Annotated in this window: 54 protein-coding genes (2 of these 54 only partly in view); 15 read left to right on the forward strand and 39 right to left on the reverse strand. The window is 49.2% G+C overall.

Features of this window, described 5'->3' with window-relative positions:
• The 6 genes from PUT07_RS22810 to PUT07_RS22835 all read right to left on the reverse strand — a co-directional run.
• A protein-coding gene (locus tag PUT07_RS22810; protein WP_274470785.1) for an ABC transporter permease crosses the window boundary here: on the reverse strand, nt 1–337 show its 5' end (the start). The gene continues 617 nt to the left of window position 1, outside the view; the window shows 337 of its 954 coding nt (coding positions 1–337); its start codon is at nt 335–337; the stop codon falls past the left edge of the window.
• Nucleotides 338–350: 13 nt separating this feature from the next.
• A complete protein-coding gene (locus tag PUT07_RS22815) occupies nt 351–911 on the reverse strand; it encodes a nitroreductase family protein (protein ID WP_274470786.1) in 561 nt (186 codons plus the stop codon).
• A 128-nt stretch (nt 912–1039) separates the two neighbouring features.
• Entirely contained in the window at nt 1040–2620 is a 1581-nt protein-coding gene (locus tag PUT07_RS22820; protein ID WP_274470787.1) for an AraC family transcriptional regulator, read from the reverse strand.
• Nucleotides 2621–2862: 242 nt separating this feature from the next.
• Nucleotides 2863–3132, reverse strand: coding sequence for a hypothetical protein (locus tag PUT07_RS22825; protein WP_274470788.1), 270 nt, complete (start codon nt 3130–3132; stop codon nt 2863–2865).
• A 334-nt stretch (nt 3133–3466) separates the two neighbouring features.
• Nucleotides 3467–3607, reverse strand: coding sequence for a hypothetical protein (locus PUT07_RS22830; RefSeq protein ID WP_274470789.1), 141 nt, complete (start codon nt 3605–3607; stop codon nt 3467–3469).
• Between the two features lie 38 nt (nt 3608–3645).
• Nucleotides 3646–4449, reverse strand: a complete 804-nt coding sequence (locus PUT07_RS22835) for a peptidoglycan-binding protein (protein WP_274470790.1) — start codon at nt 4447–4449, stop codon at nt 3646–3648.
• A 454-nt stretch (nt 4450–4903) separates the two neighbouring features.
• Here PUT07_RS22835 and PUT07_RS22840 point away from each other — a divergent pair, with 454 nt between their 5' ends.
• From PUT07_RS22840 to PUT07_RS22850, 3 genes are all read left to right on the forward strand, one after another.
• Complete coding sequence (locus PUT07_RS22840; protein ID WP_274470792.1) at nt 4904–6193, forward strand: efflux RND transporter periplasmic adaptor subunit; 1290 nt, start codon at nt 4904–4906, stop codon at nt 6191–6193.
• Nucleotides 6194–6237: 44 nt separating this feature from the next.
• Nucleotides 6238–9345: an efflux RND transporter permease subunit gene (locus PUT07_RS22845; RefSeq protein ID WP_274470794.1), complete on the forward strand. Its 3108-nt coding sequence runs from the start codon at nt 6238–6240 to the stop codon at nt 9343–9345.
• A 187-nt stretch (nt 9346–9532) separates the two neighbouring features.
• The gene (locus PUT07_RS22850; protein WP_274470795.1) at nt 9533–10522 is read left to right on the forward strand and encodes a ketoacyl-ACP synthase III; all 990 of its coding nucleotides are present in this window, start codon (nt 9533–9535) and stop codon (nt 10520–10522) included.
• Between the two features lie 17 nt (nt 10523–10539).
• On the opposite strand, the gene PUT07_RS22855 is transcribed toward PUT07_RS22850, so the two are convergent.
• Genes PUT07_RS22855 through PUT07_RS22865 form a run of 3 tightly spaced genes read right to left on the reverse strand, consistent with a single transcriptional unit; the run spans nt 10540 to nt 13860 of the window.
• On the reverse strand, nt 10540–12339 hold the full coding sequence (locus PUT07_RS22855; RefSeq protein ID WP_274470797.1) for a glycosyltransferase: 1800 nt from the start codon (nt 12337–12339) through the stop codon (nt 10540–10542).
• A 36-nt stretch (nt 12340–12375) separates the two neighbouring features.
• Nucleotides 12376–13098, reverse strand: a complete 723-nt coding sequence (locus PUT07_RS22860) for a glycosyltransferase (RefSeq protein WP_274470799.1) — start codon at nt 13096–13098, stop codon at nt 12376–12378.
• Between the two features lie 12 nt (nt 13099–13110).
• Nucleotides 13111–13860, reverse strand: coding sequence for a sulfotransferase domain-containing protein (locus PUT07_RS22865; protein WP_274470800.1), 750 nt, complete (start codon nt 13858–13860; stop codon nt 13111–13113).
• 285 nt (nt 13861–14145) lie between these two features.
• Here PUT07_RS22865 and PUT07_RS22870 point away from each other — a divergent pair, with 285 nt between their 5' ends.
• The 3 genes from PUT07_RS22870 to cysC all read left to right on the forward strand — a co-directional run bounded on the left by PUT07_RS22870 (nt 14146) and on the right by cysC (nt 16359).
• Nucleotides 14146–14553, forward strand: coding sequence for a hypothetical protein (locus PUT07_RS22870; protein WP_274470801.1), 408 nt, complete (start codon nt 14146–14148; stop codon nt 14551–14553).
• A 183-nt stretch (nt 14554–14736) separates the two neighbouring features.
• Complete coding sequence (locus PUT07_RS22875; RefSeq protein ID WP_274470802.1) at nt 14737–15726, forward strand: glycosyltransferase family 4 protein; 990 nt, start codon at nt 14737–14739, stop codon at nt 15724–15726.
• Between the two features lie 9 nt (nt 15727–15735).
• Nucleotides 15736–16359 carry an adenylyl-sulfate kinase gene (cysC, locus tag PUT07_RS22880; protein WP_379240322.1) on the forward strand — a complete coding sequence of 208 codons (624 nt, stop codon included), beginning with the start codon at nt 15736–15738 and terminating at the stop codon, nt 16357–16359.
• Nucleotides 16360–16427: 68 nt separating this feature from the next.
• Here the strand turns inward: cysC and PUT07_RS22885 are convergent, their stop codons facing one another.
• A complete protein-coding gene (locus PUT07_RS22885; protein WP_274470804.1) occupies nt 16428–17162 on the reverse strand; it encodes a glycosyltransferase family 2 protein in 735 nt (244 codons plus the stop codon).
• Nucleotides 17163–17342: 180 nt separating this feature from the next.
• Between PUT07_RS22885 and PUT07_RS22890 the strand changes: the two genes are divergently transcribed.
• The 6 genes from PUT07_RS22890 to PUT07_RS22915 are packed head-to-tail and all read left to right on the forward strand — an operon-like array spanning nt 17343 to nt 22963.
• Nucleotides 17343–18329: an SDR family NAD(P)-dependent oxidoreductase gene (locus PUT07_RS22890; RefSeq protein WP_274470805.1), complete on the forward strand. Its 987-nt coding sequence runs from the start codon at nt 17343–17345 to the stop codon at nt 18327–18329.
• A 12-nt stretch (nt 18330–18341) separates the two neighbouring features.
• Nucleotides 18342–19052, forward strand: a complete 711-nt coding sequence (locus tag PUT07_RS22895; protein WP_274470806.1) for a sugar phosphate nucleotidyltransferase — start codon at nt 18342–18344, stop codon at nt 19050–19052.
• A complete protein-coding gene (locus PUT07_RS22900; RefSeq protein WP_274470807.1) occupies nt 19052–19999 on the forward strand; it encodes a GDP-mannose 4,6-dehydratase in 948 nt (315 codons plus the stop codon). Before PUT07_RS22895 ends, PUT07_RS22900 begins: the two co-directional genes overlap by 1 nt.
• Before the next feature lie 33 nt (nt 20000–20032).
• Nucleotides 20033–21124 (forward strand): non-hydrolyzing UDP-N-acetylglucosamine 2-epimerase, encoded by a 1092-nt coding sequence (gene wecB / locus PUT07_RS22905; RefSeq protein ID WP_274470808.1) that lies wholly within the window; start codon nt 20033–20035, stop codon nt 21122–21124.
• Nucleotides 21117–22106 carry a polysaccharide biosynthesis protein gene (locus tag PUT07_RS22910; RefSeq protein ID WP_274470809.1) on the forward strand — a complete coding sequence of 330 codons (990 nt, stop codon included), beginning with the start codon at nt 21117–21119 and terminating at the stop codon, nt 22104–22106. The genes wecB and PUT07_RS22910 overlap by 8 nt, the downstream gene beginning before the upstream one ends.
• Entirely contained in the window at nt 22103–22963 is an 861-nt protein-coding gene (locus PUT07_RS22915; protein WP_274470810.1) for a dTDP-4-dehydrorhamnose reductase family protein, read from the forward strand. Before PUT07_RS22910 ends, PUT07_RS22915 begins: the two co-directional genes overlap by 4 nt.
• 69 nt (nt 22964–23032) lie before the next feature.
• Here PUT07_RS22915 and PUT07_RS22920 read toward each other — a convergent pair whose 3' ends face one another.
• The 22 genes from PUT07_RS22920 to PUT07_RS23025 form a co-directional block, all read right to left on the reverse strand.
• A complete protein-coding gene (locus tag PUT07_RS22920; RefSeq protein ID WP_274470811.1) occupies nt 23033–23320 on the reverse strand; it encodes a hypothetical protein in 288 nt (95 codons plus the stop codon).
• Nucleotides 23321–23334: 14 nt separating this feature from the next.
• Nucleotides 23335–24717 (reverse strand): glycosyltransferase family 2 protein, encoded by a 1383-nt coding sequence (locus PUT07_RS22925; RefSeq protein ID WP_274470812.1) that lies wholly within the window; start codon nt 24715–24717, stop codon nt 23335–23337.
• Nucleotides 24714–25766, reverse strand: coding sequence for a GT-D fold domain-containing protein (locus PUT07_RS22930; RefSeq protein WP_274470813.1), 1053 nt, complete (start codon nt 25764–25766; stop codon nt 24714–24716). Before PUT07_RS22930 ends, PUT07_RS22925 begins: the two co-directional genes overlap by 4 nt.
• A gap of 25 nt (nt 25767–25791) precedes the next feature.
• A complete protein-coding gene (locus tag PUT07_RS22935; protein ID WP_274470814.1) occupies nt 25792–26883 on the reverse strand; it encodes a CgeB family protein in 1092 nt (363 codons plus the stop codon).
• 24 nt (nt 26884–26907) lie between these two features.
• A complete protein-coding gene (locus PUT07_RS22940; protein ID WP_274470815.1) occupies nt 26908–28062 on the reverse strand; it encodes a CgeB family protein in 1155 nt (384 codons plus the stop codon).
• 5 nt (nt 28063–28067) lie between these two features.
• A complete protein-coding gene (rfbD, locus tag PUT07_RS22945) occupies nt 28068–28952 on the reverse strand; it encodes a dTDP-4-dehydrorhamnose reductase (protein ID WP_274470816.1) in 885 nt (294 codons plus the stop codon).
• Nucleotides 28952–29992, reverse strand: a complete 1041-nt coding sequence (locus PUT07_RS22950; RefSeq protein ID WP_274470817.1) for an NAD-dependent epimerase/dehydratase family protein — start codon at nt 29990–29992, stop codon at nt 28952–28954. Before PUT07_RS22950 ends, rfbD begins: the two co-directional genes overlap by 1 nt.
• A 42-nt stretch (nt 29993–30034) precedes the next feature.
• A complete protein-coding gene (gene rfbC / locus PUT07_RS22955; protein WP_274470818.1) occupies nt 30035–30583 on the reverse strand; it encodes a dTDP-4-dehydrorhamnose 3,5-epimerase in 549 nt (182 codons plus the stop codon).
• Nucleotides 30580–31791, reverse strand: a complete 1212-nt coding sequence (lhgO, locus tag PUT07_RS22960) for an L-2-hydroxyglutarate oxidase (RefSeq protein WP_274470819.1) — start codon at nt 31789–31791, stop codon at nt 30580–30582. Before lhgO ends, rfbC begins: the two co-directional genes overlap by 4 nt.
• Complete coding sequence (locus PUT07_RS22965) at nt 31788–32528, reverse strand: sugar phosphate nucleotidyltransferase (protein ID WP_274470820.1); 741 nt, start codon at nt 32526–32528, stop codon at nt 31788–31790. The genes lhgO and PUT07_RS22965 overlap by 4 nt, the downstream gene beginning before the upstream one ends.
• 27 nt (nt 32529–32555) lie before the next feature.
• Nucleotides 32556–33284: a glycosyltransferase family 2 protein gene (locus PUT07_RS22970; RefSeq protein ID WP_274470821.1), complete on the reverse strand. Its 729-nt coding sequence runs from the start codon at nt 33282–33284 to the stop codon at nt 32556–32558.
• On the reverse strand, nt 33281–34270 hold the full coding sequence (locus PUT07_RS22975; protein WP_274470822.1) for a glycosyltransferase family 2 protein: 990 nt from the start codon (nt 34268–34270) through the stop codon (nt 33281–33283). The genes PUT07_RS22970 and PUT07_RS22975 overlap by 4 nt, the downstream gene beginning before the upstream one ends.
• A 91-nt stretch (nt 34271–34361) precedes the next feature.
• A complete protein-coding gene (locus PUT07_RS22980; RefSeq protein WP_274470823.1) occupies nt 34362–35171 on the reverse strand; it encodes a glycosyltransferase family 2 protein in 810 nt (269 codons plus the stop codon).
• Between the two features lie 133 nt (nt 35172–35304).
• A complete protein-coding gene (locus tag PUT07_RS22985; protein ID WP_274470824.1) occupies nt 35305–36717 on the reverse strand; it encodes a glycosyltransferase family 4 protein in 1413 nt (470 codons plus the stop codon).
• A gap of 184 nt (nt 36718–36901) precedes the next feature.
• Nucleotides 36902–37201, reverse strand: a complete 300-nt coding sequence (locus PUT07_RS22990) for a hypothetical protein (protein WP_274470825.1) — start codon at nt 37199–37201, stop codon at nt 36902–36904.
• The gene (locus PUT07_RS22995) at nt 37198–37539 is read right to left on the reverse strand and encodes a restriction endonuclease subunit S (protein WP_274470826.1); all 342 of its coding nucleotides are present in this window, start codon (nt 37537–37539) and stop codon (nt 37198–37200) included. The genes PUT07_RS22990 and PUT07_RS22995 overlap by 4 nt, the downstream gene beginning before the upstream one ends.
• Before the next feature lie 17 nt (nt 37540–37556).
• Nucleotides 37557–37847, reverse strand: coding sequence for a hypothetical protein (locus PUT07_RS23000; protein WP_274470827.1), 291 nt, complete (start codon nt 37845–37847; stop codon nt 37557–37559).
• Between the two features lie 110 nt (nt 37848–37957).
• A complete protein-coding gene (locus PUT07_RS23005; protein ID WP_274470828.1) occupies nt 37958–39307 on the reverse strand; it encodes a UDP-glucose dehydrogenase family protein in 1350 nt (449 codons plus the stop codon).
• Nucleotides 39282–40373, reverse strand: a complete 1092-nt coding sequence (locus PUT07_RS23010; RefSeq protein ID WP_274470829.1) for a glycosyltransferase — start codon at nt 40371–40373, stop codon at nt 39282–39284. Before PUT07_RS23010 ends, PUT07_RS23005 begins: the two co-directional genes overlap by 26 nt.
• 21 nt (nt 40374–40394) lie before the next feature.
• Nucleotides 40395–41495, reverse strand: a complete 1101-nt coding sequence (locus PUT07_RS23015) for a glycosyltransferase family 4 protein (protein WP_274470830.1) — start codon at nt 41493–41495, stop codon at nt 40395–40397.
• On the reverse strand, nt 41473–42600 hold the full coding sequence (locus PUT07_RS23020; RefSeq protein WP_274470831.1) for a glycosyltransferase: 1128 nt from the start codon (nt 42598–42600) through the stop codon (nt 41473–41475). Before PUT07_RS23020 ends, PUT07_RS23015 begins: the two co-directional genes overlap by 23 nt.
• 25 nt (nt 42601–42625) lie before the next feature.
• On the reverse strand, nt 42626–43735 hold the full coding sequence (locus tag PUT07_RS23025) for a glycosyltransferase family 4 protein (protein ID WP_274470832.1): 1110 nt from the start codon (nt 43733–43735) through the stop codon (nt 42626–42628).
• Between the two features lie 243 nt (nt 43736–43978).
• Here PUT07_RS23025 and PUT07_RS23030 point away from each other — a divergent pair, with 243 nt between their 5' ends.
• Genes PUT07_RS23030 through PUT07_RS23040 form a run of 3 tightly spaced genes read left to right on the forward strand, consistent with a single transcriptional unit; the run spans nt 43979 to nt 46984 of the window.
• Nucleotides 43979–44671, forward strand: coding sequence for a galactosyltransferase-related protein (locus tag PUT07_RS23030; RefSeq protein WP_274470833.1), 693 nt, complete (start codon nt 43979–43981; stop codon nt 44669–44671).
• Between the two features lie 32 nt (nt 44672–44703).
• The gene (locus PUT07_RS23035) at nt 44704–45840 is read left to right on the forward strand and encodes a glycosyltransferase family 61 protein (protein WP_274470834.1); all 1137 of its coding nucleotides are present in this window, start codon (nt 44704–44706) and stop codon (nt 45838–45840) included.
• Between the two features lie 22 nt (nt 45841–45862).
• Nucleotides 45863–46984, forward strand: a complete 1122-nt coding sequence (locus tag PUT07_RS23040; RefSeq protein WP_274470835.1) for a glycosyltransferase family 61 protein — start codon at nt 45863–45865, stop codon at nt 46982–46984.
• A gap of 52 nt (nt 46985–47036) precedes the next feature.
• Here PUT07_RS23040 and PUT07_RS23045 read toward each other — a convergent pair whose 3' ends face one another.
• The 7 genes from PUT07_RS23045 to PUT07_RS23075 all read right to left on the reverse strand — a co-directional run.
• Complete coding sequence (locus PUT07_RS23045; RefSeq protein WP_274470836.1) at nt 47037–47831, reverse strand: HipA family kinase; 795 nt, start codon at nt 47829–47831, stop codon at nt 47037–47039.
• A 21-nt stretch (nt 47832–47852) separates the two neighbouring features.
• Complete coding sequence (locus tag PUT07_RS23050) at nt 47853–49226, reverse strand: UDP-glucose dehydrogenase family protein (RefSeq protein ID WP_274470837.1); 1374 nt, start codon at nt 49224–49226, stop codon at nt 47853–47855.
• An 18-nt stretch (nt 49227–49244) separates the two neighbouring features.
• Nucleotides 49245–50201, reverse strand: coding sequence for an NAD-dependent epimerase/dehydratase family protein (locus tag PUT07_RS23055; protein ID WP_274470838.1), 957 nt, complete (start codon nt 50199–50201; stop codon nt 49245–49247).
• Nucleotides 50198–51079 (reverse strand): UTP--glucose-1-phosphate uridylyltransferase GalU, encoded by an 882-nt coding sequence (galU, locus tag PUT07_RS23060; RefSeq protein ID WP_274470839.1) that lies wholly within the window; start codon nt 51077–51079, stop codon nt 50198–50200. Before galU ends, PUT07_RS23055 begins: the two co-directional genes overlap by 4 nt.
• Nucleotides 51080–51109: 30 nt before the next feature.
• Complete coding sequence (locus PUT07_RS23065; RefSeq protein ID WP_274470840.1) at nt 51110–53770, reverse strand: glycosyltransferase; 2661 nt, start codon at nt 53768–53770, stop codon at nt 51110–51112.
• A 28-nt stretch (nt 53771–53798) separates the two neighbouring features.
• Nucleotides 53799–54818 carry a mannose-1-phosphate guanylyltransferase gene (locus PUT07_RS23070; RefSeq protein WP_274470841.1) on the reverse strand — a complete coding sequence of 340 codons (1020 nt, stop codon included), beginning with the start codon at nt 54816–54818 and terminating at the stop codon, nt 53799–53801.
• A gap of 180 nt (nt 54819–54998) precedes the next feature.
• On the reverse strand, nt 54999–57671 hold the final stretch of the coding sequence (locus PUT07_RS23075) for a WIAG-tail domain (RefSeq protein WP_274470842.1). It continues 3507 nt past the right edge of the window; only the last 2673 of its 6180 coding nucleotides appear in the window; its start codon lies off the right edge, out of view — the gene reads right to left on this strand; the stop codon is at nt 54999–55001.

Consider the following 57671-nt stretch of genomic DNA (forward strand, 5'->3'; position numbering starts at 1 on the left):
TAAAGACGAAGGCGACGGCGATTTTCTGCAGCGGCGTCGCATCCGCAAACAGGATCATCGACACCAGGATCCCCAGCCTCGCACAGTCCATCGTCCCCGCCGTTGTCGGCGATACGAATTTATTGCGGCTAAGCTGCTGCATAAGCAGTCCGATGACGCTCATGCTGATCCCGGCGATAAGGATGGAGATGAGGCGCGGGATGCGGCTCACCAGCAGGATATGGGCTTGATCCTCCGTTAAATGGAACAAATCCAACGGCGTGATTCCTTTAACCCCGATAAATAGGGAAACAGTAGATAATAGAAGAAGTGCGAGAACTAAGTATCTGATTTTCATGACCTTAGGCAGCCTATTCCATGACAGTCAATCGGTCTCTGGCTGGGATGCGCGCTTGTACCGGAGGTATCTTGCCGGGGTAGCCGGTATGCAAGCTGGCGATGATGCGCTCGTCCGGCTGTACGCCGAAAGCTTCCCGGAACGCCTCCAGCTTCAGCAGCGGGTACGACTCCCACACCATACCGATGCCCTGCTCCCAGGCTAACAAGCTGAAATTATGAATCAGACAGGAAGCCGAGGCATAATCCTCTTCGGCAATCGCCGGGTCCGCGTTCACCTTCAGAACGACGGCGATGAACATGGGCACGGACATGAACTTGTTCCACATCTTCTCCCCGATTTCCCTTGCTTTCTCCGGGTCGGACTCTCTCTCTTGTCTGAACTTCCGAACGGTCTCCGCCAGCTTGCGGCGTCCCTCCCCATGAATAACTACGAAGCGCCACGGCTGCGTCAGCCGGTGGTTCGGCACCCAGACGGCCGCATCCAGAAGCTCGGACACAAGCTCCACGGATACCGGTCTATCTGCAAATTGGTGAACGGATCGCCGTTCTTTGATTAGTTGTGTAAGTTCCATGTATCCCCCTGTCCAGCCTTCACGACTGCACTTAGAATGATAATCGTTATCAACGATACCTATTTTGGCACGATTGACGGGTCGCGTGAATGGAATTTCCTGTTTTCGATATGGATTTTTTCACTCAGTCATGATTTGGACAACAAATGGTATACCGTCTCATCGATCAAGGTGTCATGCATCGTAGCGTTATACATCAGCAGTCCCTGATGGCGTATGAATATAATTTGCTGCTGCCTGTCGCTATAAGCCTTCTTCAGGCGGCGCCACGTCGAATCCAAGCTAAGGCAGTACTCGCTCGGGTACATGTTGGAGACGAAGAAAATGACATTGTCACAGTCCATTGAAGCTACTTCATGGAGGGAGTATGTATCCAGGAACGATACCTGCTCGACAGGCTTGGGCGGAGTAATTCGCAGCTCATCATAAAATAAGTCCTTCATCTTCTTCCTCGTCAATCCATACACCCGGTAGTGCTTCTCTTGCGCGGTGACCAGAAGAAACGGTTTGCCGCCAAGCCGCTCCCGAATATGTTCGCGGGCATTTTCCACCTTCATATGGAAATAAGTCAGCCATCTCTCGGCCACGCTGGACAGACCCAGCAAGCGGCCGATCATGAGCAGCGTCTCCTTCCAGCTGTAATCGCGCCACTGAATGACGGTGACCGGAGCGATGTGGGACAGTGATTCGAGCAGCTCATCGGAAAGCGGACCGCACAGAATCAAGTCCGGCCGGCAATCCCGAATTTGTTCGATATAGGGATGGAGATCCGGCTCCAAATGCCAATCCTTGTGCAAACTGATCTTGGGCGTAATGCCTAGAATGGACAGGTTCCCATGAAAAATCGCACTGAGATTCGCAACACGAATTTGTGCCTTTTTCATAAAATCCGAAGGGGACAGCCCCATATGCTTTTTGAAAAGCCGGCTGAAATACAGCTCGTCGGGATACCCGACAGCGTGCGCAACCTCGGCAATCGAGGACGGCGAGCTGCCCAGCAGCCCTAATGACCGGTTCAGGCGAATCGTCGTCACGAATTTATGCGGGCTAAGGCCGGTGATCCCCCGGAACGCCTGATAGAACTTACGGCTCGCTCCCGACAGACGGGCCATCTCCTCCACATCGATCGCTTGGTTGTAATGCTCCATTAAATATTGCTTCGCCTGCTCGACATACTCGACCAGATCGTCCTCCGCCTGCTTCGGGTGATGCAGACAAGCCGTTAAGGCCGCCGCCATCTTGTAGAGGTGCGACTGCAGTTGGTAATACAGCGACGTATCCGGCTGGCCGCAATCGCTCAGGAAGTCCGGCACCCAATGGAAAAAGTGCGGCATCCGGAAGCTGTGCAGCTGCAGTTCATCCTGATGCAAAAAATCATCGCCGGAGACCTGCTCTCCCGCCGAAGCTCCAAGCTGCGTGCAAGTTAGCTTCTGGAATCGGATCCAGATTACACGGGCGCGGTGGTGGCCGCTGTTCTTGATCATGCAGCGGCAGTCCGGCGGTACGAAGAACAGCTCACCGGTCAATATCTTATTGGTGCGGCGGTGAGTCCCATTTTCCAGGGTAACTCGAATGACTTCATCTATTGCATACCCGAACGCGCAAATCGCTTGGCTGTCCAATTCAAGTGTCGTTTCACTCTCGATGTGAAGCTCATCCGTTCGCAGATAATGGAGGGTATGCGCTCCTGAAGCAAGTGTCTTGACCATAGGGTTCACATCCTGACATGGTTAAAATGAGATGATCATTATCACTATTCTAAATGATAATGATTATCATTGTCAAATGGGTGTGCCTCCCACTTGCGCATACACGGCAAGCTTGGCGGCTTCGCCAACTGCCGGCCGCGTCGGCCTAAAAGGCATCCCGGCTGGTCAAGCCGCTTCCCGAAGCCTCCCTACCCCAGTACCCGCGAGTAACTCCGCGGCTATCCTAACGGACACAGCAGCCGTTATTTGCCCGATAATCGGCGGCTTCCACCGCTAACGGACACCACTGCGCTTATTTGCCCGATTTCGGGGCGCAAATCAGGCTCAGATGCGCAAATAACGGCGCCGGTGTCCGTTGCATGTTCGGAGCCGCCCATTTTGCCCATATAAGGGCTGCCATGTCCGTTAGCCCGCCGCGCGCGGGGGCGAATCCGGCTGGGCAAGCCGCTTCCCGGCCAGCCTCCCCTGCCCCAGGAACCCGCGAGTAACTCCGCGGCTATCCTAACGGACACAGCAGCCGTTATTTGCCCGATAATCGGCAGCTTCCACCGCTAACGGACACCACTGCGCTTATTTGCCCGATTTCGGGGCGAAATCAGGCTCAGATGCGCAAATAACGGCGCTGGTGTCCGTTGCATGTTCGGAGCCGCCCATTTTGCCCATATAAGGGCTGCCATGTCCGTTAGCCTCCGCGCGCGGGGGCGAATCCGACTGGGCTAGCCGCTTCCCGACCAGTCTCCCCTGCTCCAGGTACCCGCGAGTAACTCCGCGGCTATCCTAACGGACACAGCGGCCGCTATTTGAGCGACAATCGGCAGCTTCCCCCGCTAACGGACACCACTGCGCCTATTTGCCTGATTTCAGTGCGAAATCAGGCTCAGATGCGCAAATAACGGCGCTGGTGTCCGTTGCATGTTCGGAGCCGCCCATTTTGCCCATATAAGGGCTGCCATGTCCGTTAGCCTCCCCCGCATCCGAATAACACAAAAAAGCCTCCGCCCTATCAACAGGCAGAGGCTTTGAAGCTATTTCCCGATGAACTGCTGCGTGAACATTTTGCCGCAAGGGCCGCCGTTCACAATACCGATCCCAATGTGCGTGTAATCTTTGCTCAAAATATTCGCTTTGTGGCCGGGCGAATTCATTAACGCCTCATGCGCGGCCTGCACCGATTGGTTGCAAGCGATATTTTCTCCCGCAGCGTTATAGGTGATGCCGAACTTCTCCATCATATCGAAAGGGGAGCCATACGTCGGCGAATCATGCGAGAAATATTTATTATCGACCATGTCCTGGCTCTTAAGCCTTGCTGTCTTGGTCAGCGCGGCATCGGCCGCCAGCGGAGCCAGCCCTACGGCTGCACGTTCTTTATTCACCAGATCCAGCATCTGCTGCTCCTCTACCGTGAGGCCAGATGTCGGCGGAACCTCCGGTGCAGGTTGAGGTGTCTGCTCCGGCTCGGATGGCGGCGGTGCAGGCGGCGGTGTGGACGGCGGTGCCGACGGTGCCGGTGGAGGCGCCGGTTTCTTCGGTATTTTCAAATTACCATATGCCCAAAGAATGGACTGCAGCGTTTGGTCATCAATATTCCCCGTTACCGGAAGTCCATACCGGCTTTGGAACGCTTTGACACCAGCAGCGGTTTGGTTGCCGTAGTAGCCAGTAATAGGACCACTATAGTAGCCCAGCGATTTGAGCATCCCCTGCACCGCATAAACGTCCGGGCCCTTCGCCCCTTTCCCGTAGGCAAAAGCGGTCGTGGAGGTCGAGCAGAACAAGGCGACACAGATTAGTACGATCCAGACATGCTTATTCCTGCCATGAAACATACGTTTACGTTCACTCCCCATCGTCATCAGTATCATTCGCCCGGAACGGACGACAGGTTTAGCGTGACCTAATTTTTGGTTTTTATCCATTTTTTATTGATGGAGACAAATCTGCACATGCGAATCGTGCGGTCTGCAACGATTAAGGGAACAAGCGCTCACCATGTGGTTGGAAAGCCGCCCGCCCCATTATCAAATCCGCCCATCATTGTAGGCCAACCATACCCGCCGATCAACAAATTAATGACCGCCAGTTTAAAATATATATTCCTCTAATAAGCCAATTGAAACCGATTACCTGATGAACCTTATCGACTTGGCTTTATTTCAGAATCAAGACAAATGACTTTTAGTCAAAATATTATTGACCGTCAGTCACAATTTTTGTTATAACTAAATTTGGAAACAGTTCATCGATAGATAGGGAGGCATTACCATGGAGAGCGGGAGAACCATGTCTACACAATCGAATCCTTGGCCGAAGAAGCTCGCACGTACAGCCCGGGGCTTCGCTGCGCATAAAGCCGGCGTTGTGCTGATTCTGACGGCCCTTACACTTGCAGGCTGTTCCCACGGAGCGCCCTCATCCCCGGCCTCAGCACCGGACCAGGCTGCCGGCATAACGGGCAAGCCGGTCAAAACCGCCAAGGTCGCCTCACAAGTCTGGACCGGCGCCAAAACACTGACGGCTGACGCGATTCCCTCGCTGGAGTTGAACGTCATCCTGAAAGTCGACGGCGATGTACAGAGCGTGCTGAAGAAACGCGGAGAACAGGTTCATAAAGGCGATGTCATTATCGAGCTGGATAAGAAGGATGTGCTGCGCCAGCAGCAGAAGCTGCTGTATGCCAGAGCCAGCTTGGAAGAACAAATGGCTAAGGCCAAGAAAGATTTTACCGACAGCACGCTTGAATTAACGAATAATGTTGCCTCAACCAAGCAAGCCTTGGAAGATGCAACGAAGCAATATAACCGGGTTCTGAACGACTATGATATCGGCCAGGCAACCGAAGAACAGAAGGAACAATTGGAAACAGGGGTGAACCAGCTGCAGCGTAATCTTCAAACCTTGGAACAGAAACTGCAGACGCTCCGAAGCACCAATCCCCTAGCGGCCATTGAATACCAAATGCGGGCTAACGAGATCGATCTGCAGGATATGGAAGTTAACCTGTCTTATTATGACGTCAAGGCACCGGCAGACGGCCTCTTGACCGAGATGCCCATCGAGGAAGGGATGACGCTGCCCCGCGGTCAGAAGATCGGCGTTGTCCAGCGGCAGACACCGATGAAAATCCGCGCCGAAATAACGGAAGCGGATTTGCCGCTCGTGCAAGGCCAAACGGACCTTTCGTATCAGATTCCCGGTTCCGCCGATACCTATCAAGGCAAAGTGACTTATTTGGCCTCCGCCGCCAACATTCAGACGAAGACTTATACGCTGGAGCTCGAGGCTGCGAACGAAGAGGGCCGGCTCAAAGCCGGTATGCGCGTACAGCTTCTACTAGCTGACAACGGAGGCCAGCAAGTCATTGCCGTGCCGTCGGACAGCATTCTTCGCGAGGACGGCGAGCCCTATGTATTCATTTTGAATGGGGACCATGCGGAGAAGAGGACGGTTAAGCCGGGCCGCAGCAAGGATGCCATGACGGAAATCTCCCAAGGGCTTCAGGCAGGCGATACGCTGATCGTGTCCGGCCAATACCAGCTTAAGCATATGGAGAAAGTAACCCCCGGCGAATAGGTTTCGGCTCCAACCGGAACGGCAGAACAGAAGGAGGAGTCCGCTTGATTGCCAAACTGATCAAATATCAAAAAATCACGCTGTTATTCTTTGCCGTATTCGTGCTGATGGGCACCATCAGTTTTTTTACGTTAAGCCAGCGTGAGAATCCGGAAATCACCGTTTCCATCGCCACGGTATCGACGGTGTATCCCGGCGCTTCGCCGGAAAAGGTTGAACAGCTCGTCACCAAACCGCTGGAAGAAAAGATCCGGGAGATGGACGCGATCAAGTCGATCGATTCCACATCCTCCACCAACGTATCTTTCATAACGGTCGAGATGGAGCCTGGCGTTGACAACAAACGAGCCTGGGATACGCTTAGACAGAAAGTGCAAGAGGCACAGAGCAAGCTGCCTGCGGAAGCGCACCAGCCCGAAATCTTCGACGACCTGGCCAAGACCGCGGCTCAAATCATTCATCTGACTGTGCCGAGCTCATCGGAGTTGGAGTCGCTGCGCCCTATTTCCCTCATATGGAAAGACCAGATACGCGCGATAGCCGGGGTCAGCGATGTTCAAATCGTCGGGCTCTCCGATCTGGAAGCCAAGGTGATTCTGGACAAGGAGAAGCTCGAAAGCCTCCAGCTTCCATGGACGCTGGTCATGCAGGCGCTGACGAGCGCCCACGACCGTACGCCTATCGGGAATGTGAGTGCCAATAAACAAGACACCTACGTGCAATTGACGGGCGAATGGCAATCCGCTCAGGATATCGGGGAGACGGTCGTCTACCGTTCCGCGGCGCAGGGCAATTCGCTTAAGATTCAAGATGTCGCACAGGTCGGCATCGGTCCGGAGAAAACGAAGGAGCAAGTTCTTTACAACGGCAAACCCGCTATCGATGTTGTCATCTATCCGGCCAAGGGCCAACATATTCCTTCCTTGCAGTCGAGAATTGACGCCAAGGTCGCCGAATTGCAGGCACAGCTCCCCGCGCACGTGACGATGGTATCGTTGTTCACGCAAAAGGAAAGCGTGAGCAAGCTGTTTAACGAGCTGTCGCGGGAGATGCTCATCGGGATGGCTGCCGTACTGCTCGTCTGCATCCTCGGGCTCGCCTTCGGAACGTCCATTATCGTTGCTATGGCGATCCCCGTCTCCATCGCGCTCGGGTTCCTGCCGATCGGCATGACGTCTATCGATCTCAATCAGATTTCTATCGTCGCGCTCGTCATCGTGCTCGGCATCCTTGTCGACGACGCCATCGTCGTGAACGATAACATCGAACGCCGGCTATCCCTCGGCGATTCCCCATTAGATGCGTCGTTGAAAGGAAGCCAGGAAGTCGCGATTTCGATTCTTACCGCAACGATCGCCACAGCGGCCGCTTTCTTTCCGCTATTTTTCCTGAAAGGCAATATCGGCGACTTCATCCGTCCGATTCCCGTCGTCGTGAGCCTGACATTAGCCGCGTCGATGGCCATGTCGCTAACCATCGTTCCGATTTTCCGCAAATGGAACGGCGAACGCAGCCTTCGCAAAGGAATTTCCGCCAAGAACAAGATGCCGGGACTTCTGGGCAAGCCCATATGGCACCTGAGCGAGCAGTATGAGAAATGGATCCGCCGCCTGCTGCGCAAGCCTTTGTTAACCGGCACGATCGGCCTTGTCATCGGGACGGCCAGCTACGGCTTGCTGCCTTTGCTTGGCGTGCAGTACTTCCCAAGCGCGGAGCGCAGCGAATTTCTTGTCGATGTGAAAATGCCGGTCAGCGCCGACTACAAACAAACCGCCGATATGATGGCAAGTTTGTCGGTATGGGCGGCCAAACAAGACGGGGTCTTATCCGTCTCGGCCTACGCAGGAAGAACCACGCCTAAGTTCTACTATGCGGAGAACGATGCCAGCGGGACAAGAATGGGCCAATTGTATGTGAAAGTCGACGAATCACGGACCCACACCGGCAAGCTCGTAGCCAGCTGGCGCGAGCAGCTGCGCAGCCTCTATCCGGATATTGAGCTGCTGCCCAGGGAGCTGGAGCAGGGACCTCCGGTCGGGGCGCCGATCGCCTTGCGAATCAGCGGCTCGGATCTAGGCGAGTTGACATCGCTCTCGAAGCAAGTGCAGTCGATGCTGAAAGGCATCCCCGGCACCGACAACGTCTCCGACAGCATCGGCGAGGATACGTACACGATGAATCTTCGGCTCGACCAGGAGAAAGCCCGCCATTACGGCATTACCGAGAAGGACTTGTCGGCAACGGCGAGGCTTGCTACCGATGGGATCGAAGTCTCCAAGCTGCAGCTGGGCAACGAGAATATTCCCGTCACATTGTTCAGCGAGACGAACGGGACCCCGTCCGCCCAAACGATCGGCGCTCTGCTCGTTCCCGCACAATCAGGGGCGTTATACCCGATCGAGCAGTTTATCGATTTGCAGCCCAGCCGCATGATTACATCCGTGCAGCACCACAATCTGGTGCGGACGATCACAGTTAGATCTTATACGGACGGGAGATTGGCGGCTGACATTGTGAAGGATTTGGAGCAGCAGATTAACCAACTGCACAAGCCCAATGGCTACACCATCGAATTCGCCGGCGAGAACGCCGACCGCAACGATGCCTTCGCCTCCATCGGCAAGCTGTCCATTATTGTGGTATGTCTGATCTATATCATTATCGCGATTCAATTTTATTCGTTATCCGTACCGTTCCTGGTGATGTTGACCGTCTATTTGGCCATGGGGGGCGCTTTGATCGGGCTGTTCGTGACGGGCGCACCGATCGGGTTCATGGCGCTCATGGGATTCGTCAGTCTGGCGGGGATTGTCGTGCGCAACGGCATCGTGCTCGTTGAATTTATCGAAGAGGCCCGGCACAGCGGCATGGCCCTGTACGACGCCATCGCCGAATCCGGCCGCGCGCGGCTTCGTCCCATCCTGATGACGTCCGCTACGGCAATCAGCGGCCTCCTACCCATGGCCATTATCGGAGGCAGCTTGTGGCGGCCAATGGCTGTCGTCATTATCTCAGGATTGATCATCTCAACGCTGCTTACGTTAGTGATCGTCCCTTCCTTCTACTTGCCGCTCGCCCAGTGGCGGGATAAGCGCAAGCTCAAACGGCTGGCGGCGGAGCTTCCCCGCCAAGGTCATTCAGCGTCACAATAGCCGCTGCTTTCAGGCGTCTTCGCGTTCATCGCGGAGACGCCTCCATTTGTTTAGGTATGGCGAATTCGGACAATCTGCGAATGAGCAATTGTTATTCTCTTCTCCAGCTGCCCATTGACACCGGCAGCAATCTCCCTTAGAATTAGTACCAAGTACTAATACCTGATAACAATAAGGAGAGATTTCCATGCCCGCATCGACTCCCTTGCACGCCCGCATCACCGCTATCGGCAGCTACGTGCCCTCCCATATACTTACGAACGCTGATTTGCAGAAAATGGTTGACACCAACGACGAATGGATCGTCCAACGCACCGGCATTCGCGAGCGACGGATCGCCGCGGCCGAGGAATTCACAAGCCATCTATGTATAGCAGCCGTTCAAAACATGCTGGACCGATACCCGCAATCGCTGGACGGCGTGGATCTGGTTATCGTCACAACGCATACGCCGGAGCTGCCGTCGACGCCGGTCGCCTGCCAAGTCCAGGCGCACTTCGAGCTCCCCGCTGCCGGCGCCTACGACCTGAACGCTACGTGTGCGGGATTTGCCTATGCCGTGCACACGGCAAGCGGACTTGTCGCGGCCGGCTTGCACCGCAAAGTTCTCGTTGTCGGCGGCGATTCCATGTCCAAAATCACGGACTACACCGACCGCTCGACCTGTATACTCTTCGGCGACGGCGCCGGGGCTGTCGTCGTGGAACGCGAAGACGAACATCCTGCCTTCCTTGCGCACCACGTCGGCTCGGACGGCTCCGGCGGCAAGCATGTGTACCGTTCGGGATTGGCCGCGAGATGGCAGGACATCCCGCTCACAGGCAACGGCAAGCTTGTCCAGAACGGACGCGAGGTGTACAAATTTGCCGTATCCACAGTTCCGCTAGGGGTAGAAAAACTGCTTGCGAAAAGCAACATGCAGCTTGATGATTTGGATTGGTTCATCCCCCATAGCGCTAACTTGCGGATGATTGATTCCATCTGTGAAAAGAGCGGCATTCCTTTTGACAAGGCGCTGTACAGCCTGGAGTACTACGGGAATACTTCTGCCGCTTCGATGCCGTTGGCGCTGGACCTTGGCATCAGAGAGGGCAAAGTTAAAGCTGGAGATACGCTTCTGTTATACGGCTTTGGCGGCGGCTTAACGCATGCAGGCTTGATTGTTCGTTGGGGATAACTAGGCAAAAGATAAGCTTATAGCCTGCACAGCGTTTCAAAAGCGTCAATGACCATCGGATATTTTCCCATTTGACTGATTCTATATTTCTCCTCTTGAATCTTCGAATAGGACGGGTCATCGGGAAGGAGCAGCTTCGTCACTTCCATTTTATGGGCCAGCCGATAGCTGGCTCTTTCCAGAAGAGTTACGAACGTTTGTTTAAAAAGTCCGAACTCCCGCGCATTTTCATAACAAAGTGCTTTGTACTGCGTGAGAATTTGGTTTAGCTGGTATAATGTTTTCGCATGGGGAACTAAATTAAGCGCAAAGATTTGCACATCAATGACGCTATGCTTCATTTGGAATTTGTAAAAATTAAGATTCGCTTCTTCTCCAATCGAGGCGGAAATCGGATGCTCCTGGTGGTACGTAACCATTTTGCCCAGATTGACAAACTGCGCCCCCATTTTAAACAAGCGATAGCCCATTTCCACGTCATCCCAGCCGTAGCCGTCCCACTCCTCAAAAAAACCTGCCTGCCCAAGAAAGCTTCTCCGCAAGGAAATGTTCCCGGTGTAGAAGAAAATCCAGGGAAACATGAACCCGGACAATTGGTCTCCATAATGCTGGAGAACTTCCTTCTCGTAATATTCCTCATGCGGCTTCAGAAAAGATAACGAATTCAGCAATTGTACATTTTCTAAATCTTCTTTATTCAAAAGCGGAGTGATCTGGGGGCTGGTTGCATATTTGCGCCATCTCTTCGAGTATTCCTGCTTGCACTTACTCATGATAGCCTTGATATGCTCGAATTGCCCGCTGCTAAACCCAGGATGAATCAGTGAGTACACTCCTCGCAAATGTATAGTCCCTATTGCGATGTACCGGTCGCGTGCTTGATGAGCCTGCACATGCTGCTCAATAAAGTCCGGACCGACAAGCACTTCGGCGTCTAAGAAAATAATGACTTTCCCGTTCGCTGCCCGGATGCCCATATTTCTGGACCGGGGTCTGCCCACATTTTTTTCACATTTTATATATTTAAATACAAAAGGGAATTCATTCTTCTGTACGATAGACGGTGTGGAGTCATCGGATGCATTGTCCACCATAATAACTTCTACCTTAGAGAGGTCAAAGGTCTGCTTTTGCAGTGAAAATAAAGTAAGCAAATTGTAGGGATAACGGTTATAGGAAGGCAGCACGAGGCTGACCTCCATGGTTCTTTTCAACCCCTGATGTACGAGCAGATTGGTCTTGTGATTCGAATACCAATACAATCCAATTTCATTCCCGGATAGCGAGGAATGCATACTGCTGCTAATTTGCCCGTGCGTTCTCGCGTGATTCCAAACTCTTAGCTCCTTCATCTCGCCTTGAAAACAACCATATGGGGAAAGACCTCCCAAAACAAGTGACGGGTAGATCATGCCCTTGATGCTTGGCTGACCTTTTTTGGCCAATCGTCCGTTCACATACAGAGAAGGCACCTTATCTTGATAGACTAAGGCCACATGCGCCCATTGGTTGATGGAAACAGGATAAACAAGGACAGCAGGCAAATGGTCAATGGTATGTTCGTAGACCGAAATGCCATTCACCCCGATGGAAATGCCAATACCGGCCTCGTCGCTATGCTCGCCGCAGGCCGGTCCGATAATGTAAGCCTGTCCTGTGTTTCCGTATATGCCATACGATGCCTCTGCGCCCAGGTGAATTCCCGCCCCGGCCGGCTTCACCCAAAACTCGTAAGTAAAGGAATTGGGCAGTGCTCTAATCATATTCTGAATCGTCAGCGATTCATTCCCAGAGAAAGATATCGGTTCATGCAGCATGCAGGATTCACCCTTTCTAGCTAACAGGAGCTTACCTTACCTCACTTCATTAATTAGACGTTCGAGACTTCCTTTATACTTTTCGTTGACCGATTGAATTTCGATCCATTGTTCCTTGCTATGCACGACACTCCCCATTGCATCATGCACACGGTAAAGGGTCAGCGATTCAGGAAGCGAATGAAACGTATAGAAGTGCGCAGCCCTCTTCCAATAATCAAAATCGTGTGTAAACGGAAGGGCTTCATCGAAGAGCCCGACCTTCTGGAACACGTCCATTCTCATCATGATCGTCGAACCGTTCACAGGACAGCTGTTCACCAAATGCTTTAGAAAGTAGAGCCGGTCTTCAAAATGCAGGCCAACATTCATCCTTGTGATGTGGTCGTTTCCGTCGATAAGATGAAAATTCGTGTAGCTGACCGAGGCATTTTTACGCAGCATAAAGTTGACCTGCTTTTCAACTTTTGTAAGATCATATACATCGTCAGAACTCAACCACGCGAACAACTCGCCAGTTGCCCGCCGAATCCCCGCATTCAAGGCTGTCGCCGTTCCGCCGTTTGGTTTCTCCACATAAACGATTCGAGATAAGTACGGCTTTACAAGATCGGTATGCTTGGTGGAGCCATCACTGACGACAATCAGTTCGATATGCGGATAGGATTGCTGCAGGACGCTTTGAATCGCCCGCTCTACATAAGGACAATTATAAAAAGGCATCACGACAGATACTTTCGGCACGTTACGCTTATCCATGAGCTCCCCCCATCACCAATCCTTATTCTTGGCCTGCCCTAATTCAATCAGCAAATCTCCTGCCACTTCTTTAAATGCATCCTTGATTTCGTTATCAAATGCTTTCTCCCACCCCCCGATTCTGCCCTCTCGAAAAGTAGGTGAACCTGATGGATTGATGTTACCCTCCATTCGATCCACCATCTGCTCAATGGATATCGGAGGCGTGCGTCCTTCCCACAAATATTCAGCTATTTTCTTGATCGTCGCTCTACGGGATGCTTGAGACCGCATCAAGTCTTCGTAGGTAACCGTACATACCCCAGGTTCATCCATCCAGCCCAGGAACAAGCGATAATAGTCCGCAAGATGGGGATAGTCGATCTCAGGAATACCGTAAATAATTTGCATGTAACTTTCTTTCAATGGGAGGTTTGGATCTGCAAATGAAAACGGATAGGGGATGGTTCGGACAAAATGAACAAAAGAAACGAGGATATCACGCAAATCTCTGAGCATAAAAATTTGCTTCATCTGCAATTGACGAAACATGGCGGCCCACTCCGGCATATGGTAGATATGTCCTGTAATCATTTCATTGTCCGCGGCGCCGCGTAATACTTGATAATGCGTCTGAACCTGTTTGGCTGTTCCTTCGTACATATGTTTGTTTTCATCGTGTGTAACATCGGGGATTCCTAAGAGGATCTGCAACAATAAATGGGTTCCGCTTTTGGGTATCGTATTTTGAAAGAAACCAGGAAGCTTTGAAGGTACGGTCATAGAAGAACTCCCCTCTCTATTTTCACTACAATTTCTGATATACAAAACTTATCGTCATTATACTCAAAATGGAATAAATTGGATTGTATAAGGACCTATTTTTACTCAAAAAATCAAGACAACTCAGCAAGCTGTTTCTCAGGACTACAAATACCTTCCGTGTTTATACCCTTTTTATGTAAAATATGTAACTTGCACAGTCAATCTATTAATCCCCTACATAAGTTAAGAGTATCATCATAGAGTTATCTTTATGGTGAATGTTAGTGGAGAGGGGGATTCACCATGGCCAAGCAAATTGTTGATGCTTTTCAAAGTATTCCATCTACCTCAACAGGTTCGATTAGCAGACCAATTCCGGCAGCGCCCAGCAGTATTATCTTAGCCGATTTTGGTCTTACGTTCGGAGCTAATACGAGTGTATATTTAAGTGCCACTGTTGGATATGCGGCGACTCTTGGATTACCGGATGTAACATTTCGTATCGTCAGAGACACATTACCGATATTCACGATCACTTCAAGCAATTTAACATTATTGGAGCAAGGAAATCTTTCTTTTAATACAGTGGATATTAACCCGCCAGCGGGCAGCCACAATTACCGTTTAATTGCTGATGTCTCATCTGCCTTAACGATTGCTACTGTCATAGGCCCTGTTGCTATCAGCGGCATTGCAATTGCCACAGTATAACCCAAAGACCTGGCCACCGGGCCAGGTCTTGATTTGTGTAAACTTTTTCTTATCCGAACAACCGTCCACTCCTACCAACAAACTTAGTCATAAGATATCTAACATCTGATTGTCTGGGAAGGAGACCGTACATTGAAATTTACATTCCCTATTATAACTTTATCTATGGGGGGAGCTCAGCGTATGCTAGCTGAACTCGTCAATGGTTTAGTAGAGAGAGGGCATGAAGTCACGATTCTAATGCCGCGTTGCGGCATTATTGAATACGCGATAAAGGCGAAAATCATTCGTACCCGCCAGCTCGATTATATTGACGTGGATGAGTTTCCAAAAAGCGACTTCATTATTTCAAACTATTACACCATCGTTTCCGGTTCTCAGGTCGCCAGCGAGCAAGGGAAAGGCGTGCATATCCGGTTAAGCCTTTGCTATGAGCCTGCTTTTCTCCCTAATAATGATATCACTTTCCGTACTTATCATTTAACGAGACATCTCCTTGTTCTCTCAGCTTGGCAGCAGCAATTGATTGCTCTAAACCATGGCGTTATGGGTCAAATCGTTCCGGTTGGCATCAGTTCGGCCTTCCGCAATGAACATATCCGTGAGCGCCACAGCAAACTGCACATATCCGCTATCCTGCGAAGACCTGAATGGGGGCATGTGTGGCATCGGGAACAAGACTATTTGCTCTACCATCTCCAAATTATCAAAGAGCAGTACCCGGATATTTCGATTAACATTTTCACTCCGCCTTATGAATATTCAACCTCTCCCTACCTGCAATCGTTAAAAAAACAATATGATTTTCGTTTCCTGCAGCCTGTCGATGATAAAGCGATGAGCCGGCACTATAGTGAAGCGGACATTTTCGTCAGCTCCTCCACGTATGACACCGCTCAAATTCCCGGGTTAGAAGCCATGAGATGCGGTGCAGCTCTTGTTACCACCTATGCCGGCGGTAATATGGATTATTGCCGACACGGAGATAACTGTCTGCTTTCGTACCGGTATGAGAACAATCTTTCCCACAATATCCGGCAGTTGATTGAGAACCCGGCACTACGTAAGAAACTCGCTGCCGCCGGGGAAGCAGAGGCCGCCAAATGGACATGGAAGCGAAGTCTGGATAAATTCGAAGATGCCATCCATGCCATTACAGGCAAAAGAATGTAACCACAATGAATGAAAGAAGGTGCAAAGGTGAATAATCGGCATATTAAACGGCAGCCCTCTACCATTACGCTGAACGACCGCCAGCTCATGAATGGCCACAAAAGCTGCGTGCTGTGGTTCACTGGCTTATCGGGCGCCGGAAAATCTTCTTTGGCTTACGAACTGGAAAGCATCCTATTTCAACTTGGAGTTCGTACTTATGTATTAGATGGCGACAATCTGCGTCATGGCGTAAACGGAAATCTCGGATTCTCCGCTGAAGATCGGAGTGAAAACATTCGCCGGACCGCAGAGATCGCCAAACTCATGGTCGATGCAGGAATGATCACGCTTGTCGCTCTCATTTCACCCTATCGGGTCGATCGGGATATGGCCAGATCTTTATTCGCCCCCGGTGAATTTATGGAGGTTTACGTAGATTGCCCTTTGCATGTGTGCGAACAGCGGGATCCGAAGGGGCTCTATGTGAAAGCAAGGTCCGGTTCCATTTCCGAATTCACTGGCATTTCGGCCCCTTATGAACCGCCGCTCCAACCGGAGATCGTTATCGCCTCGCACCAACAGCCCCTTGGGGAATCTACATCCTCCATACTTGATTATTTAGTAGCCCATCAAATCATTTCCCATTCCTAATAGAAAAACCATCCCAGTCATGATGGCAATTACTCACGGATCCCTCATGAGACTTGGATGGTTTTTTTTTATTTGTGGAGCAGCGCCTCTAACGATTTTCTATAGTTGTACTGAACCTGATAAATTTCTTTTGTGATGGACCCGGCGTATTTCTGACTCCCCATCTCTGCATGAACGCGGTATGATACCAGCGGTTCATCCAAGTAATAGAAGTCATATTTATGCAGGAGTCTCATCCACATATCATAATCCTGGGTGTATTTCAGACTTTCGTTGAAAAAACCGACTTCCTTCCATACATTCATGTCCAGCATCACGGTACAGCCGTTAATAAAGCATCCTCTTAGCATCATTTTGATAAATTGATCCCTCTCCGGATACGTGATCCCTGCCTTTCCTCCCATTACTCTGCAGTTGTTAGAATCAATATGATAGTAAGCGCCATAGCTAGCCGACGCCCCGCGTTCCTGCATGAAAGCAACCTGCTTGGCTACTTTATCAGGATCATAGAGATCGTCTGAGCTAAGCCAGGTGAAGTACTTGCCGGCGGCCCGCCTGATCCCTGCATTGAGAGCGCTGCCCGTCCCTCCATTCCTTTTCGATACATAGACGATTCTCCCAAAGTAAGGACTGACTTTATCCAGATATTTAGTAGAACCATCATTCACCACGATGACCTCGATATGGGGGTAGCTTTGCCCAAGCGCACTCTCTATCGCTTGATTCACATAAGCACAGTTATAGAAAGGAATAACGATCGACACAAGCGGATCCTGATTCACAAGCTTTACCTCCTTACCCATTTGCTAGATTCATCCTCCCCGTACAAGGAAGATCTTTACTATGTTATTTCCACGAACTCCTAAATGTTCCTTGAAACATCATTCCAACCCATTTATTGGTTAAAATAGGGTCGAGTCCACAACAAAACTTCTAACTGCGAATAGATTGCTATTATATGTTAAAAAGGAGTGAATCCGTTCATGATGAGAGGAAAGCATGCATTGGTAACAGGTGCCGCCGGCTTCATCGGCAGTCATCTTGTTCACCAGCTAGTTCTTGAGGGTGCCAAGGTGCAAGCCTTTATTCGGTATAATTCCAGTAATTCACGCGGCTTTCTTGACACGCTTCCTACTGATATTCAAAAGGAGATCGAAGTCATTAAAGGAGATTTGCGCGATCCATATGCCGTTTATCGTGCTGTCAAAGGGAACGACACCATCTTTCATCTGGGCGCATTAATCGCAATTCCCTATTCCTACCTCCACCCCAATGACGTTGTGCAAACGAATGTGGTCGGCACCCTGAATATCGCACAAGCCGCTTTGGAATTAGGCGCCTCCCGGCTCATTCACACCTCCACCAGCGAAGTTTATGGCAGCGCCCGATATGTGCCAATGGATGAGACTCATCCGCTGCAAGGCCAATCTCCTTACTCAGCCAGCAAGATCGGAGCGGACAAAATTATTGAAAGCTTTTACTGCTCTTACGCTCTGCCGGCCGTGACAGTTCGTCCTTTCAATTCCTATGGCCCCCGTCAATCCATGAGAGCCGTCATTCCTACCATTATTAATCAAGCCCTCCATCAATCCGAAATTGTGCTTGGCAATTTAACGTCATCTCGCGACCTCACCTTCGTAGAAGATACAGCCCGTGCTTTCATACACGCAGCCGTTCATGATGGGGCTATTGGCCAGGTCATCAATGCGGGATCGGGAAATGAAATATCGGTTGGCGAGTTAGCAGATAAAATCAAACAGCTTATTGGCCGCGATCTGCCCGTACGCGTCGCAAGTGAACGTGTACGTCCGGAGAAAAGCGAGGTAGACCGCCTCTTCTCCGATAGCAGTAAAGCAGCTGCACTGATCGGCTGGAAGCCCTCCGTTACCCTGGAGCAAGGCTTAGCCCGAACGATAGACTGGATAAAAAGCCATCCAGAGCTTTATCGTCCAGATGAATATGTTGTATAAGAGGTGATTCCTGTGGAAGTTGTTATTATGACGGGGGGAAAAGGGATGCGTATGGCTCCCTATACGAAAGTACTTCCGAAAGGATTATTACCCGTCGGGGAGCAGCCCATCCTGGAAATTATTGTGAAGCAGCTACGCCATTATGGTTTTACATCCATCACTATGGCTTGCGGCTATTTATCGAGTCTGATCCAAACGTATTTCGGAGACGGAAGCTCCCGAGGCGTCGATATTACCTATCATGTTGAACGAGAACCCTTAGGTACGATCGGTCCGCTAAAATGTCTCCGGCGGATGTCAGGACCATTCCTGCTTATTAACTGTGATGTTCTCACGACGTTAAACTTCGCCAAGTTTAGAGATTTTCATATCGAGGGAGGCAGTTTACTCACCATTGCTTCACAAAAAAAAGGCATTCCGATCCAGCTCGGCGTCCTTGAAACGAAGGATGACTACGTAACAAACATCATCGAGAAGCCTACTCATTTGGCTTGCGTAAGCATGGGAATTTATATGATGAATCCAATAATCACCGACTATATCCCTGCCAATAAGTTCTTTGATATTCCTGATCTGATCCATGCCGTGCTAGCGGATGACCAGAAGGTTCGGCATTATGAAAATACGGATTTCTGGCTCGATATCGGGCGCCCCTCCGATTACACCTTGGCGAATGAAGAGTTCGGCAAACTTAAATCCATCCTGCTTCCCGGTGAATCCTAATGGCGGAATCCCCACTCGTTCTGCTGACGGGCATAAACGGATTCGTCGGACAGCATATGGCTGCCTATTTATTCACTAAACATATGAACGTTTTGGGGGTTGGACGCAGTATCAGCTGTCCTCTTCAGCATCCCCGCCTGCAGTATGTCTCAGGCGATATAACGAAGCTATCTTTCATAAAGCAGCTGCTGCTAACATACAAGGTAACCCATATCATCCATCTTGCAGGTGTAAACGATGTGAGCGTTTCGTATGACAACCCTGCTGAAGTCATCTATGCCAACACCTGGGGGACACTGAATATCCTGGAGGCCATCCGAACATGTCCGGATCACAAGCTTCGTGCATGTCTGGCTGTCGGTACGGCTTATGAATATCAGCTGCAGGATGAGCCGTTAACCGAGTCGTCGCAGCTTAGCCCTGTAAGTCCTTATGCCTGGAGCAAACAGTTGATGTCCTCTGTCATGCAGATGTATGGACATGTCTATGCGATTCCCACCGTTGTAGCAAGAACGTTTAACTTGATCGGCCCTGGACCAGCAGCAGGCGTGTGCGCGCAGTTTGCTAAGCAAGTAGCTATGATGGAGAAAGGTCTCCTTCCGCCCAAGCTCCAAGTTGGAAACATGGATGTACAGCGGGATTTCCTAGACGTCCGTGATGCTGTCGCCGCTTACTTCTCCCTTCTGCAGGTGGCAGCCTGTCCTCCTGGTGAAATCTATAATGTATGCCGCGGAACAGCTTATTCAATTCGGTCCATGGTTAGCTTGTTGGGGCAATATGCTTCGATTCCGTTTGAAATATCGATTCAAGACCATTTGCTGCGCCGTCAGGAAGCGGGTATTGTGCTTGGGGACGCTGCAAAGCTTAGAGAAGCTACTGGCTGGATGCCAAGTATTCCATGGCAGCAGTCCGTCTTGGATACATTAAATTATTATCGGAATCTATGAAGGAACTTCACATATAAAAAGGAGCCATTCGCGATGAAGATTATGACCGTTCTAGGTACACGTCCGGAAATTATCCGGTTAAGTTTAGTCATATCCAAACTCGATCTCCTTGCCGATACTCACATTCTCGTGCATTCCGGACAAAATTATGACCGTTCACTCAGCGATGTTTTCTTTGAGCAAATGGGTATTCGAAAACCGGACGTTCACATTCTGCTTCAAGCACAAACCGTTGGCGAGCAAATTGCCCAGATGTTCACCCAGGTCGAGAAAGTGCTGATCAAGGAAAAGCCTGACCGCATGCTTGTTCTAGGTGACACGAATAGTGCGCTGACCGCCCTGATCGCTGAACGTCACGGTATACCCGTTTATCATATGGAAGCGGGGAATCGCTGTTACGATACGCGTGTGCCGGAGGAAATCAACCGCAAAGCAATCGATGCGATCTCTACCTGCAATATGCCTTATACGCCGGGGGCAAGAGAGAATTTACTTCGAGACGGAGTCCCTCCACAGAGGATTTGGATGACAGGCAATCCGATTTATGAAGTGATGCAGCACTATAAAGAGCAGGCGTGCAAGAGCACAATTCTCACAGACTTAGGATTGCAGTCGAAAGGCTATCTGCTTGTTACGGCTCACCGTGCGGAAAATGTGGACGATACTTCCCGGCTGAGGCAAATCGTCCAAGGATTGGATCTATTGGCTGACGATCTTAAGCTGCCTATCATTTGCAGCACACATCCGAGGACACGGGACCGCTTGGTCAAATCGGGGATAACCGGCTATAGCCCTTTAATCCATTTCCTCCCTCCGTTTGGTTTTTTTGACTTCTTGTACTTGCAAATGCACGCAGCTTGTGTCATTACAGACAGCGGTACGGTCCAAGAGGAAAGCTGCATACTCGGTGTCCCTGCCGTTACCATTCGGCAAAGCACGGAAAGACCGGAAACCTTAATCTGTGGAAGCAATCTTCTTTCCGGGCTTGTGCCTGAACGCATTCATGCCTGTGTCAAGCTCATGCTGAATTCTCCTCTTGCATGGGATTGTCCGGAAGGCTATCTGGATCCTCATGTTTCTTCGAAGGTGGTCAATATTGTACTAGGAGGACAAAGCTATGTTTAATAATCAAACGCTTCTCGTGACCGGAGGGACCGGATCATGGGGACAGGAGCTTGTTCGCAAGCTGCTGTTGGAACAGCCTAAGGAAATTCGGATATTTTCCAGGAACGAATTCGCGCAAGTGCGCATGCAGCGCGACTTTCAATTCAATCCGAAGCTTAAATTTATCATCGGCGACATCCGGGATCTGGAAGCGCTCGATGAAGCCTGCCGAAATGTGGACTACTTATTCCATTTAGCTGCTCTCAAGCATGTTCCAGTCTGTGAAGATCAACCCGATGAAGCGTTGAAAACCAATGTCAAAGGGACGGAGAATGTCATTCGCGCCAGCATTCGTAACCGTGTTAAGAAAGTCATCGATGTCTCGACGGATAAGGCTGTCAATCCCATTAATTTCTACGGGATGACCAAGGCGCTTGGCGAGAAGCTGATGATTCGGGCCAACAACCTCGACACCTCTACCCGCTTTGTCTGCATTAGAGGCGGAAATGTGCTTGGCACCAACGGCAGTGTCGTTCCTTTTTTCAAGAACCGCATTCTCCAAGGAGAGGATCTTCCTCTTACCGATAAAGACATGACCCGCTTCTTCTTAACGCTTCCCGAGGCCATCGACCTGCTATTAAGTGCCGCACGCGCAGCCATCGGAGGCGAAACCTTTGTTATGAAAATGAATGCCTGCCGGATTACCGATATCACCAATGTTCTCATCGAGCGTTTATCAACCAAGAGGCTTGCGATAAGAGAGGTTGGCATCCGTCCGGGTGAGAAGCTTCATGAAGTCCTGATCTCGGAGCATGAAGCTCCCTATACATTTCAATATAGCGATAAGTACTTCGTCATTCTCCCCTCCAATGCGGACCCCGATCTCTACAACCACTACAGCCATCTGCCGAAAACGATGATTACGGAATATGCCTCGAATGACCTGCTGATGAATGCTGATGAAATTCGAGAAATGCTCGAACAAGGAGGCTTCCTGCCATGAAGCTGCTCGTCATCGGGGGACTAGGTATGGCGGGGCACATGGTGAAGCATTACTTCAGCGATCTGCCTCAATTTGAGGTTTGGGATACAGCTAGAACCGCTTCCCCTGGAGATCCTCGTTCCTTCGCATTGGATATCCGTGACAGGAGCCGCGTGCAGGAGCTGCTTGACACTATTAAGCCGGATGTCGTGATTAACGCAGTCGGACTGCTCAATGAAGAGGCAGGCCGGCGCCAGGCTGAAGCGATTGAAGTCAACAGTTTGTTTCCGCATCAACTCGCACAGTGGGCGGAGATTTATCCCTTCCGGCTTATTCATATAAGTACGGACTGCGTATTCTCAGGTTTACGCGGGGATTATACGGAATCCGATTCCGCCGATGGTGCGACCCTGTATGCCAGAACCAAAAGTTTGGGCGAGGTGCAAGGCCCGAACACCTTAACGATTCGCACGTCGATTATCGGGCCGGAGTTAAAGCCAAACGGGATCGGACTGTTCCATTGGTTTATGCAGCAAACAGGAGAGATACCTGGCTACAGCGAGGTGTTCTGGAACGGCGTAACCACCCTGGAGCTTGCCAAAGCGATTCACTGGTGCCTTCAGCATCCGATTCACGGACTTGTCCACCTGGCAGGGCAACCCAAGCTGTCCAAATACGCGCTGCTGCACATGCTCCAAACGCAATTCGCTAAAGATGATGTAATCATCTATAAGTATGACCGCTATACCTCTGACAAAAGCCTGATCTCCACCCGGGCAGATTTCACGTACGCTGTCTCAGACTATCCGCAGATGATAGCCGAGATGCATACCTGGATGACCCTTCATCATCGAGGACTATACACGTATTATTCTTAAACCTAAAAGAAGAAACCTCGTCGTTTCGTAATATCCACATCACGAAAGAGAGGTTTCTTACTCTTCACCTTATGAGGCTGAATACATATGCTCGAAGCCATCCTCGAAACCTTTGTTGAAGCCATCGGTGTAGCCTGTATCGTAACCTTTGTCAAAGCCTCGATTGTACCCTCCGCTCCGAATAAACCTTAAGGCGGATCTTCCTTTTTTAACGAGACGAGCTTTCTTCTTCAGCCGCCGTTTGACGATTATTTTTTTCGTTTTCCCTTTCATTCCTAGCTTGCGTTTGGCACCCAGCGATTTGCCCTTCCGCGAGGCTGCAACACGCTTACGGCGTGCAGTTCGTTTAACGCTCATCATCCCAAACTCCTTTATACGTTATTCGCTACAATTGAGGCTGGCGCAATAATCGGCAATCCCTGGGCATATCGCACCAAGAACTGTCCGTTGATCGTTACTTGATGCCGCTCCTTCAGATGCCAGAACGACAACGCCCAATCGTTGATGATGCGGCAAAGCTTATTACCTTTCACTTGAAAGACCGTACTATCGGCATTTCTGACCAGCAGGCCTTCCGGGAGCGCTCCATCTGCCTGCACGCCTTGTGCCAGATAAGCCAGCTTCGCCTCCACATCCTGAGACGAGACCGGAGAACCAATAGGCCAGCTCCGCAAATCAACCTGTGAAATACGGCTTGCGAGAAGAGACAGTTCACCTTCGATTGGATATCTGGTGCCATTTTCGATCCAGTACAGCTGAGGCAACACACCGCGGACGATCGTATGGCTCGGATAGAAGTCATTCATAGATGCTATGCCTCCGGCCAGCTTCTGCTGAACCTCATGAAGTAAGCTATGCGAGTCTCCCCACTTCCGCGAAAAGAAATCTAGGTTCTTGCTGTATACTTTCTCGAATAGTTCCCCTAGCGCTTTAATGGAGACACTGCCAACATGATGAATAAACGTGTCTTTGGCAACGATGAGCTCGTGGCCCATCATCCGTGCGCGGAACCCGAAATCATCGTCCTCGCAGTTGCCGATCTCAAAGCCTTCGTCCAAATAACTGAGCCGATCGAAGAATTCGCGCCGCATAAGCACGCAAAAGCCCGTTAATCTCCCTGTTTGCACCCACTTCCCGGGATCTGAAACATTGAACTTCCTCGCGAAGTGGTGCATTTCTTCCGTAGAGGTATACTGCGTTTCAATCAGCTGTTCGCCGCTGATGTAGTTCGTAACCGGGCCGACAAGGCCGATCTTCTCACTGCTATGCAGACAAATCAGCATGTTTTTGAGCCAATCCTTCGTCACGATCGTATCGTTGTTAAGAAAGAGCAGCGTCTCTCCTCGCGCTAACCTTAGGCCTTGATTCGTTCCGCCAGCGAAGCCAAGGTTCGATTTAAATACGCGATAGCGAATCTTCCCCCTGAGCGACTTCAAGTAGTCGGCTGTGTCATCGGTTGAAGCATTATCAATTACAATGATTTCGAAAGGCTCCGGAGTATATGCATAAATGCTGTCTATACAGTTTTGAAGATGAACCCGCTGATCATTCGTCGTGACGATAATAATGCTGGTGCCTTTAAAAGGCTGAGAATAGCTGGCAATACCAGCTTCCCAGCCGTTTTGATATCCGTATCCGTGTGCGTTGTCATAGCCCAGGTTATAGCCTATGCGGTACAGTTGATTATAGCTTTTGCTCCTCTTCGCTCTTCTTGTTTTGAAGAACCGTCTTCTTATCCTTCTTATTCTTCTCACCGGTATGGCGCCTCCCCTTTAACAATTGCATCCGCCAGATGACCAAAATCAATTGCGACTTTGCCGAATGCAGAGGCAATCCACTCGGAGATAATAACCGCGGAAATGCCTGCGGACACAAGCGCAATATCAAATTCATGCTCCGCGATGGCCGACTTGATTCTTGGAATGTCTTTGAAACCATGAACCGGCGAGATTTCGGCTACGACCTCAACCTGATGTTGGCGAAGCACTTCGCCGAGCTGCGGGGCAAGGTTGCCGACAAGCAAAACCCGGCGGCCCTGCGTAATTCGGGACAAGTAACCTGTTTGGTAGAGATAATAATTGACTAATGAGTCTGTTAGCGTGAGTTGACGGTAATCGATATGCTCATGCTTGAAAACAGCAAACGCGAGTGGTTGAAAGTTCCGTACGCGCAGCTTAGGAATTCCTACGACCGTCGCTCCTCGCACCGCTGTCAGCAGCTCGCTTTTCACTTCCAAGTCGGGCACTTCGACGCCGGCATACGGGAGAAATGGCCCGTCTTCCCTGATCTGCTCGATCGACATGATCGATTCTTGAGCCAAAGTCAGCAGCTCCCCGTCACCCAATCGGACTAAGGAAAACGGCGTTCGTTTATTCAACGCCTCAACGATTCTTTCGCCTAGGTCCTGTGCGGTAACCAAGTGGAGAATTTGCGGACGCAGCGATGCTACGCCAGCAGCGATGATTTGTTCAATCGGCACTTCTGGCAGTATCTGATACTCCGGCAAGCATTCATCGACGATGGCCTCTCCGCCTGTGTGCTTACCCTCCTGGAAGCCTTTGCCGAAGCCTTTATCATATCCATGATCGAAGCCATGATTATACGTCTGCTGCCCTTCCTGGAGCGCTGCGGGTGATTGAACGTAGACGATCTTCACCCTTGAAGCCTTGGAACGCTTCCGGAGCTTTTTCGCAGCCGCTAACCGGAATTTCCTTTTACGCCGGCCTCTTGAGCTGCCTGATGAGAAAGAGATAACGGAGCCTTTTCGCTTCGCATCACGCTGTTTCTTCTGAAGGGGTAACATAAGATCACCTGCCTTAATAATCTGTTCAGTGAAAAATAAGATCCAACATGTGCACGAGCCGGTTCCGGTACGTATGCTCACGCATCGTTCTTTCAAGTCCTCGCCAAGCCATTTGACTGCGTTCTTCTTCATGCTGAAGATAATAATCAATTTTGGCCATAAGATCCTGCGGGGAATCGTACGTTGCAATCTCCTGTCCAGGTGTGTACATGCTGCCCAGGTTAGCACGGCCGTCTGTCAGCTGCAGCTGGCCGCAGGCGCTAATTTCAAACGAACGGGGATTGATCGAGTGCGCCGGAATTATCCGGGTGTTCTGGTTGGTAGAATCGTCAATTGACCGGTGCATATTGATCACGATTTTAGCACCATTGTAGTAACTCGCGCTATTTTCCGGCGACATCCATACGCCAGTTTTGATTTTGCTCTCCAGCAAAGCATAACTCCTCATCCGATCCCACCAATAGCCGGCAATTAGCAATTTTTTGGAGGCAAGCTCATTTGCAATTTGTTCAAAGAAGGCAACACGATTCCAGAAGGCAACACCGATAAAACAAATATCAACCCGGTACTCAGCACTAACAGGCTTAGGGTAATAGATTGAGCGATTAACGCCAAAAGGCATATGGTAAACTTCCCTGCAGCCTGTTTCCTGATATAATGGCACACAGCTTTGTTCTAGTGTGAACACAATATCGTAATGTTTGGCTATATCGACGGTGACATCCGTGTAGTATGGATCATCCGTGAACCAGACAGCCGTCTTGATTCCCAGTGCCCTTACTTCATCTACGACTTGAACCTTGAGAAGTTCAACGGAATTCAGCGATAAGAGCAGATCAGGTTTAAAGGTCCTGGCTGCATCCAAAACATCATCATGAGGGGCAACCGTCAGCACTTCCGCACAAAGTGCCTCCAATTCTGCTTGAATGCCATGATCCATCGGCCGGTAAGACCAGTTGCCCGAAGATACATACATGACTTTGATCGCTCTTCGAGTGCCTATCTCCGGCGTTCGCTTCACAATGGCCTCACATCTGCCCAAGTGATACCCATGCCGCCATCCGCTGTTATAACCATCCCCATGACCCCGATTCCAATCGCTACGTCTTCCTTTCATATACTCACCTCTTCGACATGGTGGCTAAACGCCATTCATAATCGTTAACATTTGATGTAAGCGGCTCCGGTACGTGTGTTCTCGTAGTGTACGAGATAAGCCCTGTAAGGCAATTCGCTGCCGCTCCTCTTCATGATTCAAGTAGTATTCGATTTTCGATACCAGTTCCTGCGGGGAACTAAATGTATCTAATTCTTCACCGGGCGTGTAGAAATTAGTTAATTCTTGGCGTACATCCGTTAGCTGAAGTGTGCCGCAAGCTGCAATGTCAATAACTCGGGGATTAGGTGAGTAAGCTGGAATGCGTCTACTATTACTATTATGTGTTTCATCATCGATGGATCGATGCAGATTAATCACGATTTTCGAGGCATGATAATGTTTGGCGGTTTCTTTTGGATCTAACCAGTATCCTTGAATCTTGGAGGCAAGCTTATCGTAGGAACGAAGGCGCTCCCACCAAAAGCCATTAATCATGATATCTTTATCTTTGAGATAATCTGCAATTTCATCAATAAGGTGTACCCGATTCCAGAACGCCGTGCCTATGAAGCAAATATCTTTGCGATAGGATGTGGGGACGTGTTCGAACAAGAGGCTACCTGGGTTAATTCCGAATGGAAGATAATAAACATGATTGCAGCCTATAGACTTATACAAATCTATACAACTGATCTCCAGTGTAAAAATAAAATCATAATAGGGTACAATCTTTATCGTTTGGTCCGTATGATAAGGATCATCAGACAGCCAAATCGCCGTCCGAATGCCCAAAGAACGGAGAGCCTGCACTTTATCGATAGGGAACGAGGGGGTAAGTGTAAACAGCATTAGAGCGATATCCGGCCTGGTTTCCCTGGAAATGCTAACAAAATCATCTTCCTGATTCACAACGATAACCTCGCGTACCAGCTTCCGCAAGCTATCTTCAATGCCTTCATCAATGGAAACATAAGGAGCCCCAGCTGCCCTTACATACATAACTTTCAAGTCCCAAAGAATACCGGTCTCTTGTGGTATATCTCGCACTATTCTTTGGCAGCGTCCCATATGATACCCGTAAGACCATCCCTTTGCATACCCAACTCGATGGCCGGCCTCCCAGTCTTGCTTTGCTGACGGTGGGGCCTGCCAGACCGTTTTGGGCCGTAGCTTTTTGCGTTCACTTATGGCATTCATCACGATCACTCCTGATTTCCTACATATCCTTTAAGCTGAAGGTATTCCCGCAATGAACGTTTCCATGGCGGCATTGGATAAATACGGTTCATCTTGCTATTATCCAAAACACTGTAAGAAGGTCTCCGGCACCCTGAAGGATATTGGCTGGATGGCACAGGGGTGGCTTCGTACGTAAGCCCGCATAAGGTAAATGCCTGAACAGCCAATTCATGCCAGGTGCATGCCCCTTCGCCCGCGCAATGATAAATGCCGAATTCCGTCACATTCTTATCGAGAAAGACTTTGACTGCTCTAGCTACATCGAGTGTATGGGTAGGTGACATGATGACATCGTCGACAATCGAAACCGACTTCCCCTGCTTAACCAAGCGGAGCATCGTTTCAATGAAATTTCCACCTTTGCCGCTGGATCCTGCAACCCCATATAGCGAGGAAACGCGAAATATGAAATAATGATCCAAATAGTCCGCAATAACCTTCTCGCCTGCTGCTTTGGAGTTACCGTAAGCATTCAGCGGACGAGGCTCGTCGTCTTCGGTGTAGGGAAGAGCGTTGTCGCCATCGAATACATAATCCGTGCTGAAATGAATCAGAGTGACCCCGTGTTGTTTACAAAATACGGACATGCGCAATACCGCAATGGCATTTACCATCAGAGCTTTAAGCGGCTCTTTTTCGCATTGTTCGGTATTGTGAAAGGCCGTGCAATTGATCAGTACATGAATCGATCCCAGCTTCTCTAAGAAAGGAATGATCGTTTCCGTATCCTCCACGTTCAATTGATTGCGTGTAACGGGGATGACCTCGTACGAGTCATCTCCGGCAAATTGTCTGAGGATATCCGATCCCAGCTGTCCATTAGCGCCTAGCAGCACAATCCTTCTCATCACTCATTCCATCCCTTGAGTTCCATGATACCTCCGTACAATTTGACATCTTCAATTATCCGATGCCATTTCACCAGCTCGCTGTACCAATCCAACGTAATCGTTTGAGCCATATTGACCACTTCGCCCGCTTCAAGCGCATTGTAAATTTCCAGCGCGCCCTGCGCAGCGGTCCATTTGCCCTTCCATTGCAAGTCTTTTTCAATTTTGTCAAAGCTGACCCGATAAGAACGGTGATCGGGTGCGCCGTACCAATCTATCGTGACTTGTTTGGGTAAGCTGCCGGCAATCTCCTCGGCCAATTGGCCGAGCTGGTAGTTATTGCGATCGGAGCCAACATTATAGATTTGTCCGTTAATGACATCAGGGGCTGCTTCGAGCAGCAGGCACATCACGTCAGTCGTATCTTGGACGTGGACGAAGGGTCTCCATTGCGAGCCGTCTCTCATTAACGGAATGACGCCGTTTCGCCATGCGCCAAGCGCCATGCCGTTGATGGCCAGATCGAAGCGGATACGAGGGGAATGACCATAGACGGTAGCCTGTCGGATGACGACAACCGTGAAGGAGTCATCAGCAAGCGGGAGGACACCATGCTCCGCCATTTCGTTCGCTTTGGCATACGTTGTAAGCGGATTGGTAGGAGAGGTTTCATCCACGATAACCTCTGGCGGTTGAAAGCCGTACAGGCTGCAGGAGGACGGAAGAATATACCGTTTAACGCCCAGTTTCTTGGCTTTATGAGCCGTAGAGACACGGGAGATATGATTGATTTGGTAAGTCGCTTCCTGAAACAGCTCTCCGCTGGGGTCGTTGGATATAGCTACCAAATCGATGACCGCCTCTACGTCGGCGAATACCTCTTCTTTTAGACGACGGGAATCTTCTTTGATCAGAATAAGATTCGGATGCTGTGGAAGTTTATCTGTACCAAAAAAGAAGCGGTCTGCCGCTTTCACTTTGTAGCCTTTATCCAACAGCTTTGGGACCAGCACACTGCCGATATACCCGCCGGCTCCCGTTACCAAGATTGTCTTCATAATGTTCCTCCTTAGCGTATTTCTCAAAGATGCTTTCTTCAGCTACACAAAATTATTATCCGCTTGTTGAAGTGGTGGATGCTGGTGATCCTTTGCTGACAAAATGGGATCCGAAACCGGCCAGTCGATGGCAAGCTGCGGATCATTCCATTGAATGCCGCGATCATGTTCGGGGGAGTAGTATTGATCGACTTTATACAGGAGCTGTGTGTTAGGGACAAGCGTGCATACACCGTGCGCAAAGCCTTGAGGCACTAAGATCTGGCGCTTGTTCTCCGCACTCAGGATGACGCCGATCCACTGACCATACGTCGGGGAGCTCTTTCGAATATCAACTGCGACATCATAAACAGCGCCAGATAGGACCCGAACGAGCTTCGTCTGTGCTTTTGGCGCCAGCTGATAGTGAAGTCCACGCAAGATCCCTGCCTCTACGGATAGGGAATGATTGTCTTGAACGAACTCATGGTGAATGCCTAGCTGTGCCAGCTGCTCTCGATTGTAGCTTTCCATGAAGAAGCCGCGATGATCGCCATGCGCCTTCGGTTCCAGCAGCAGCACCCCAGGCAGCTTCGTCGAAACTACTTTCATGCTGTAGAGCCTCCTCGTAGTTGTGTGAGTTGATCGACCACATAAGCAGCAAACGGCATAGAGCATGTGAAGGCCGGGGACACCGCGTTCAGCACATGGATTGAACGATGATCGCCTTCGATCACGAAATCCTGTACGAGCTCCAAGGTCTCTTTGTTCAGGAGCTGCGCGCGTATGCCCGGACGCAAGTAATGTCCGAAACCGTCCGGATCGATTTGCCAAACCATTGATAGGCCTAAACCTATGAAATAGGATCTCATATATTTCCGCATTTCCTCGAATACCAATCGTCTGAACTGAAAGGAATTCGTAAGAAACAATTTCGCCTCATAGCCCACAATTTGCAAAAATTCCTTCCACCGAAAGCCCCGAAGACCGGAATAGTTCTCGCGCCAGAAGGCCGGAATCGCTGTAGGGCCAATCTTAATGCTGCCATCGACGGTCTTGGTATAATGCACGCCAAGAAAAGGGTTGCCCAAATTGGGGACAGGGTAGATGTTCGTCGCTACATCCGTTTTGTTCTTCGTATATTTCAAATAAATGCCTTTAAACGGAATGATGGTATAGTTGAGGCCGAATCCGAAATCATGAGCAATACTGTCTGCATAGAGGCCGGCAGCATTAATCAGATATTTGAACTTATATGTTTGCTTATCGGTAAATACCAAATCTCCTCTATGATTCTGATATTGTGTCTGAAAATAAAACGAAACCCCGCGCGCCATATTGTCATATTTGAGCATCTGGCACACCTCCACGGGATCCACCGACGCCGTCGTAGGCGAAAAGAGAGCTTTGCGATACGTTTTTGCATTCGGATCAATGACATGGACATCGGCCTCGTCGATCCACTTCAGCTCAACCCCGTTGATATCCCCTCTCCGCTTCAGCTCTTCGAGACCGGCCAGCTCGGTCTCATCCTTGGCGACAACCAGTTTTCCGCATTCATTGATGCTGAGCCCATTGTCCTTACAATAGGTTCTCATCGCTTGATTACCCTCTTTGGTAAACTTCGCCTTTAGACTGTTTGCCGTATAATAGAAGCCGGCATGAAGCACTCCGCTGTTCCGGCCACTGGCATGTGCGGCCACATCTTTTTCCTTTTCCAGTATACATACGGTGGTTCCCGGCTCTCTTAGCTTAAGCTCGCGAGCTATGGTGAGCCCAATAATGCCGCCTCCGATAATGACATAATCGTATGTCTTCACTGCTCATCACCTGAGTTAATTTTCGGGTATTCTTTCAGCTTTTCGGTGGCTTCGTACCAGGACGGGAACGTTCCGGCATCAATCCACCAACCGTTCAATATGTGATAAGTCAGCTGCCCTTTTTCGGCATACAAATTGTTCACATCAGTAATTTCCATCTCTCCGCGCGCTGAAGGCTCGATCGATCGAATCAGATGGAAGACGGAGGAATCATACATATAGATCCCTGTAACACAATACGAGGATTGCGGGTTTTCCGGCTTCTCTTCAATCCGTTTAATCAGCGCTCCGTCCATCACCGGGACCCCATAGCGTCTCGGATCATCGACTTCTTTCAGAAATACCTTCGCTCCCTCCGGCTGTTTCTCGAACTCCTTTACGTAAGAGGTCAACGAAGATTCAAACAAGTTATCGCCCAGCAAGACGATCAGCTTCTCACCTGGATGCACGATGCTTTCAGCAAGTTCCAGCGCTTCGGCTATGCCGCCGGCTTTCTCTTGGATTTTGTAGGTAAGCTTGACTCCCCAAGCCTTCCCGCTGCCCAAGAAATCAATGTAGAGGGCAGCGGACTGCTTTCCCGTTACGAGCAAAATATCGTAGATTCCTGCCTCTCTCAGTTTCTCTATCGCGTAATAAATCATCGGATATTTGCCGACGGGAAGCAGGTGTTTGTTCATTATTTGAGTCAATGGCCGGAGACGCGTACCCGTTCCACCTGCAAGAATAACTCCCTTCATAGCAACGCCCACCCTTTCATCAGATGCTCATATAAATTGTTGCGGATCCACGCCCCATTTCTCCATAAACAGATCCTTCGAGCGCTTCACAATCGCCTTAAACTGCTGCTGGCTTTTCTTGCCGAAGCTGGCGCTGCCATGATGGAAGATAAAAGTGTCCTCCGCCATCATCAGCTTGTAGCCCGCCAGCCTTGCCCGATAACAATAATCATCATCCTCGAAATGTCCGGGACTGAACCGCTCATCCAATAAGCCGATGGTGTCCATCACTTCTCTTTTAAATAGGAAGCAAAAACCGATAAGACGTTGAACCTCGGTATACGTTCCTTTCTTCTGCTCGTTGTACCTGAGCGTCATCTCTTCGAGAGTCGTATAAGGCTCCTCGATTTTCTGCCTGCCACTGGCATAATTGGTCATCGGTCCGACAATACCGACATCCGGTCTGTGAAGAAGACAATCCAACAAATTGACCAGCCAATTTGGAGTTAGCAGCACGTCATTATTCAATAACAAAATCGTGCTGCCTTTGGCCAATTTCATGCCGGTGTTGCATGCAACCGGAAACCCCCTGTTGTCGGGAAATGAGACGAAAGGTACTCCTTCCTGAACCAGAAATTCAAGTGTACCGTCGGTAGATCCATTATCGACAACAATAATTTCATACGGAACCTGCGTATGAAGACGAATGGAATAGATGCAATCCATCAGCAGTGCTTTCTCATTAAATGTCGGAATAATGATACTGGTTGCATTCAATGGAATCCCTCCCCAAGTGCGGAACGCTTCCGGATACCATCCTTATAATGAAGCCGGCTGCAGTAGCTGCTGAGTAACATGTGCATGGCTTCCAAATGGTCGCCTAGGATGAGACTCGAGACGGGATTGGAAGCTCCTGTATTCCATTTGGTCACCTTATTGCCTGAGATCACATCGATGCTGGCTGGAGCGCATATCGATAGGCCGAGCTGGATCGCCAGAGCTTGAGCTTTCGGAGGTACGGCCAAATTGGGTGCTCCGATTCGTTCAATCGCATTCCGGGAAAGCATATGAGGAATGGCTGTCATGGAATTCGTTTTTAAATCTTGTCTGCCTTGAACCGTATTCAAAAATTGTTTCATCACCGTTACGCCGTCGCGACGAGCAAATTGGCCGATGAAAGGGGTCATATCATTGAGGGCTACATCCGCTCCCCGGTCTATAGCTCGTATGAATGGAACCAATTGTCCTGCCTTAATCGGGATATCACCATCGATAAACAGCACCATATCTGCTGTCGCTAACCTTGCCCCGATAGATCGCCCAACATCATAACCAACGGAATATGGATAATGAACAATCGTTGCAAGCGGGCACTGCCGGGCGATCGAGAAGCTGTTATCGGTTGAACCGTTGACAACGATGATGATTTCCTTCATCGGAAGACGCTGCAGCTGTGCGAGTACGCCCGCTATCGTAGAGCCTTCATTAAACACTGTGATGACAGCCGACAGGCTTTTCAGTGTCGGAACCAACGTGCCCTCCGGCTTCTCGATGCCCGCTTGTGTGCAGTAGCCGGTAAGAAAAGCCTCCGCACACCGTTCATATAATGCATCCGGGATTTTTCTGCCTTCCCCTAAATAGTGGTAATACCACAGGAAATTAATATAGCGGATAGGCTGTTCATTTTCCGGAAGCGGGTGATCAACCGCATAGCGACTGCCAGCCTTCTGCGTTATAGGTATCCACTGTACCGATGGTGCCATCCGTCTTCCTCTTATCAGTTTGCCCTTTCTTTTCAACCGCATCGGCACTTTCTTGCGTAATCGCTGTACGGTAGCTTTTCGTTTCATAACTTCACCCCACAAAGGATCGATCCCGGGATAAATCTGTCTGGAGACCACGCTCGTTCGTATCCTGCAGTAACCATTCGATGGCTTCCAAGTGGTCTCCGATAATGAGATGCCGCAGCGGATCTACCTTGTATGCTTTCCTTTTTCGCGGATTCATTCGCCCTACATTGACTTCATGCACCTTGTGAAGATCAAGTCCTTTGCGCACAGCGATCGTTTGAGCTAGCGGTGGCACAGACAAATGCTTGGCATCGATCTGTTCAAGCGCTCTTCGGCTTAACGCGTGGGGAATTGTCGTCATGGATGCTCCACGCAAATCAGGGCGGGAAAGGGCAAGATTCAAAGCATGCTTCGCTAGTACAACAGGATGAACTTCATCGGTTAGAACTTTGCCCGTGTAACTGTTCAACGCTACGTCGACACCTCGTTCAACGGCATAAACAAAAGGTTTCAAGTCCCTTGCCGGAATCACAATATCGGCATCTGTAAACAACAGGATGTCACCTCTCGCATGCATGGCGCCGATACTTCGGCCTACATCATGGCCTAACGATTCCTTGAAGGATATCACTCTTGCCCCCATCCTCCTGGCAATGTTCTCTGTACCATCCGTCGAGCCGTTACAAACAACGATTACTTCTGTAAAAGGATGCACCAATTGAGCCTGACGAATGACAGAGGCTAGCGTCTTACTTTCGTTCATTGCCGGTATGATGACCGAAACTTTGGGTTTTTCCTGTTCGGATAAAGGTTTGGAGGCATAGCGAGGTTTCGCTTTCGGTTTCAAGCTCTTTCGTATCACTCGCTTCTTCATATTCACTTCCTCCTGAGCGAATTGCCATTTGGTTTCGTTCCCATTGTATGTGTATTCATCCCGAAGGGCACGGCATCCGTTTAACCCCTGTTCGGCTTTTGCTGAAAATGGGACATCTATCCCTACCCGCCGTTCAAATAAGTCCTAACTGCATTAGCCGTTTTTTGGCCTGTTGTCCTATTACCCAAGGCGAGTACTCGGAACGGATGGTATGCTTGCCATTTTGCGCAATGAACGCCCGCCACTTCTCATCCTGCACCAGCCTGCGCATGTAATAAGCGGCATGCTCCGTATCCGGCTTAGCCCAAATTTGATGCGCCTTGTACGGTCCGATGTCCTGGCCAACCGGAACAAGCTTATAATCCACTGGGCAAGCGTTGTCGGCATTCATGTAATCGGTATTTCCAGACCAGTTCGTTCCGATTACCGGCTTGCCTAAGTACATAGCCTCTGCCATGACAAGGCCGAATCCCTCCGAGCGATGCAAGGATACGAAACAGTCTGTGGAGTTAATTAACGTATCCACTTGATCGCGGTTTAGGATTTGCCGAATGAGATAGATGTTGGAATATCCCTCCATCAGCTGCATAAGTTCTTCAAGATCCTTGGGGTTAGATTTGGGGTTATTGACCTTAACGACCAAGCCGACAGACTCATCATCCGGCGGGAACGCTTTTTTAAACGCTCTGATAACAGCCTGGGGATTTTTTCTTGCCTTCGTACTGTGTGTATCATACATACTTAAGAATAGAAATCGATTTTCAGGGAGCCCGAATCGCTGGCGATCATACGATTGGTCATTTCTCATATAGATCGGATGCGGAATTTTCACAACGGGGTGGGGAGACTTCTGCTGCACAGCATCCACAATAAATTGAGAAGGCGCCCATACTTCGTTGACTAGCTCAAAGCTTCCTCGCCATTCATCGGGAAACTCCGGCAGCTCCCACGCCCAATATCCAATATTGAAGCGATTGCGAAAGATTTCCCGACCCAAGGGATGGAACGGATGGTCATAAGCGTCTCGTAGATTACTCGCATTCATATGGAAGAAGTTCACATTATAAGGCGCGCCATCCATTTCCTTGTGAATCCATGTCATATCGTTGTTTCTGGCCGACCTGGCACCTGGATCTGCAAAATTGACGATGCCGAAAGGAAGCTCTACGGTCTCGAAGGACTTTGCCATTAATCGGCACGCTTCACCGATTCCAATCTCCGTCCGAATGTAACCGATCAGGTTCACACCCGTGTGCAAAACCGGCAGTTCTAGATTCGATGGTGGTTCGATGGATGCTGGTAGTGACTGAGGCTCAGAGGTTTCTATTGCAGTTGGAGGTTGAAGCAACTCTACAGGCTGTGCAGGTTGTTCTGTTTCTGTTGGAATGGTAGCTAAGAAAACATGACTCTTTCTAATAGGTTTAACACTCAAAGGTCTCCTAGTTTTGAGCTGCTGCTGTTTTTTCTTCACATTAGACTTTATCATTCGTTTGTGAGCTGCATCCTTTAGCTGCTTTCGGGTTTTTGCATTGGAAGTTTTCCTCATTCGACTTCACTCCTTTACTTGTCTGACTAGGTCATTTCCACCAACCTTCCTCCATACTATGAATACCTCCTTCTAGATTCATACGCATGAACCCAGCTTGGCTAAAAATTGGCGAATGTCTAGGGAGTTTTGGGTTAATTTGCTTATTGCATAAATGGTATGTCCCAAATAAAACAACCCCTCCTCATCTAACCTTAGATGAAGAGGGGACTTTGGGATGAACTCTTGCACGCGGATTTATCCAGGGCTGCGCAGGAGTTCCTCTAGATTTCTCATTGATCTGAATACCCGTTATCTTTCTCGTGAGCACCTGCTGATATTTCGCAATGATGCTTAAGTTCTCAGCGACATGCTTTGCCAGCGACGGCGAGGTTTCTATGCATTGTGTGACACTCTCGATAATACGCGCCAAGGCGCGTTGGCTGAGGGCCATAGACTCCAATAAATCTAATTGAAGTAATTCTTTTCTATCCTCGGATCTCATTTTTCCATATCGCTTCCTAATCCGAACAAATCGCCAAAGCCTCCCGCTACTCCGTTTGAAGGTTCCTCCTCCTTGGCAAGGAGTACCCCCATATGTTTAGCAAAAGCAACTTCCATCTTAGTAATCCCCTCAATGACGGATATAAGCTGCTCATGAATGTCGTGCGACTCCTTCACATGCTCAGCGTTGTCCGCATAGGCAGCCGTAGATAAGTGATTGCAAATCCAGTTTCTTGATTTCTCGGCATGGACCGCTTTCGCTTCCAGAATCAAAGCAACGTTATACTGTATTTTCACCATAGCATCCAAGATGGATAAGTAGCTTTCCGTTCTGTCCAATGTGTTCACCCCAATCCTTATTCGTAGCTAGGAGCTTCTTTCATCATATTCATGATTGGTGCTATATTATCCGATAAGGCATTCTCTAAATCTGCTAAACTATTCAAGTAGGTGGCAATTCCTTTGGTTACTTCAAGAGAATGCTCCATCAGGGTCTTAATTTCCCCTAGGGATGGATCCTTATCCGGTATTTGTCCCACCAAAACGGCCATATGTTCAACAGCGAAACGTTTGGCTTCCAAGATGTCGGCCAGCTTATGTTGGGACTTCGCCATATACTCAAGAATCGATGTAATCCTTTCCTCCACACGTGTTCCTCCCTTTGTATCCGCATTGGCTGTGATTTCCTCACTTCTCCATTAGCATATGCGACTCTATATAAAGTGGGACTCCTCCTCAGCAAAACAAATTTGCCCTCTTACCATATCAGTCCCTTATAATGATCCGTTTCCGGTTTCACGTCAACAATGCGCACCAGATCGATCACTTGCTTCGCTGGTAAAATGTCCAGAACGAACTCCAGGTTCTCCTCGTTTTTCTGAGCGACGACAATAAGGTCTGCGAATTCCTTGATCTCCTCCAGATTAGGTGCGAGGAGTTTGGCCAGATGCGGAACTGTCGATTCGATGTAGTGCTTGTTCGCGCCCACTAACTGGGAAGTAAGCACATTGCTGTCATAAATCTTAATATCGTAGCCTTTGCCCAGAAGCCTTTCCAATAATTTCACGACGGGACTTTCGCGCAAATCATCCGTCCCTGATTTGAAAGCCAAGCCAAGCACACCCACTCGAACCATACCCTCCGCTACGATCATATCAAGCGCCTTCTCAATCAACAACGCATTGCTGCGTTCAACCGAAGAAAGGACAGATAACTCCACATTTCTCGAACGGGCCATCGCGTTGAGTGCCTTCAAGTCTTTGGGCAAGCAAGATCCGCCGTAGGCAAAGCCAGGCATCAAGTAAGCGGGGGATATATTCAAATGGCGGTCTTTCACAAACAAGTTCATCAGCGTATGCGGGTCGACGTTCATCGAATGACACAGAGCGGCGATTTCGTTTGCAAATACGACTTTTAGCGCATGGAACGAATTATTCACGTATTTGATCATCTCCGCCACTTCTCTGTCCGTTTCCATGATCGGCGCCTGAATAGGGCTATAAATGTTTCTTAGCATCTCTAATGCTTTCTCATTGCGAGTTCCAATTAACGTATAGGGGGGGTTAAAGTAATCTTCAATACTAGTGCCTTCACGCAGAAACTCGGGATTGCTGACAACGGCAAAATCCTTGTCGACGACTTTACCCGAGCGGGCAATTCTCAGCTCAATCTCCCGGCAGGTTCCTGGCGGTACCGTCGAACGGATAATAATGGTTTGGAACTTCTCTCGCCCCTTGATGGCATCACTGATTTGATCCGCCACATGCCGAATAAAGGACAGGTCGGGATAACCGCTTTTATCCGAAGGAGTCCCTACGCAAACGAGGCAAATATCAGCTTGCGCGACGGCCGTCTGAATATCACTCCTTGCCGATAACCTGCCTTGTTTATGCTGCTCTGCCACCAATTCGGCGATCCCTTTCTCAACGATAGTCGGTATTCCCCGATTGATCAGATTCACCTTGTGCAGGTTCACATCCACACCGATGACTTGATTGCCCATTTCGGCCAGACAGGCAGCCGATACGCATCCTACATATCCGAGACCAAATACAGCTATTGTATACGCAGTCATAGCAAGCTCATCTCCTGTACTTTTCAATTTCATAAATGACCTTCTTCGCGGTTTCCCTCCTGTTATACATCTGCGAAATTTCTTGTTTGGCAGCCTTGGCCTTTTCCTTCGCTTCCGCCCGATTGTCAAATACGAGCCTCATCTTCCTTTGTAAGTCCTCTATGGAAGGCTCTGCCCAGTAATGCCCGTTACAAATAGGGTTATCATTCCCGGAGATCTTCACCAATCCCTGAATATCGACCAGATAAGCATTGCGTTCGTTCATAAAATCCGTATGCCCGCTCCAGTTCGTTCCGATCACCGGCAGCTCCATCAGCATGGCTTCGAAGAAAGGCCTTCCCCAGCCTTCGCCTCTCGTCGGGAGAACGAACGCATCGCATGCGCGGTATAGGCTCGCGATATCGCTGGGTACCAGCATATGGTCAATGATATAAATGCCGGGACGCTTTTCTTTCGCTTTCGGGTGGGAATGGATAAATTGCTCAATTATATCCGTCTGACGGCTATCGCGCAATTTGATAACTAATGCCGTCTGATCCTCCTGCGAGAATTCGTTTAAAAAGGCTTGAAGCAGCAGATCATACCCTTTACGCTTCTTCAAATCGAAAACAGATAGAAACTTAAACGACTCCGTAATCGGCAAAGATAACGCTGGCCCTTCCGGAGAAAACCCCCGGTAATCAAAAAAATTAGGAATGAGGTGTAGCGGGACCTTGACGCCGGATGAAGTGAATGTCATCTCATTAAACCGGCTCTGTACCCAGACTTCATCGAACTTGTTCAACTCCTGTACCCAGCTGTCTGGAATCCGATCCGTCTCGAACGTCGTACGGGCGATGTTAATACGGAAATCGGGGTTGATGCGGGCGAAGGAACCGATCCAGTTGTACAAATACACATCGTTCGTAGGCAAGGAGTTGCTCTCGAACGAGGAAATGTAATCGATTTCCTTCGGATGCAGCACCTTATATTTATCAGACGGATCCCTTACTTTGATTCGGACACGATATCCTGCTTGATCAAGTATCCTAAGCAGATTACGGTTTCCCTCCGCAAGTCCGTGTCCGTTATAGAAGATACCTTCAAGCAAAATATTCATCCGCTTCCCCGCCTTTCCGGACTAGTTGAACAAGTACTGGTACTTATCCATTTCCCGAACCACACTCCTGGCCACTTCCTGCAAATTGTATCTCGCCAACAAATCTTGGCGGGCTTTGCGGCCGGTCGCCTTAGCCTCTTCCGGATGCTCATAAACGTATCTCATCTTTTTCTGCAGATCCTTGAGTGATGGCTCCGCCCAATAGTGGCCGTTAAACAAATCATCCTCGGCATTCTCGATACGGACCAGCTTTTTGACCTTCACGAGGTAGGAATTATCCTCATTCATAAACTCCGTATGGCCGCTCCAATTAGTGCCAATAGTGGGCATTTCCATTAACATCGCTTCAAAAAAAGGCCTTCCCCAGCCCTCTCCTCTTGTTGGCAGCACAAAGGCGTCACATAGCCGGTATAATTTCAGAATGTCTTCCATCTGAAGCATATGATCGACAATATAGATGGCTGGGCGATCCTTACGAGGTTTGGGATGGTCCGCAATAAACCGCTCGATCTTCTCACTTTTGCTGCTGTCCCGGATTTTGACCATTAACGCAACGTGATCGTCTTTTGAAAATTCATTCAAGTACGCATTGAGCAGCACATCGTATCCCTTGCGTTTCTTTAAATCAAAAACCGACAGAAATTTAAACGATGGAGGGAACGCATAAGGTAAAAGAGGACCTTGCGGCGTAAACTCATTCAAATCAAAAAAGTTGGGGATTAAGCAAAGCGGAGCGGTTACTCCGGATGAAGTGAACGTCTGTAGATTAAACGTGCTCTGTACCCATACTTCATCAAACTTGTTTAACTCCATAACCCAGGATTCGGGAATCCGATCCGTTTCAAATGTCGTACGCGCAATGTTAACGCGAAATCCAGGTTGGTAGCGTACATGCGAGCCGACCCAATTGTACATATAAATATCGTTAGAGGTTAATTGCGTATTTTCAAAGGAAGAGATGTAATTCACTTCATCAGATGGCAGCACCTTATGCTTCTCAGCCGTATCCCGGGCTAGAATGCGCACACGATATCCGGCTTTATCAAGGATCCGCAGCAGAATACGGTTTCCTTCAGCAAGACCGTGCCCGTTATAAAATTTACCATCCAATAAGATGTTCACTATTCTCACCTTCCTTAGAACGAAACTTATTTAGTTCCTTCGTCACTCTCGCGGCGATATCGTTAAGCTTATAGCTGCGGAGCAAATCGCTGCGCGCCTGCTTCCCTATTCGCTTGGCTTCTTCCGGATGTTCGAATACATACCTCATTTTTTTCTGCAAGTCCGGTATCGAAGGCTGTGCCCACAGATGGCCATTGAACATCGGGTAATCACTATTTTGAATCCGTATCAATTGTTCGACCTTAACGAGGTACGCGTTCGATTCGTTCATAAAATCCGTTTGTCCACTCCACCCCGTACCAATGACCGGCATTTCCATCAGCATGGCTTCAAAAAAAGGCCTCCCCCAACCTTCGCCGCGAGTGGGAAGCACGAATGCGTGGCACGCCTTATATAATCCGAGCAATTCGCGCGTTGAGAGCATTTGATCAATCATATAAATCGCCGGCATTTCACGTTTGGATTTCGGATGCTCATCGATGACGCTTTCCAACTTGTGAATTCCGCCGCTGTTGCGGATTTTAATGACTAGAGCAACATTATCCTTTTGTGAAAATTCGTTCAGAAAGGCCTCGAGCAAGATGTCATAGCCTTTGCGCTGCTGCAAATCGAATACGGCTAGAAATAAAAAGGATTTGGCAACCGGCATTGCCAGCGGCTTGACGTCAAGATCATAAGCGTTCGTATCGAAGAAGTTCGGAATCAGCCGCAGCGGCACGTCTACACCCGATTTCGCAAACGTGTCGAGGTTGAAGGTGCTCTGTACCCAAACTTCATTGAACTTGTTAAGCTCCGGCACCCAGTCGTCCGGAATCCGGTCTGTTTCAAACGTCGTGCGCGCTATATTAATCCTAAAATCCGGATTATACCGAATTGACGTTCCCACAAAGTTGCATAAGTAGATGTCGTTGGAACTCAATTTGTTTTTTTCAAAGGAAGAGATGAAGGCAACTTCTTTGGGCTCTAAGACGAGGCTTCTTTCATGTGAGTCCCTGGCTAATATCCGGACCTGATAACCGGCTCGATTCAAGATACGCAGCAGAATGCGATTCCCCTCAGCGAAGCCGTGTCCGTTATAGAAGATACCCTCCAAGAGAATGTTCATGAATCCTCACCTTCCATGCCGTTGATTAACGATCCACTGCGAATTTATTGATTTCCTTAGCTACCTGTTTGGCAACCTTCCGGAGGCTGTATGTCTTCAGCAGCTCCTGCCGGGCTCTCCTGCCCCGCTCTTTCGCTTCATCCTGATGTTCATAGACGTACCGCATCTTCCTCTGCAAATCTTTCGTAGACGGCTCCGCCCAATAATGTCCTTCATACTTAGAAGGATCGGGATGATCCTTCAGACGGACAGGGACTAGCTTCTTCACACGAATAAGATACGAGTTTTCCTCGTTCATATATTCCAATTGTCCGCTCCAGCGGGTGCCAATCGTCGGCATTTCCATCAGCATCGCCTCAAAGAAAGGCCGCCCCCATCCTTCCCCGCGGGTGGGAAGAACAAAAGCGCTGCAAGCCCTATATAAACTTAGCAGCTCAGGTGTTAACAGCATTTCGTCAAGAATATGGACAGGCGGACGCTCGAGCTTCGATTTAGGGTGAGCTTCAATCATGCTCATCAGCTTTTCAACCCCCTCGCGGTCACGGACCTTGATCACGAGAGCCACATCGTCGCTGCGTGAGAATTCATTCAAGTACGCACGCAGCAGCACATCATACCCTTTGCGTTCAATCAAGTCGAACACCGAAAGGAATTTGAACGACTGCGAGAGCGGCAGTGCAAACTTGTCACCCTGCGGGAGGTAAGCCGGATCGTTAAAAAAATAAGGAATAAACCGCAGGGGCGCTTGAACGCCGGAGAATTCGAAGGTTTTCATATTAAAGCCGCATTGCACCCAGACCTCATCGAATCGATTCAGCGTAGCTACCCACGAAGCAGGGATGCGGTCCGTTTCGAAGGTCGTGTGCGCAATATTGATGCGAAAATCAGAACGGGTATGAAGCGCTGAGCCAGATCCCCGGAATAGGAATATATCGTTGGAGGTTAATTCCGTATGTTCAAAGGAAGCCAAATACTGTTTTTCTTCGCTTGTCAAAGCAAGCCCTTTGTCCGACTCATTATCCCTGGGTTCAATACGAACGCGATAACCACACCTGTCAAGAATGCGCAGAAGAACCCGGTTCCCCTCTGCATAGCCGCTGCCCGTGTAGAAGTAGCCCTTGAATAAAATATTCAATCAGGGGTCACCATCCTTTCTAGACCTCTATCTCCAATATATTTACACCGGTTACTGCCCGTGTTGGGCAAACCTCCTAGTTCAAAGATCTATTTGTAAATTTATTGTTAATTAATTGAAAACTAAATGTGAAAGTTAGTACATCCGCCTCTGCTGTATCGTTTTTTTTGCATAACATACTACAAAGGAATGAAAATTTTTGCTTATGATGCGAGTTCTATGAAACTCTAAGGAGGTTTTCCTATGTTCCAAGACGTATCTGTGCTTATTCCTTATAAGTCCGACAATGGTCCCAGAGACGCCGCGTTTCAATGGATCAAAAAATTTTATAAGAAAGCGATGCCGGATGCCGAAATCTGTATTGGAGAAGACAATAGCGAACTTTTCAACAGATCCAAAGCCATTAATAACGCATTCAAGCAATCCACAAGAAGCATTATTGTCGTAGCGGACAATGACACCATTTATGATCCTGCCATCATTACCAAGTCCATCGAACTCCTCGATCGTTATACTTGGGTCGTGCCTTTTCACGATGTGCTCAATATTTCGGAGGAAAATTCCAAGAAGATTTATGAGAGCAAAGCCAAATGGCCTTTAAAAGTAAAAATCAAGGACTACCGCCGCAAAGATTTCTCCCGCTGGGCCGGGAAACTAAATGTGCTCCCGCGCGGAATCTATAAGAAGGTCGGCGGGTTCGATGAACGATTTATAGGATGGGGCTGCGAAGATACTGCGTTCGCTTTATCGGTAAACGTGCGCTGCGGAGCCTACCGTCGTCTCGATTCCGATGTATATCACCTCTGGCACCCTTATGTAGGCACGAAAGGCAACCCGAATCATGATGCGAATGATGCTATTCTTAAACAATACAAGAAAGCAAAGACCAGAGAAGCAATGAAAAAGCTGATATTGGAACGCGGCAAATTTGTTTAAATCATTCTGAACGAAGTTGAGGTGGAAGCTCATTGGCGAAGTTCGAATCTGACTTACGGGTACCCTCCAAAGGGAACTATCTAACCATTCAACAATGGTTTAAGACCGGCAGATCTTTAAACTACAAGCATCGATTGAAAAAATTCCATTTCCAGCAAGACGTGCCTTTTTTGGAGCCCAAAACGATAGAAAAAAAGCTTCACTGGTACTTTCGCAGATGCGGAGTGAAGTGGAAGACGGATACGATATATCCGACAATTTATGCCGCTGTGATCAAGAAGGGGAGAATCTACGGAGCCAGAGGCGTTGTTTTAACGCCAGAGAATAAATTCATCCGGCACATTTCTTATTCGGAGATTTTAGCCGGCAAGGATCGGCTCCCTGAACCTCTCTATCTCAATAAAACCGTTGCCTATCTCTCTTTCCGGTATCCGAATAATTATTTTCATTGGATGTTTGACGTTCTTCCGCGAATTGCTATCCTCCGTCAATGTAAAGTCAACATTCATAAATACGTAATCAGCCCTCCGGGCAACTTTCCTTACCTAGAAATGCTGCAAGCTTTGGGTATCCCTCAAGAGAAAGTGATCATCGCCTCCGAAGATTTCCACCTTAAGGCAAATAAAGTGGTCGTTGTTGATAAATATTCCAAGTGGGCGCCCTATGCCCATACCTATCCCGAATGGGCCAGCAAATTTCTGCGCGATGAATTATCCGCGTGCAACACGAAAGGAACCTCCAAAAAGTATGAACGTCTGTACGTAAGCCGTGCTCATGCAGGCGGGCGCAAGATAACGAATGAAGATGAAGTTGTAAAATACTTGGAATCCTACGGATTTCACTGCATCCATCCGGGTACGATGTCATTCGCCGAACAGGTCAGAGCTTTTCAATCCGCCGACATCATCGTATCTCCGCATGGCGCCTCATTGGCTAACTTGGTTTTCACGAATCCCGGAACGAAGCTGATCGAGATCTTTTCCCCGAACTATGTCAGGGATTACTATCTGGTCATCGCCGCCCATATGAAATTGGACTACTATTACTTGATAGGCGAGGGCAAGCGCCCGATTCGTGAACACAAATACACGAAGGGCTTATATGATGATATTACCGTGAACATCGATGGTTTAAAGAAGATTTTGCAGAAAGCTGGTGTTGACAAATAAGTGCATAAAGGGAAGTGGTCACATGGGCAATGTGAACAAAACGGGCATTCCCAACGGTTATTATAAGGTTGTGAAGGAATGGATCCGAGCCAAGGGCCTGCGTAAAAGGAAGCATATGAAGAAGTTGAACTTAGGCAGCCCCGTTCATCTCAACGAACCCATCGGCTTAGAAGATCCGACGTTCTGGACAGTTCGCTTCTCCGAAGCCGTGCAGCCCTTTAAGCAAAGAAACGGAATTGTCGAGATCATCCCCCGAGGGATCGTCTACGGCCCGAAGCCGGATATAATGACACCCGATCATAAGCTGGTATGGAGCCATTCGCGGGAGAAGCACAAGCTCCCCGAAGAGCATTCCATTTTCGAGCTAGACCGGTTGCCCAAATTAAAGGTCACCTCGGACACCGTAGCCCTGCTAAGTATCAAGGACAGCGGCATCTATTATCACTGGATGATGGATGTCCTTCCGCGTCTTCATATGCTCAAGGTTTGCGGCCTCCAACCGGATCGGTACATCATCAACGGGGCCAAACTAGCACCCTTTCAATACGAGACGTTGGAAGCGCTTGGGATTCCCAAGGACAAGGTGATAGAAAGTTATGACGGGCTGCATCTACAGCCCAGAAAGCTGGTTCTCCCTTACTTCACCAGAGGCATCCGGCCCAAATGGGCAGTTGATTTTCTTAAGCAAGAGCTTATGGTTAATAAACAAATCATGCCGGTCCCCGGCTTCGAGCGGTTGTTTATTAGCCGTTCCAAGGCTAGGAAACGAATGCTGACTAACGAAGCGGATATTTATGCATATTTGAAGCCGTATGGCTTTCACTATGTCATCCTCGAAGACTTGACGGTAGCTGAACAGATTCAGCTGTTCGCTTCAGCGGAGATCATCGTTGCGCCGCACGGAGCAGGCCTGACGAACATGGTCTTCACCCCGCCAGGCGCGGCAATCATCGAGTTGGTTGCTCCAAGCCTGGTTCATAACTGCTACCCCATCCTGAGCAGTCTGATTGGACATCGCCATTACTACATTATCGGCGAAGGAGAACGCCCTCCAGAGTACGTCGATCCTCATGACAGGAGCGCCGATATTCACATTGCTATGGATGACTTCAAAGAGATCATGAGCCGGGCCGGCATCACATAACAAAAATCCGATAGGCAGTCTCCACAGTTGGAGCCGCCTATCGGATTTTTGTTTACGACTGTTTTTTCCCCTTTAGATACCATTTGATGTAATCATCGATGGTTGCCGGCAGAGCTTTTTTGGCATATTTGATATGTCTGAACAGTCTATCCTTCGCTTGTTCGTCAACCAGCCAATCGCTGGACATGGACTGGATGAGTTCATAAATCTCCTTGTTTTTGATCTCAAGGATTCTGTCTACATACGATTTTAATTGTTGGGTGTCCTTCAGCAGCGTGTTGCACCAACGATATATTTCTTTTTTCCGTACCTTCAGCGGTAAGAACTTTCTCTCCGGATTCGACGTCGAGATGTTGAAGCAGTTCGCATGATCGATCATTTTGAATTCGTATCGTTGACTGTCTGATTCTGTCGGCAGGAAAAGTAGATTCTTGGGATTTCGGTCCGAGTTTCCAATCCAATGATCGAAGACGATAAGTCCGGCAATTTGATCTGCGTTGACGAGCTGTTCCCTTGCCAAGCTCCCGGGCAGATTAAGGAATGTTACGGAGTCCTCGATATATCGGCTGGCAAACTGGTTGCCCGATTTGAACCCTATGCTAGCCAGCTCTTTGTTCTCATTAATAAACCGGCTTCGAACCTTTACGATTTTGTAGTCGGGAATCGGCAGCTGAAGCCGTTTGGCCAACGTATTTACGATATATTCGTAAGTGACGACCCAGTTGCCCTGCGGGTTATTTTTAAATTTAACCACATATTTATGACCATCATCGAACAGAATCAGGTGGGGAGAGGATCTCCCCCCGCTCATAGGCTTGACATAAGAAACAGGCTTTATTCTCCCCATTGGCTACTCCCTTCTGGATCATTAATGCAGGCCCAAGCCTTCGTATGCAAATCCTAACTCACCGAGATTCAATTTCTTTAAGAAGTTTCTCGTATCCAGAATATACCGATTTTTCATTAGTTTATAAACGGTCTCCCAGTTCATCAGCCTGTACTCATCCCAGTGGGTTAGCAGGACAAGCGCATCTGCACCTGCGGCCGCATCGATCGGCCGTTCACAATAACGGATTTGCAGCTGGCTGTTCATTTGTTGAAACATGGACATCCCTTTCGGGTCATGCACCGACACATTAGCGCCCAGATCAAGCAGCTTTCCAATGATATAAGAAGCTTGCGTGTGACGGGCATCGTCCGTGTTCGGTTTGAATGTGAGGCCGAGAATGGCAATGTTTTTACTATTTAAGGAGGTCAGGCTTCTCTGAATCTTCTGGATGCAGTAATCGTGCATGCTGATATTCGATTCAATGGCTGCTTTCACAAGGGTAAGCTCACTGCCGTACTTCTGGCTCTCGGATAATATTTCCGCCGTATCCTTCGGAAAACAACTCCCGCTCCACCCGCTGGAAACTTGGAGGAATTTATTGCCGATCCGTGTGTCGAGTCCCATTCCATAAGAGACATCGTTGACATTGGCGCCAAGCGAGTCACAGAGCCGGGCCACTTCGTTGATATAACTGATCTTTACAGAAAGAAAGGCGTTGGATACGTATTTAATCAATTCCGCACTCTTCGCATCCGTTTCAAACAGCACCGTTTTCGTAGCCTCAAGGCTATCGGCAGACGCGAGGTGCGCGGTAAGCTCAGCATAATTCGTTCGTTCCAACAGCGGTTTGTAGAGATCCCGCATCATCTTCTTTGCCTTCGGCGAGCCTGAGCCGATAATAATTCGCTCCGGGAAGAACACATCCTCTAACGCGAAGCCTTCTCTCAGAAACTCAGGATTGCTAACGACCGCAAAGTGCCGGTTGTTCTCTAAGCCTGATACTTCCTCGATGATCGTTGCGACCAGTTCGGATGTACCTACGGGCACGGTTGACTTATTGACAATAACGGTGAACCGGCTGGGGTTCAAATGCTCGCCAATGCTTCTGGCAGCTGCTTTGACATATTTCAACTCAACTGCTCCATCCGGTTTGGATGGGGTGCCGACGGCGATAAATACAACGTCCGCCTCATACACACAATCATAAGTCTGTGTTGCAGAAAGACGCGAGGCCTGCACCATTCGCTCGATACAAGTAGCCAGGCCCGGCTCATAGATCGGACTTATGCCTCCGTTAATCTCGTTAACCTTACGCGCGTCCATGTCTACAATGATTGTTGGAAACCCTAGGATGGCAAAGGCAGTTCCCGTCACACTTCCTACATAGCCGGAGCCTATACAAACAACTTTCATCGCTATCCTCCTCCACCTTTACTTCGACAGTTTTGCCTGGTATGCCTCAATCGTAAGACGCAGACCTTCCTTTAAATCAATGAACGGCTCCCAGCCTAATAGCGTCTTCGCCTTGTCTATCACAGGCCGCCTTACTTTAGGATCATCCTGAGGAAGGGGACTGAAGGTTATCCTGCTTGAGGACTGCGCCAAGCTCTTGACCAAATGTGCGACCTCCATCACGGAGATTTCTACAGGGTTTCCAAGATTGATCAATTGTCCATTGGCTTCTTCGCGGTCCATCATCAATCGCAAGCCTCTAACGGTATCGTCGACATAGCAAAAAGAGCGGGTTTGCGAGCCATCGCCATAGACCGTTATATCTTGGCCGTTCAAGGCTTGCGTAACGAAGTTGGAAATCACCCGGCCGTCATCATTCCTTAATCCCGCCGAGTACGTATTGAAGATTCGGGCAACCTTCACCTTGACGCCATAACGTGAAGCATATTCGTAGCAATACACTTCGCCAAGCCGTTTCGCCTCATCGTAACAAGCTCTAGGTCCCCACGTATTGACATTGCCCCTGTAGTCCTCCGGTTGAGGATGAACCACCGGGTCTCCGTAGGCCTCGCTTGTGCTGGTGAATACCATCTTGGCGTTGTTTCTGCGAGCCAACTCGAGCATATTCGCCGTACCTGCCGTATTCACCCGGATCGTTGCAAATGGCTCTGCCTGATAAAACTTAGGGGATGCCGGAGACGCCAGATGATAAATTTCATCGATCCCGCTTAATGCGGGCATGGATCCTGCGTGCTCTTCAGCGACGTCACAGGCGAAGCATGTAAAAAGCTTAGATTCGGATAATTCTCGTATGTTCTCTGCTTTACCGGTTGAGAAGTTATCCAAGCCGATAACCTGGTGGCCGCGCTGAATCAATTCCTTCGCGAGGTGGGATCCCAGAAACCCGGCTGCTCCGGTGATTACCACTTTCTTCAAAGCGATCCACCATCCTCTGCTAAAACCCGGTACAAATATTTCTTGAATTCCTCCTGCAGCTCCTTATTCTTGCACGCAAGCTCAACCGTGGCTTTTAAGAAACCAAGTTTATCTCCAACATCGTACAAATTACCTACAAATTTATAGGCATAGAGAGGCTGACGCTTCATCAGCTCCTGCATGGCATCCGTCAATTGAATTTCGTCCCCCGCACCTGAAGGAGTACACGCTAGAATTTCGAATATGTCAGGTTCCAAAATGTATCTGCCTACGATAGCTGTATTGGACGGAGGATTCACAACCGGCTTCTCAACCAAAGCTTTCACCTGATAGAGCCCATCTTTAATGAGATCTCCATCTACGATGCCATACATACCGACATCCGGCCACGCGACCTCTTTCACAGCGATGACAGAGGATTGCTTCTCTTCGTAGATTTGAATCAGCTGTTTGAGACACGGAGGATTGCTATCGATGACCATGTCGCCAAGCAGCACGGCGAACGGCTCGTTGCCGATAAATTTACGCGCGCACCAAATGGCATGACCGAGGCCAAGCGCCTGCTTTTGCCGCACATAATGAATGTCCACCATATTCGAAATATCGTCGACGATTTTCAGCAGCGATTGTTTATTTTTTTCCCTTAAGTTAAATTCAAGCTCGTAGTTGATATCAAAATGATCTTCAATCGACCGCTTGCTTCGTCCAGTTACAATGATGATATCTTCAATGCCGGATTCGACGGCTTCCTCGACGATATATTGAATCGTCGGTTTATCGACAATGGGCAGCATTTCCTTGGGCATTGCTTTTGTTGCCGGAAGGAATCTCGTTCCTAGGCCAGCAGCCGGGATGATCGCTTTTTTTATTTTCCCCATCACATACCCGCTTCCTTTCTTGGATATCAACTATGACTCAAATTCCCCGCTCACAACGACATGCAGGTTCGGCCTTCTCACAGCCGACGCATTAGATACGAATACGCCATGATTGTTTAACTGATCCTGCTGCCAATTTTGAGCCAGCCGGGTACAGTCCCACGTAAAGAGCAAGCTTTGGTTCGGCTTCGCTTTTCGATTCATCGCGCTTTTGAAAATCGGTAATTTACGAACCCGGGGTCTTCGGCGCAATATGCTCTTTGTGGACCAAGGCGTCTTAATCCGATGTATGCGAAGAACTTTCGTTATCGCCGGGATCTGCATCACAGCACGCTCTATGGTGCAGCCTTGAGGCAGTTCGTTTAAATTGAATGAAAAATAAGAGACCGGCCTCTTTCCAATTCGTATTCTTCGGTATCGGTTAGGAGAAATATAAACTGTACGGGTGGTTTTTCCTTCGATCGGTGCCTTCGCCGTTTCTTCGCTTGGAGCAGCGGATTCTGCCGTGTCCGAGCCGGCTTCCGATTGCGGTGATGCAGCCGCTTCAGGTTTATCATCAGCCAATGCCTCTTGCAATTCGTCGTATTTCCCGTCCTCAACAATGCGTTTAAATTTCTCCACATATTTCGAAACTGAATGGTGCTCAGCTACATAATTTCTCGAACGCTCCCTCATCTGCTTGCGCAAATGTTTGTCTTTGTACAACTGTCGCATGGTAATATACAATCGATCTTCGACTGCATCATCATGCTTGATTTTACAAACCACACCGCTTGGCAGCTCTGAGAACGAATCAACATCCGAAACGATCGCAGCTTTGCCATGCGATAGAATGTCGAGCAAGCTTCCTGAAGCTTCTCCGTCCGCCGGGTACCGCAGCTGGATACAAGCATCCGAGTGGCTGAGCGTTGTCTGGTATTCGGCATGATCGACGGATCCTTTGAATTCCACCATTTGCTCAAGTCCCAGCTCAGCTACGAAGGCTTTCAGCTTTTTGATATAGCGGGACGAACCATCCCCAGCAATCGTGTATTTCATGTCCGTGCAGCCTTCGTCTTTCAGCCTTTTAAAGCAGCGTATTGCAAGCTCCAGGTTTCTATTTTCCGCAATGCGACCGAAGCTGGAAAATACAAAATCGCGATCCATCAAGAGCGAGATCATCACCGGAAGCTTTTGCGGCAGCGCACAATAGCCCACATTGCGAAACCCTTTGCTTTGCAGCTTTTTTTTGGCGTACTGATTATGAACAAGAATGGACTTGGCGGCGTGCAGCAGTTGTTCCGTGTCGATCAGCTCGGCTTGGGATTCCGTCCCATTGCGAAGCATTTTCTTCAACTGAAGATCGTGAAGATCAACAACACCCGGGTATTTCAATACATATGGGGTTATATAGGCATGAAGGATGCTATCGCCTAATTGGTACAAAATTTCATCATATTGACCAGCCTTTTGTGGAAATACATCGTGAGGATAAATGCGTTTCGCTTGTTCTTCCCCGATCTCTTGCGGTAATAGGGGCTCGTAGCCGCCATCAATGAACAAATCACATTCGTAAGACGTTTGCAGTGCTGGCAAAATGACATTCATATAAGCAGTAATACCGCTTTTGAGAGGTGTAAGAGGCGTGAATATCGCCAGTTTTTTTCGCAAAACAACCTCATACGCTTCATGAACCTTCGTTCCGTCGGGTTGTTCCTCCAATCGATCGATCCATTCGTATCCTTGATTCCGTAAATCGTTCCTTACCGCACCGTCAGTTAAACACGCCAATAACCCCTGAACGATGCCGTCGGGATTGGCCAGATCGACACTATAAGCCGCACTTGACCGCGAAGGAGACTGTGAGAATGTGAGCACGGGCGTACCGCAGGCCATCGCATCCAGCGCCTGCACACCATAGCCCTTATGCGGGGACGGATACACAAATACATCTGCACGACTGTACAGTTGAGCCAGCTTTCCGTCCGAGACATCCGAAAGCCACAAGGTGTCTTGCTCGACTCCGGCAAGGATGGCTTCAAAACGCAAGGATTGCTTTTCTGCTTCATCCATCTTACCTGCGATGACGAGCTGATATTTACTATGCAGCTGTCGATTTACTTGACCGAAGGCTCGGATCAGCTTCACGATAAGCTTCGTGTCAAACACATTTGCCGTGCTCAGGACAAAAGGTTTGCCGATCCCAAACGTTTGCAAGCCATCCTTATCGCCGGAGTGCATAAACCGCCTATTAATGCTGCCATAGATCGAGATTATTTTTTCTGGAATGACTCCTAGCGTATCGATCGCTTCCTGCTCTAATTGATCAGAATTCGTGAGTATCAAATCACAGGATCGAATAAAATCGGTAAAAGCAACCTGGTTATCACTATTCTTAAACTCGCCGTACGGGATCATGTCATGCAGGAGCACAGCCACTTTCGTTGTCCCGAACCAAGCTTTCTTGAGGCTTGCAGACGAAATGTCAAACGGGCTCAGAATTTGAAACAAATCAATCGCGTTCTCTCTCAGAAATCGTTCCAGCTGAACCTCCATAGGCTGCGCATTCGGGCCTGTTTCCGGGTAGAAAGAATGGAAGCTGTGGTTATGATTTTCTTTCTGAATCGAACGTATGAATCTCCTGGCGAATTTGCCCACAGCACGCTCATGTGATTTCGTTCGTGTAAATGACATATCGAATGCGATATTCATGCGTTCACCACCTGATTGACTTAAATTTCTACTTTGAAGACTCCATCATGCTTATCGCGATTTTAATATTTTGCTCCTCCGATTTCGGGCAAACGAGTAAGCCGTCCTTCGTGGAAACGATGATCAAATCGCTGACTCCGATTGCCACCACCTTTTGATCTTCCGCATAAATAATCGAGTTGGCGGCATGGAGGGAGTGGACCTCTCCGAAAAACAAATTTCCCTGTTCATCCTTAGGAAAAACCCGTTCCAGCGCATTCCACGAACCTACGTCATCCCAAACGAAATGAACGGGGATCGTATACACACTCTCGGCCTTCTCCAAAATGGCATAGTCCACAGATAATCTGGGCAGCGAAGCATAAACGGTCTCTAATGGAAGATCGGATAGCCACAGCTTATGCCACATCTCACTTTGATGAATCTTCATATAATAATTAATTGTCGAAGGCTTCCAAATGAAAATACCGCTATTCCAGTACATATTCGGCTCCTTCATGAATTCACGGGCACGTTTCTTGTCTGGCTTTTCTACAAAGCTCAGCACACGCTTGGTCTGGCCTGGCATCGAGTTCGCTTCCGCCCGTATATACCCGAAGCCCGTCTCCGGCCTTGTCGGAACAATCCCTAGCGTGACAATCGATGCATCCTGTTTCGCAATCGCTTCCGCTTCCAGCAATACCCTCATCAATTCCGCATCGTCGGGAATGTATTGGTCGGAGGGAGTCGTCACGATGACGTCATCCAGTTCTTGCTGCAAAAAAAACCTCGCTGTTAAAGCCATACAAGGTCCGGTATCCCTTTGATAGGGCTCCACAATCATGCGGCTCGGATCTAAGAGCGGCAGCTGCTCATGAATTAATGAGGTGTAGGATGAGCCCGCAACCACATAGATATCCGCCACGTCTACATACTTGCTAAATCTTTGGTAAGTCTGCTGAAGCATGCTTTCATTGGAAGTTAAAGCCAAAAATTGCTTAGGCTTCGTTTCCACGCTTCGCGGCCAAAAACGCAGTCCCTTGCCTCCTGCCATAATTACGACTTTCATCAGAGACTCATCTCCTTCAAAGCATCCGGGATATCTGCTTCATTCTATGCGTTCAACTACTGCGAAACATGGACGAATAGCGGAGAAGACAAAAAAATGGGTTTTATCCCTAGCTTTCACTGCTGATGGCAGCAAAAAAAGCAGGATCGGTGCGAAGCACGACCCTGCCTGATTACTGCGTTATTTATTTCCTATTGCCATCCAGTTGACGATCCCGTAGATTTCTGGGGAGAAACGTGTTCTTACTAATGATAAAACCGCATAATTCGTATATTTTTGCTTAACAACCGCATAGCAAACGGTATGATTCGTTGTTCCAACTAACACATAGTTGCTATCCGCAAAAGGTTCATCGAAATAAATTTGAACATCGACGATTTCATCCTGCACTTTGTATTCGAAGGGAACAAGGCCGAATTGCTGCATGGCGACGGACTTTGAAGGAGGCAGCTGAACAGTACGGAATGATAATTTGCTTTCATCGACACTTCCCTCTGTCAGCTTCGTCCCGCTTATCGACCCTACAGCAAGATGTTCGCCGTATACGGAGCCAGGGGCTAGTTTGCTTCCGTCGATACTGCCAACTGCCAGCTTGGATCCGCTTAGCGCTCCGTCTGCAATATGCTCGTCGCTTACCGCCTCGCTGGCCAATTTACTTCCGTCGACGCTGCCTGACGCAATCTTCACTGCAGTCACTGCTCCAACAGCAAGATGCACGCTGCTTACCGCACCGAAGGCCAGCATACCGCTGTCTATGCTACCTGTGGCAAGTTTACCTAAGCTAATAGCACCGTCTGCGAGGTGCTCGCTGCTGATTGCTCCAGGAACCAGCTTCGTGCCATCGACGCTGCCGCTTGCCAGCTTCGCTCCGGTAACAGAGTTGTCAGCAAGATGCTCCCCATGTACGGCTCCATCCGCCAGCTTCGTATTGTCTACGATCCCATCCGCTAAATGACGTCTGGTCACAGCTCCCTGGACAATTTTGTACGTGTCCACGCTCTCCGCCATCAGCTTCGTACCGCTGATTGTTCCATCGACCAAGTGCTCAGCGCTAACGCTGCCTTTGGTAAGCTTTGTGCCGTCTACACTCTCAGGAGCCAGCTTTGACCCGGTAATCGCCTCGTCGACGAGATGCTCATTGTTCACGGAGCAAGCAGCTAATTTGCCTCCATCCACACTGCCGGCCGCTAACTTCGACCCATTCACAGAGCCGAATGCGAGATGATCGCCGTAAACGGAATTATAGGCCAGCTTGCTGGCGTCTACACTGCCTGCCATTAGCTTCTTTCCGCTAATTGAACCGTCTGTGACATGCTCACCCTTGATGACGCCTTTGGCGAGTATAGTTCCGTCTACACTGCCTTCAGCCAGCTTGGCTGCCGTCACTGAGCCGTCTGCCAGATGCTCCATACTTACGGCACCAACAACCAGTTTAGTGCCGTCAACGCTGCCTGCGGCCAGTTTAGCTGCGCTAATGACACCATCTGCGAGATGCTCGCCATAAACGGAACCGTTTGACAGCTTAGTCCTGGTCACCGCACCATCCGTCAAATGCTCGCTACTCACACTGTCTTTAGTAAGCTTGCTGCCATCTATACTGCCTTCAGCTAACTTAGCTCTGCTTACAGCTCCATCGGCCAAATGTTCGCCATGTACAGCTTCAGGCGTTAGCTTCGAACTGTCTATGACTCCGTCCGCAAGGTGTATGCCATTCACGGCTCCCGGAGCAAGTTTGTTCGCGTCAACACTCTCTGCCATTAATTTGGCACTGTTAATTGAACCGTCTGTAAGATGCTCAGCGCTAATGCTGCCTGCAGCGAGCTTGCTGCCGTCTACACTGCCTGCGGCCAGCTTTGCTCCGGTAACTGCACCGTCTACCAGATGCTCGCTGCTCACTGCCCAAGCGGCTAGCTTGCTGCCGTCCACACTGCCTGCTTCCAGCTTCGATCCGCCTACTGAACCAAGCGCCAGATGCTCTCCGTAAACAGAATTATGAGCCAGCTTGCTTGCATCTACACTGCCTGCCGTCAGCTTCTTTCCACTAATCGAACCGTCAGTGACATGCTCACCCTTGATAACGCCTTTGGCGAGTATAGTTCCGTCTACACTGCCTTCTGCCAGCTTGGCTGTCGTCACTGAGCGGTCAGCAAGATGCCCGCTATTTACGGCTCCGCTTACCAGCTTGCTGCCATCTACACTGTTTGCTGCTAGTTTAGCTGCACTAATGACGCCATCCTCGATATGCTCACCGTAAACGGAACCGCTCGACAGCTTGCTGGCATCAATGCTGCCTACCGCAAGCTTAGCCCCTGTCACCGCGCCATCGGCAAGATGCTCGCTGTTCACACTGTTTTTGGTCAGCTTGCTGCTATCTACGCTGCCTTTGGCTAACTTGGCTCTGCTTACAGCCCCGTTGGCCAGATGCTCGCCCTGTACAGCTTCGCTCGCCAGCTTCTGGCTATCAATGGCACCGTCGAGTAAATGGTCGCGTGTGATCTCGCCAGTTGCCAGCATCGAGCCGGAGATGCTGCCTTCTGCCAGCTTGCTCATGCTGATTGCACCGTCAGCCAAATGCTCGCTGTGGATACTTCCGATCACCAGCTTGCTGCCGTCAATGCTGGCCTCCTTCAGCTTAGCTCCGCTAATAGACCCATCGATAAGATGAGCCTCACCGATCACTCCGTGAGCGAGTTTAGTACCGTCCACGCTGCCTGCCGCCAATTTGGCACTGCTGACAACACCGTCGGCCAAATGCTTCCCAAACACCGAGTTAACGGCCAGCTTGCCGGCGTCCACACTGCCTGCCGCCAACTTCGAACCAAGAATCGCGCCGTCCGCGAGGTGCTCGCCTTC

The organism is Paenibacillus sp. MAHUQ-63, assembly GCF_028765165.1.
In the GTDB taxonomy this organism is placed as follows: domain Bacteria; phylum Bacillota; class Bacilli; order Paenibacillales; family NBRC-103111; genus Paenibacillus_E.

What these genes read in the sequence shown, in the direction of transcription:
- PUT07_RS22815 (WP_274470786.1), bottom strand. Translation starts at nt 911, where the DNA reads ATGGAACTTACACAACTAATCAAAGAACGGCGATCCGTTCACCAATTT.
- PUT07_RS22820 (WP_274470787.1), bottom strand. Translation starts at nt 2,620, where the DNA reads ATGGTCAAGACACTTGCTTCAGGAGCGCATACCCTCCATTATCTGCGA.
- PUT07_RS22835 (WP_274470790.1), bottom strand. Translation starts at nt 4,449, where the DNA reads ATGTTTCATGGCAGGAATAAGCATGTCTGGATCGTACTAATCTGTGTC.
- PUT07_RS22840 (WP_274470792.1), top strand. Translation starts at nt 4,904, where the DNA reads ATGTCTACACAATCGAATCCTTGGCCGAAGAAGCTCGCACGTACAGCC.
- PUT07_RS22850 (WP_274470795.1), top strand. Translation starts at nt 9,533, where the DNA reads ATGCCCGCATCGACTCCCTTGCACGCCCGCATCACCGCTATCGGCAGC.
- PUT07_RS22855 (WP_274470797.1), bottom strand. Translation starts at nt 12,339, where the DNA reads ATGCTGCATGAACCGATATCTTTCTCTGGGAATGAATCGCTGACGATT.
- PUT07_RS22860 (WP_274470799.1), bottom strand. Translation starts at nt 13,098, where the DNA reads ATGGATAAGCGTAACGTGCCGAAAGTATCTGTCGTGATGCCTTTTTAT.
- PUT07_RS22865 (WP_274470800.1), bottom strand. Translation starts at nt 13,860, where the DNA reads ATGACCGTACCTTCAAAGCTTCCTGGTTTCTTTCAAAATACGATACCC.
- PUT07_RS22870 (WP_274470801.1), top strand. Translation starts at nt 14,146, where the DNA reads ATGGCCAAGCAAATTGTTGATGCTTTTCAAAGTATTCCATCTACCTCA.
- PUT07_RS22875 (WP_274470802.1), top strand. Translation starts at nt 14,737, where the DNA reads ATGCTAGCTGAACTCGTCAATGGTTTAGTAGAGAGAGGGCATGAAGTC.
- cysC (WP_379240322.1), top strand. Translation starts at nt 15,736, where the DNA reads ATGAAAGAAGGTGCAAAGGTGAATAATCGGCATATTAAACGGCAGCCC.
- PUT07_RS22885 (WP_274470804.1), bottom strand. Translation starts at nt 17,162, where the DNA reads ATGGGTAAGGAGGTAAAGCTTGTGAATCAGGATCCGCTTGTGTCGATC.
- PUT07_RS22890 (WP_274470805.1), top strand. Translation starts at nt 17,343, where the DNA reads ATGATGAGAGGAAAGCATGCATTGGTAACAGGTGCCGCCGGCTTCATC.
- PUT07_RS22900 (WP_274470807.1), top strand. Translation starts at nt 19,052, where the DNA reads ATGGCGGAATCCCCACTCGTTCTGCTGACGGGCATAAACGGATTCGTC.
- wecB (WP_274470808.1), top strand. Translation starts at nt 20,033, where the DNA reads ATGAAGATTATGACCGTTCTAGGTACACGTCCGGAAATTATCCGGTTA.
- PUT07_RS22910 (WP_274470809.1), top strand. Translation starts at nt 21,117, where the DNA reads ATGTTTAATAATCAAACGCTTCTCGTGACCGGAGGGACCGGATCATGG.
- PUT07_RS22915 (WP_274470810.1), top strand. Translation starts at nt 22,103, where the DNA reads ATGAAGCTGCTCGTCATCGGGGGACTAGGTATGGCGGGGCACATGGTG.
- PUT07_RS22920 (WP_274470811.1), bottom strand. Translation starts at nt 23,320, where the DNA reads ATGAGCGTTAAACGAACTGCACGCCGTAAGCGTGTTGCAGCCTCGCGG.
- PUT07_RS22930 (WP_274470813.1), bottom strand. Translation starts at nt 25,766, where the DNA reads ATGTTACCCCTTCAGAAGAAACAGCGTGATGCGAAGCGAAAAGGCTCC.
- PUT07_RS22935 (WP_274470814.1), bottom strand. Translation starts at nt 26,883, where the DNA reads ATGAAAGGAAGACGTAGCGATTGGAATCGGGGTCATGGGGATGGTTAT.
- PUT07_RS22940 (WP_274470815.1), bottom strand. Translation starts at nt 28,062, where the DNA reads ATGAATGCCATAAGTGAACGCAAAAAGCTACGGCCCAAAACGGTCTGG.
- rfbD (WP_274470816.1), bottom strand. Translation starts at nt 28,952, where the DNA reads ATGAGAAGGATTGTGCTGCTAGGCGCTAATGGACAGCTGGGATCGGAT.
- PUT07_RS22950 (WP_274470817.1), bottom strand. Translation starts at nt 29,992, where the DNA reads ATGAAGACAATCTTGGTAACGGGAGCCGGCGGGTATATCGGCAGTGTG.
- rfbC (WP_274470818.1), bottom strand. Translation starts at nt 30,583, where the DNA reads ATGAAAGTAGTTTCGACGAAGCTGCCTGGGGTGCTGCTGCTGGAACCG.
- PUT07_RS22965 (WP_274470820.1), bottom strand. Translation starts at nt 32,528, where the DNA reads ATGAAGGGAGTTATTCTTGCAGGTGGAACGGGTACGCGTCTCCGGCCA.
- PUT07_RS22975 (WP_274470822.1), bottom strand. Translation starts at nt 34,270, where the DNA reads ATGGCACCATCGGTACAGTGGATACCTATAACGCAGAAGGCTGGCAGT.
- PUT07_RS22980 (WP_274470823.1), bottom strand. Translation starts at nt 35,171, where the DNA reads ATGAAGAAGCGAGTGATACGAAAGAGCTTGAAACCGAAAGCGAAACCT.
- PUT07_RS22985 (WP_274470824.1), bottom strand. Translation starts at nt 36,717, where the DNA reads ATGAGGAAAACTTCCAATGCAAAAACCCGAAAGCAGCTAAAGGATGCA.
- PUT07_RS22990 (WP_274470825.1), bottom strand. Translation starts at nt 37,201, where the DNA reads ATGAGATCCGAGGATAGAAAAGAATTACTTCAATTAGATTTATTGGAG.
- PUT07_RS23005 (WP_274470828.1), bottom strand. Translation starts at nt 39,307, where the DNA reads ATGAAATTGAAAAGTACAGGAGATGAGCTTGCTATGACTGCGTATACA.
- PUT07_RS23010 (WP_274470829.1), bottom strand. Translation starts at nt 40,373, where the DNA reads ATGAATATTTTGCTTGAAGGTATCTTCTATAACGGACACGGACTTGCG.
- PUT07_RS23020 (WP_274470831.1), bottom strand. Translation starts at nt 42,600, where the DNA reads ATGAACATTCTCTTGGAGGGTATCTTCTATAACGGACACGGCTTCGCT.
- PUT07_RS23030 (WP_274470833.1), top strand. Translation starts at nt 43,979, where the DNA reads ATGTTCCAAGACGTATCTGTGCTTATTCCTTATAAGTCCGACAATGGT.
- PUT07_RS23040 (WP_274470835.1), top strand. Translation starts at nt 45,863, where the DNA reads ATGGGCAATGTGAACAAAACGGGCATTCCCAACGGTTATTATAAGGTT.
- PUT07_RS23045 (WP_274470836.1), bottom strand. Translation starts at nt 47,831, where the DNA reads ATGGGGAGAATAAAGCCTGTTTCTTATGTCAAGCCTATGAGCGGGGGG.
- PUT07_RS23050 (WP_274470837.1), bottom strand. Translation starts at nt 49,226, where the DNA reads ATGAAAGTTGTTTGTATAGGCTCCGGCTATGTAGGAAGTGTGACGGGA.
- galU (WP_274470839.1), bottom strand. Translation starts at nt 51,079, where the DNA reads ATGGGGAAAATAAAAAAAGCGATCATCCCGGCTGCTGGCCTAGGAACG.
- PUT07_RS23065 (WP_274470840.1), bottom strand. Translation starts at nt 53,770, where the DNA reads ATGAATATCGCATTCGATATGTCATTTACACGAACGAAATCACATGAG.
- PUT07_RS23070 (WP_274470841.1), bottom strand. Translation starts at nt 54,818, where the DNA reads ATGAAAGTCGTAATTATGGCAGGAGGCAAGGGACTGCGTTTTTGGCCG.